The sequence below is a fragment of the Ruegeria sp. BG5 genome (assembly GCF_056538425.1).
Map to the genome: position 1 here is coordinate 115,344 of NZ_JBQFTC010000003.1, position 57,671 is coordinate 173,014.

Here is a 57,671-nt window from a genome sequence, read left to right on the forward strand (position 1 = left end):
CCGTCCGTTCATCCTCCAGCACGTCCGCTGATATATCGAAGATCTGGCCATGGGCTTCGGGTACATCGGCCTGCGCAAAGGCCGACAGGCGGATGCGCGTGGATTGTCCGACATGCAGCTTGTCGATGTCAGCGGTTTTCACCCGCGCTTCGACGATCAGCGCTTGGTCGGCGGGAACAATGTCCATGATATGCTCACCCGGCCGGATCACACCGCCCGTGGTCGAGGCGGTCAGGTTCACCACGCGCCCGCTGGCCGGGGCCACAAGCTCGATCCGGCTGCGTCGTTCGGCGGTGCCTGCATATTGCGGGCGGATCAGGTCCAGTTGCGCCTCGACCACCGCAAGTTCACCGGCAATGACCTCATCGCGCAGCTTTTGCTGGCTGAGCAGGGTCAGTTGTAGCTCATGAATCTGGTTCTCAGCCTGCGCCATCTGCGTCCGAAGCGAGGCATCGACGCCCGAAAGACGCTCAAGCTCGATCTGCCGGGCGCTGACACGGGTTGCGGCAACCAGACCCTTGTCCAGCAAGCCCTGCAGGTTGTCCAATTCGACCTGCGTGATCGTGATCTGGTTTTGGGTGCTCAGGCGCTGTTCGGCCAGCCCGGCGATCTGATCGCGCAGCCCTGTGATGCGCTGCGCATTGATGTCGGCCTCGGTCCGTCGGGCGCGGGCTTCGGCGTCGAACAGTTGTTTCTGGGTCAGATAGGCCGGGAACCAGTGCAGCCGGTTCATGTTGGCCGAGAACTGGGCAAGGGCTGCGGCCTCGTCAAAGCTGTCCTCGCCCGACATCTGTGCGATCAACCGCGCGCGGCGGACCGACAGCTCTCCCAATTGGCTGCCCAGCACGTTCAGATCGACGTCGATCTCAGTGCTGTCGAGCCGGATCAAAGGTTGCCCCTGTTCGACGAAATCCCCGTCCGCGATCAGGATCGAGCGGATGATGCCGCCGTCCAGATGCTCGACCGTCTTGCGGTCACCTTCGACCACGAAAGAGGCCGGGGCCACCACCGCCCCGTCGAGTTTCGAGGCAAAGGCCCAGTACACACTGCCTGCCCCAAAAGCCACCATGGCCAAAAGTCCAAACAGGACATAGCGCGCAATACCGGGCGATGTGTCGGTGATGTCGATCATCTGCCCGTCATTCAGGGTCAGAGTGTTCTGCGATTGGGTGTGTGGAACAAGCTGTCTCATTGTGCGGCTCCTGTGACTTGGGGGGTTGGGGCGGGCTGGTGTGTGGATTTCGCTTGCGTCTCCAATACGTTGCGGCGGTTGACTTTCAGCACATCCTCTTTGTCACCAAACTGGGTCTGGGCCCCGTTGCGCATGACCATGACCTTGTTTGCGGCCTGAAGAGTGGCGGGGCGATGGGTCATCACGATGGCAATGGCACCCCGCGCCTGAGCGGCCAGAATAGCCTCACGCAATGCGTGTTCGCCTTCGGCATCCAGATCGGAATTGGGCTCGTCCAGGACCAGTACAAACGGATCGCCATACAGCGCCCGGGCCAGCGCCAGACGTTGCCTCTGACCGCCGGACAGGAAGAACCCCTGACCGATGCGCGTTTCATAACCATCGGGCAGGGCGCTGATCATCTCGTGAATGCCCGCCTCGCGCGCGGCGCGCAGAACCTCGGCATCGTCGATGGCGACCGAGAAACGCGCGATGTTTTCGCGGATCGTTCCGTCGAATAGCTCAACGTCTTGTGGCAGATAGCCGATCTGCTTGCCCAGATCCTCGGCATTCCATTTGGCCATCGGGCTGCCGTCCAGAAGAACCTCGCCCCGTTGCGGGTGCCAGATTCCGGCCAGCATCTTGCCCAGCGTGGTTTTGCCCGAGCCGCTATGGCCGATCACCGCCAGCACATCGCCTGCGTCCAAAGCGAAATCGATCGACCGGATCGTGGCGTTGATGGCGCGCGGTGGTCCGGCCTGCGCGATGCGGACGTTCAGGGATTTGAACGCGCGGGGCAGGTGCAGGTTGGGCGGGGTCTCGGCAAACTCATGGGTCAGAGCCTTGATCTTGGCATAGGACCCGCGCGCCGCCAGAAAGCCGCGCCATTGGCCGATCAACTGGTCGATGGGCGACAGGGCGCGGGCCAGAACAATTGTGGCGGCGATCATCACGCCTGCGGTGGATTCGCCGGTAATCGCAAGGGCGGCACCCAGTCCCAGAATCGCGGATTGCAGCCCCATGCGGATGGTTTTGGACATGACCGAAAAGCTGGCGATCCGGTCAGCGGCCTTGGTCTTGTGCCTGTGCGCATCGATCTGCAGCGCGGTCCAGCGGCGCACCAGATCGGATTTCATCCCCAGCGCATGGACCAGTTCCGCGTTGCGGTCGCTGGTGTTGAATAACGCATCCGACCGTCCCCGCGCCTGCGCGGCGTTTTGCATCGGCGCATGGGCGCGGGCGTTGTTGATCAGCGCCATGAGGGTCAGGGTTACGGCTCCGGCCAACCCCAACAGACCCAGCAGCGGGTGCAAGACGTAAAGGACCAGCAGATAGATCGGGATCCATGGCGCATCGAAAAAGGCAGTCAGGGTGCTGCCCGAAATGAATTCGCGAAATCCGTTAACGTCTTCGACCAGATTCTCACCGGCTTGACCCTCGCCTTGAACCCGGCGACGCATGGCGGCTCCCAGAACCGGGGCGCCAACGGCCATCTCGAACCGGGCGGCCAGACGACCCAGAATGCGCATCCGCATCAAGTCGAGGCACGCAATCACGACAAACACGCCGCCCAACAGCAGCGTCAGTGCGATCAGCGTGTCAATGTTCTGGCTGGTCAGCACACGGTCATAGACCTGTAGCATGTAAAGCGGTCCGGCCAGCATCAGCAGATTCAGAAACAGGCTGAACAGCGCGACGGCGACAAAGCCTTTGCGCAGCGCGGCCCAGGCGGTTTCGACGGAGTTGGATTTCTTGAACATCGGATAGCCCTTTCCGGTTGATCAAAAACGGGGCGACCCGAGGGCCGCCCCGATTGGGTGTGGTTACGCGACGAAGTCGTCGTCACTCAGGTCGGCGCTGTTGACACCGGCCAGACGGACCGAGCCTTCGTTGCCGAACGAGATGACAGCGTCGTTGCCATCCTGAGCGACGCTCAGCGCGCCGCCGAAATCCGGCCCGAAGTCCCCGAACTGGAGCTGGTCGAGACCAACTTCGAAGTCCTGGATCACGTCGGTGCCGAAGTTCGAGCCGAACGAGAAGGTGTCTGCACCTGCGCCGCCGATCAGGATGTCATCGCCACCCTCACCGTTCAGCAGGTCGTCGCCTTCGCCACCGTTCAGAACGTTGGACAGATCGCTGCCAAAGATCACGTCACCATCGTCCGAGCCGATGACGTTCTCGATGGATTGCAGGATGTCTGTCTCGATCTGGTTCTCGATGACGTCCTGACCGATGACACCAATGCCACCCACGGCATTGACGTCCAGCGTCGCTCCTGCATCCACCAGCGTATCCTGTACGACCGGGCCGTTGATGCCCGCCGGTGCATTGTGCAGATGGATGGCCGAGACAACACCCGGGATCGGCGTGTTCAGGTCGGCTTCGTTCAGACCCACAACGCTGAGTTCGCTGGAGTATGTGACCTCACCCGACGCCAGGTTCTGGGTGATGACAACGGTTGCTTCACCAGTGGCGTCGCTGTCCGAGATCGGCCCAGGCTCTTGCGCTGCGTCCAGACCGCCGCTCAGCGAGACTGTGCGGATGCCGTTCTCGGTCACGTCGCTGTCGACCAGCAATTGCCCGCGGATTTCACCGCCCGGGAACTCAGAGGTGTGGATGTTGTAGTACAGGTTGCCCTGAACCGCTTGTTCCACGAACTGAGCGCCATCTTCGATAGCCGACCCGAACTGACCCGGTGCTGCGACAACCGCATCGACGACCGAGATGTTGAAGCCCGTATCGCGCGTGGCGGTGCCGTTGCCGTTGGCGTCCAGACGAACCTCGACCGCGACATCCAGATCCGAGAAATCGGCTGTGTCAATGCCGTCGCCACCGTCGATGAAGTCATTGCCCAGACCACCGGTCAGAACATTGTCCGCATCGCCTGCGATCAGCACGTCATCTCCTGCGCCACCGCTGATGTCACCGTTGGTGGTGCCCAGATCGACAAAGATGTCGTCGCCATCGCTCAGCAGAACGTTGCCGTTGATCACACCTTCGTCGTCGTTGACAATGGTCACGCTGGCTGCGTCCGAGGCGTCGATTGCGTTGACCGTGCCGCGAATCTCACCTTCGTTCAGGATCGCACCCAACAGGTTCAGGCCGCCATCGATACGAATACCGGCTGCCGCGTCCGAGTCCTCGGACCCTGCAATCAGGCCTTCGTTGACAACAACACCCGCGAAAGAGGCATCATCCTGGCTGGTGAACAGGCGCAGACCGTCGCCGACCTGGTTGCCTTCGATCGCATCGCCACGACCTTGCAGCGTGCCTTCGTTCAGGATCGCGGCCGAAACCACATCGCCCGAGACGTCACCGGTTTGCAGCGAAACGGCAGACCCGTTGTTGCCTTCACCTGCATCCACCAGACCGGAGTTGTTGAAAGTGTAGTTGTCAGCGGTGCCATCAGCATAGACAGTGCCGTTGCGCTGGTTGCCGGTGCCGAGGATGGTGCCTTCGTTGACAACCTCTAGACCTTCACCGTCGATATTCACCGCACGGCTGTCCGAGGTGACAGTCCCACGGTTCACAAACGATCCGCCCGTGTGATCACCCGTGCCAAAATACACACCGTTCTGGCCACCTTCGAACAGACCGCCTTCTTCGTTGATCAGCTGACCCTGGAAGTTGACGTTGTTCACCGCGCGGAATGCGCCGACGGTGCCGTTAGCACCTTCCGAGGCGACCACGCCCGCGTTGATGATGGTGCCCGAGAAGGTCCCGGCGTTGCCGACATTGCCAATGCGGATACCGTCACCGGCTGCGTTGGTGCCTGCGGCGGCGTTGCCCCGACCCTGGATGGTGCCGTCATTGTTCAGCTCGAAGGAATTCTCGCCTGCAATCTCGGCACCAAAGCCCGAACCTTCGTTGCCTTCGCCTGCGTCCACAACACCGGTTTCCAGGTTGTTGAAGGTGAAGTCTTGCGCGGTGCCGTCAGCGTAGACCGTGCCGTTGCGCTGGCTGTCAGTGCCGATAATTTCACCGGCGTTGTTCACCTCAAGGCCAATGCCATCGATGTTGAACGCCCGGCTGTCCGACGAAATGGTTCCGCCTTCCAGGTTGTTGAACACACCGCCGGTGTGATCTGCGCCTTCGCCTGCAACGGGGTTGCCGAAATAGACACCGTTTTGAACGCCCGAGATATCGCCCGAGTTGTTGAACTCACCCTGGAACGAAACACCGTTGACGAAACGCACACCCGCAACAGTTGCGTTTGCCCCTTCCGAGTCGATGGTGCCAGTGTTGTTGATGATCGCGTCGGTGGTGCCGACATTGCCAACATTGCCGATCCGGATACCGTCACCGGCAGCGTTTGTCCCCGCTGCGGCATTGCCACGGCCCTGAATTGTCCCGGCATTGTCCAGCGTGAACGAGTTCGCGCCATCTGCGGCCCCGCCGATTTCGACGCCAAAGCCCGAGCCCTGATTGTGCTCGCCCGCGTCGATGGTCCCGGTGGCCAGGTTGTTGACCGAGAAGTCGTCGGCTGTGCCATCGGCATAAACGGTGCCGTTGCGCTGATCGTCAGTGCCGAGGATGTCGCCGCCGTTGATCAGGTTGACACCGGTGCCGTCGATGTTCACCGCGCGGCTGTCCGACTGGATCGTGCCGAAGTTCAGCACATCCAGATCATGCGCGCCCTGACCGATATACAGGCCATTTGCAGCGCCTTCGATCACACCGGTCGAGGTGTTCAGAATCTCGCCTTCGGTGTTTGCACCGTCAGCGATACGGATACCAGCAGCGGTGCCTTGGGTGCTTTCCGAAGAAATCAGGCCGCTGTTGACGATCTCGGTGTCCAGAATGGTGCCTTCGGCGCCATTGTCGATGCGGATACCGTCGCCCGCCAGCGCAGTGTTCGACGCCGCCTGACCCCGGCCCTGAATGGTCGCGCCGAAGCCGTTGAATACATCGGTTTCCACACGGTCGCCGATCTCATCACCGATCTGAAGCGAAACACCGGCGCCCTGATTGCCCTCACCGGCATCTACGGTCCCGCCCGCGAAGTTCGAGATCGAGATATCCTCGGCAGTGCTGTTGGTGTAGATCGTGCCGTTGCGCTGGTCGCCTGTGCCGACAATGTCGCCGAAGTTGCGCACATCGATGCCTTGGCCTTGGATGTCCACGGCACGGCTGTCGGAACTGATCACGCCGCCCCGGAAATTGTCCAGGCTTCCGGAACTGTCCGCACCCAGGAATTGAACACCGTTGAAGTCGCCGGAAATGGCACCAAAGTTGCGCAAAGCGGCGCTGCCGGTGACCTGAATGCCGGTGGCCAGCGCATCGGGGCCGCTATTGGCGTCGATCACGCCCGAGCGGAAATTGAAGATATCGACATCCTGCCCCTGCGCCTGAACAGCAGCAACGGCGTTGTTGGTGACGATCTCGCCAAAGTTCAGCAGGCGCGAGAAATCATTGGCCAGAACAAAGGCGGGGGTGTCGTCCACCACCGTGCTCTGGAAGAAGTTGTTGAAAAGGGTTTGGCCGTCGCGGGTCGTCTCTTGCGCCAAGGTTGACGTGGTCAAGAGACGGGCGCGCAGGCTTTCTACGAATTGGGACAGCATGGGTCACTCCGTCAGGTTTGTTGCGTGGTGCAGGCGGCCCGAATGCTTGGGCAGCCGACGCATCAAAGGAGTAGGCCCCACCCCGAGGCGGCGGAAATTCATGGTCCAAATCGGGGCTATAACCGATGCAAATAGTCACAAAACGCGTGAGGTCTGAAACCTTCAAACCCTGCAAAACAAGGCGCTTCACGCATACACGCCACGCGGTTTGCCCTATTCATTTTCGAAAGTTGACAGATTTGTTAACGGAAGTGAGCGTTTATTCCCCCGGATTTCGGGCGCAGGTCTTCTGATTCCGGCCCCTCAGGCGTATTTTGACGGCATGATTGTTCCCATTTCCAATTGTGACGTTTGCCAAAATGAATATCCGTGATCTGGAATACGTCCTTGCGATTGCCAAGCACGGTCAGTTCAGTCAGGCCGCGCAGGCGTGCAACGTGTCTCAGCCGGCGATGTCCAACCAGATCAAGAAGCTTGAGAATGAGCTTGGCACCGAATTGTTCCTGCGGCTGAACAACGAGGTGCGCCCGACCGCCTGCGGCGCGCGGATCGTGGACATCGCAGCGCGCATTCTGGCCGACGCGCAAAAGATCCGCGATACCGCGACCGAATTCCGCGACCCCGAGGCTGTGCCCTTCACCATCGGCATGACCCCCACGCTGGCCCCCTATCTGACGCAGTATTTCTCGGAACTGTTTAACACGCTGTTCCCGCGCATGCGTGTCACCATGATCGAAGACCTGCCGCAGAACATGCTGCAGATGGTCGAAGATCATGCGCTGGACATGGCTTTGGTGGCCAAGATCAACAACAGTGCCGCGTTGGATTTCACCTCGATCTGGTCCGAGCCGCTGTTTCTGGCGCTGCGACAGGGGCATCCGCTGTGCACTTTACCCTCGATCGCTCCGGAAGACGTGCCGCCGCATGATTTCATCCGCCTGCCGCACAGTTTTGGCTATGAGCTTGAGGAGCGGTTGCCCAAACATGACCCCTCAACCCGGATCAGCAAGCGCTTTGACCTGACTGCCCTGCGGTTCGAAACGATCTGCCGCCATATCTGCCATTCGGATGACTGCACCATTGTCTCGGCTTTGGCGGCCGAACAATTCAAGCGCGACAACTGGCCGTTGTGCTTTATTCCGTTCGACGCGCCCGGTCATCTGCGCGATCTGGGGGCTGCTACACGCCCCAATTGCCCGAGAAAACCGATGTTGGCGCGGATAGGGGAATACATCCGGGAAAAGCCGCCGGTTGGGGTTATTCCGACCTATCGGTCCGAGCTTCCCGCCGATCAGGGGCAGTGCCCCGCACTTGCCCAAGCCTGAGTTTTCTCGAAACCGATTGTTGACGCAGGGCGGAGGGCAGTTCTATCCGTTGACCCGTGGCAATTGGGGTAGGCAGATGGCAGTGGACATTCGGAACGAAGGCATGCGCATCGGCGGGCAGGTGGTGTTCTCTGAGGCCACCATTCCGGTTCATTATCCCTACACGAACGAGGTGGTCGGCACTGTTCCCGCAGGCACGGTCGATCACGTTCGGCAGGCCTTCGAGATTGCCGCCAATTACACACCCCACCTGACGCGCTATGAGCGCAGTCAGATCTTGCAGCGTGCAGGCGACCTGATCGGTGAGCGGCGCGAGTACCTCGCGAAATGGCTGACGCTGGAGCTTGGGATTTGCCATCAGCACGCGATCTATGAGACCAAACGGGCGCAGGATGTGTTTCAGTTCGCCGCCGCCGAGGCGCTGCGCGATGATGCCGAGGTCTTTTCCTGCGACCTGACCCCCAACGGCAAGCCCCGCAAGATTTTCACCAAGCGCGACCCCGTTCGTGCGATCAGTGCGATCACGCCGTTCAACCACCCTTTGAACATGGTCGCCCACAAGATCGCGCCGTCGATTGCGACGAACAATTGCATGGTCTGCAAGCCGACCGAACTGACCCCTCTGACCGCGCTCAGCCTGGCCGACATTCTGTATGAGGCCGGTTTACCGCCCGAGATGTTTCAGGTTGTCACCGGCTGGCCGCAAGAGATCGGGGATGAGATGGTCACCAATGACCATATCGACATCATCACCTTCACCGGGGGCGTTCCCGTCGGCAAAAGTATCGCGGCCAAGGCGGGGTACAAGCGGCAGGCCTTGGAACTGGGCGGAAACGACCCGCTGATTGTGCTGAACGATCTGAGCGACGCCGATCTGGACCGGGCCGCGGCCATTGCGGTTGCCGGGGCAACGGGCAATTCCGGGCAACGCTGCACCGCCGTCAAACGTATTCTGGTTCAAAACAGCGTGGCAGATCGTTTTGTGCCCTTCGTGCTGGACAAGGCTAAAGCCATCCGTTTTGGCGACCCGCAGGACCCGGAAACGGAACTGGGCTGCGTGATCCATGCAGAGGCTGCGGCGCTGTTTGAAACCCGCGTGATGGATGCCGAACGGCAGGGCGCGCAAGTTCTGTATCACCCCGGGCGACAGGGGGCCTTACTGCCCCCAATCGTGGTTGATCACGTGCCCTACAATAGTGCGTTGGTGATGGAGGAAACCTTCGGCCCCATCATCCCCATCCTGCGTGTCCCCGACGATGACGACGCGGTGATGGCAATTTCCAATGGCACGCCGTTTGGCCTGTCATCGGGCGTTTGCACAAACGATCTGAACCGCGCGATTGCCTATATCAACGGGCTGCACGTCGGCACCTGCAATATCTGGGAGCAACCGGGCTACCGGATTGAGATGTCTCCGTTCGGGGGCATAAAGGACAGCGGCAATGGTGTGAAAGAAGGTGTCATCGAAGCGATGAAGTTCTTCACCAATGTCAAAACCTACTCGCTGCCCTGGCCTCAGTAAGTGGTGCGCATCTGGTATCCCTGATGGAAGGTCATGCGCACGAATGTCACCGGTTTGGCCTGAAACCATGTCGTGCGCTCCAACTGGAACAGCGGCGTTCCGGGCGGGACGGACAGGAAATCCTGCAAATGCCCCGTGGCCGGAACCGCCGACAGGGCGATCTCCGCGTTTGAAAAGGGCACCTCGGCCAGCAGCCATTCGTTGGGTCCGGTTGCAAGGAAATCCTCGTCCACCACATGGGGGACCGCCTCGACATTGATCCAGCGTTCCTCGAACTGAAAGGGGCGGTTGTCGGCGTGGTGCATGCAGTGCAGGTGAAGGACCTGAGCCCCCTCGGCCAGACCCAGCTTGGCCTGCAACCATGCGGGACAATCAATCAGGGTCCGACTGACCAGAGCATAGCGGTATTCGGCATTCATATCCTCGATGGTTTGGCGAACCACGGTGATCGGCAGCTTGGCCTGCTTGACCGGAGTGGTCACGACGCGCGTGCCGCCCTTGCGCTTGCGGGTGATGATCCCTTGCTCGGACAATTCCCGCAGAGCGCGATTGACAGTGGCGCGGGCGCAACCGAATTCGGCGGCAAGCTCCAACTCGGTCGGCAAAAGGCTGCCTTGTGGCCAGATGCGGGTCTGGATGCGGTTCAGAACCTCGTCGCGTATGTCCTGAAAGCCCATTGTCTTTGGCACGGTCACGGGTTGCTCACTTAATATCTGCCTCTATTCATATTATGTCCGGATTAAATCTGGATGCAAAGCTATCAACCTAATCACAGCGCGGACAAAAGCCCCTCTATCGCGGTTCGGTACGTGGCGATGATCCGGTCGCGATGGATATGGCGACCGTTGCGCACCTGATGCCGCCCGGCGGACCAAAGATCGGTCACGACCGAGTCCCTGGCCGCAAAGACCAACCCGTCCAGCACCTGATCGGATCGCAGCGCACACAGCGCCGGGTTTTGACTGTCTATGGCGACCAGATCAGCCAGCTTGCCCTCGGCGATCTGGCCCGCATCGCGATCCAAAGCCTGTGCGCCACCCATGGCCGCGCCGCAATAGAGCGTTTGCCCGACCGAGCCTTCACCCACAACCAGCACATTGCGCGACAGATCACGCAGCCGCTGGGAATATTCCAACGTGCGTAGTTCTTCCGTCAAAGAAATCAGCACATTGGAATCCGAGCCGACCCCAAACGTCCCGTCAGCGGCCAGATACGTCGGGCCGTTAAACGGACCATCACCCAGATTGGCCTCGGTGATGGGGCACAGGCCTGCGACGGCCCCGCTGGCGGCCATAGCGCGGGTCTCGGCCTCGGTCATCTGGGTGGCGTGGATCAGGCACCAATTGGCATCGACGGGGGCATTGGCCAGCAGCCATTCTACCGGGCGCGCGCCCAGACCGGCCTGTACTTCGGCCACCTCTTTGGGTTGCTCGGCGATGTGGATGTGGATCGGACCAGTGCCTTGCGCGGCGATCACCTGCGCCAGATCGGCGGGTGAGGTGGCGCGCAGGGAATGCGGCGCGATGCCAACGCGGCAGTCCGGTGGCAGTTCGCCATGCGCGCCGCGCGACTGATCGACCAACGCACAGAACCGGTCCACATCATTGCCGAACCGGGCCTGTCCGGCCTCAAGAGGTTTTTCCCCGACGCCCGCGTAGCTGTAAAGCACCGGCAGGTGAGTCAGCCCGATCCCGGTCTCACCAGCGGCAGCCATGATCCGGTCACTGAGTTCGGCAAGCCGGTCATAGGGCTGCCCGCCGGGTTGGTGATGCAGGTAATGGAACTCTCCGACTGCGGCATATCCGGCCTCCTGCATCTCAAGGTAGACCAGCGCGGCACTGGCCTGCACCTGATCCGGCGTCAAATGCGCGGTAAAGCGGTACATCAACTCGCGCCAGGTCCAGAAACTGTCGCGACCCGCCAAACGGTACTCGGTCATCCCGGCCATCGCGTGCTGAAAGGCGTGGCTGTGCAGATTGGACAGCGCGGGCAGCAAGGTATCGACGCGGGTGTCGCCTTGCATGGCTGCCGCGTCCGTCGTCAGGCGTAAAATGCGCCCGTCCTGAACCTCCAGCCGCAGATTTTCGGCCCATCCATCCGCCAGCAGGGCGCGGTTTGCGAATATGGTGGTCATATTTGCCTCCGGTTTTATGGATAGACATAAAGCATAAACACCTGTACCAGAAAAGAGAGAATTTCACGAGAGGGATTCGAATGCAGGCCCCCGACCACCTGTTTACTGACCTGAATGCCGCGACCATGGCGGGTGAGGCCGCATACGGGCTGATCCATGGGGCCGCGATTGCCGTTCAGGGCGGTCGGATTGTCTGGGTCGGTGCTCAGACGGAATTGCCTGCACAGTATTCGGCGCTGCCCAGAACCTCACTGGAGGGCCGTTTGGTAACGCCAGCACTGATCGACTGCCACACCCATGTGGTGCATGGCGGCCATCGCGCGGCCGAATTCGAAATGCGCCTGAACGGGGCCAGCTATGAACAGGTCGCGCGGGCCGGGGGTGGCATCATCTCGACCGTGAAGGCGACGCGCGCGGCCAGTGTCGATGACCTGATCGCGCAGGCGCTACCCCGCGTCGACGCGATGCTGGCCGAGGGCGTTTCCGTGATCGAGGTCAAATCGGGTTACGGGTTGGATCACGAAACCGAGTTGACCATGCTGCGCGCGGCCAGGGCTTTGCCCGAACACCGCCCGGTGCGCGTGGTGACCAGTTTCCTGGGTGCCCATGCAGTGCCTGCGGAATTTGCCGATCGGCCCACAGATTACATCGCCGAAATCTGCATCCCGACCCTGCGCGCCGCCCATGCCGAGGGTCTGGTCGATGCGGTAGATGCGTTCAGCGAAGCAATAGCCTTCCTGCCCGACCAGTTGGTGCCGTTGTTCGATGTGGCGCAGCAGCTTGGTCTGCCGATCAAGGTTCACGCCGAGCAACTGTCTAATCTGGGTGGTGCAAAGCTGGCCGCTTCATATGGCGCGTTGTCGGCGGACCACATCGAATATCTGGATGAAGACGGCGTTCAGGCCATGGCTGAGGCAGGTACCGTGGGCGTCATCCTACCCGGAGCGTTCTATACGCTGCGCGAGACACAGGCCCCGCCGATCGACCTGCTGCGCAAATACAATGTGCCGATGGCGCTGGCGACCGATTGCAATCCGGGCTCGGCCCCCCTGACGTCTTTGCTGCTGACGATGAACATGGCCTGCACCTTGTTTCGCATGACGCCCGAAGAGGCCTTGCAAGGGGTCACCACCAACGCCGCCCGCGCGCTGGGTCTGAGCGATTGCGGCCAGATTGCCCCCGGCCTGCGCGCCGATTTCGCGGTCTGGAACGTCTCGCACCCGGCGGAACTCGCCTATCGCATCGGCTTCAACCCGCTTCACGCCCGCATCATCGGAGGTGCGTTTTGACCCCGCTGACACTAACCCCCGGCGCTGTCTCGCTGGCGCAACTGGAACAGGTTTACCGCGAGGAATGCGCGGTGCGGCTTGACCCGGCCTGCCGCCCCGGCATCGAAGCGGCGCAGGCGCGCATTGCCGAGGCTGCGGCGGGTGAGGCGGCGGTTTACGGGGTCAATACGGGCTTTGGCAAACTGGCCAGCGTCAAGATTGCCGCCGAGGATACGGCGACCCTGCAACGTAATCTTATCCTGTCTCATTGCTGTGGTGTCGGTCCTGCGATCCCGCGCGCGGTTGCGCGGCTGATGATGGTGCTGAAACTGCTCAGCCTTGGGCGTGGCGCGTCCGGTGTGCGGCTGGAACTGATCGACCTGCTTGAAGCCATGCTCGACAAAGGCGTCACCCCGGTGATCCCGGCGCAGGGCTCGGTGGGCGCTTCGGGCGATCTGGCACCGCTGTCGCACATGGCGGCTGTCATGATGGGAGCGGGTGAAGCCGAATATGGCGGCGAGGTGATACCCGGCCACAAGGCGCTGATCGCCGCCGGTTTGACCCCGGTGGAACTCGGCCCCAAGGAAGGGTTGGCGCTGATCAACGGCACCCAGTTCTCGACCGCTTTTGCGCTGGCGGGTCTGTTTGGTGCGTGGCAGGCGGCGCAAAGCGCGTTGGTGACTTCGGCGCTGACCACGGATGCGATCATGGGGTCCACGGCCCCATTGCAACCGGAAATCCATACGTTGCGCGGCCATCGCGGCCAGATCGAGGCCGGGGCCACCATGCGCGCGCTGCTGGCCGGGTCGGTGATCCGCGAAAGCCATCGTGAGGGCGACACACGGGTTCAGGACCCTTATTGCATTCGCTGCCAACCGCAGGTGGTGGGCGCGGCGATGGATGTGCTGCGTCAGGCGGCCACCACGCTGGAGATCGAGGCAAATGCCGCCACCGACAACCCTCTGGTCCTGTCCGGGGCCGGGCTGATCGTCTCCGGCGGCAATTTCCACGCCGAACCGGTGGGCTTTGCCGCCGACATGATCGCGCTGGCCGTGGCCGAGATCGGGGCGATTGCCCAACGCCGCATCGCGCTGATTGTCGATCCGGTGCTCAGCTTTGATCTGCCGCCCTTCCTGACGCCCAATCCGGGGCTGAACTCGGGCCTGATGATTGCCGAAGTCACTACGGCCGCGCTGATGAGCGAGAACAAGCATCTGGCCAATCCTTGCGTCACGGACTCAACGCCCACCTCGGCCAATCAGGAGGATCACGTCTCGATGGCCGCCCATGGCGCGCGGCGTCTGGGACAGATGGTGACCAATCTGGAACGCATTCTTGGGGTCGAACTGCTCTGTGCTACGCAGGGCGTTGAATTCCGCGCGCCGCTGCCCACCAGCGAGGCCCTGCAGGGCGTGATGGCCCGGCTGCGCGCGGTGGTGCCGCCCCTGGGCGACGACCGCTATACCGCACCGGATATCGAAGCCGCCCATGTTCTGATTGCCCGCGGTGAGATTGCCCATGGCACAGGCATAGACATGCCGGAGCTTGGCGCATGATCGATCCGGTTGAGGTCACGCAGGGCGACAGCTCCATCGTGCTGGGCCTGCCCCATACCGGCACCTATGTACCGCCCGAGGTCGAGGCCCGGCTGAATGACCGGGGCAGGGGGCTGGACGATACCGACTGGCATATCCATCAGCTTTATGACGGGTTGCTGCCCGGTGCCACAACGGTGCGCGCCACTTTCCATCGTTATGTGATCGACGCCAACCGCGACCCGTCGGGCGTGTCGCTTTACCCCGGACAGAACACCACGACGCTGGTGCCGCTGACGGATTTTGACGGGCAGGATATCTGGGATGATCCGCCCTCCGAGGCAGAAATCGCCGAACGCCGCGCCACCTTCCACGCGCCCTATCACGCCGCGCTTGAGGCCGAATTGGCGCGGGTCAAGGCGATCCACGGTGTTGCGGTGCTGTATGATTGCCACTCGATCCGCAGTCATATCCCCTTCCTGTTTGACGGAACGCTACCGGACATGAACCTGGGCACGAATAACGGCACGACCTGCGCGCCCGAGATTGAGGCCATCGCCCATGAGTTTGCGGCCTCATCGCCCTATAGCACAGTGCTGAACGGACGGTTCAAGGGCGGCTGGACGACCCGCCATTATGGCCGCCCGGCCGAGGGGCTGCACGCCATTCAGATGGAACTGGCCCAATCCACCTACCTGACCGCCGAGCGCCCGCCGTGGTCCTATGACGAACGCAAAGCCACGCGCCTGCGCCGCTGGCTGAAAGATATACTCGACGCTATCCACGACACCGCATTGGAGCTTGCCCGATGACTGACCCTCGCAAAAACACCCGTGACGTGTACCCGCCCACCGGGCCCGAACTGAATGCCAAAAGCTGGATGACCGAGGCGCCGCTGCGGATGTTGATGAACAACCTGCACCCGGACGTGGCCGAAAACCCGCATGAGTTGGTGGTTTATGGCGGTATTGGCCGCGCGGCGCGGACGTGGAAGGATTTCGACACCATCGTCGCCAGCCTCAAGGATCTGGAAGAGGATGAAACGCTGGTGGTGCAGTCCGGCAAGCCGGTGGCGATTGTGCGCACCCACCCGGATGCGCCTCGGGTGCTGATCGCGAACTCGAACCTCGTGCCGCATTGGGCGAACTGGGATCACTTTAATGAGCTCGATAAGAAGGGCCTGATGATGTATGGCCAGATGACCGCTGGCTCGTGGATCTATATCGGCACGCAGGGCATCGTTCAGGGCACCTATGAGACCTTTGCCGAGGCCGGGCGTAAGCATTATGACGGCGACCTGACCGGCAAGTGGATTCTGACCGGCGGTTTGGGTGGTATGGGCGGCGCGCAGCCTTTGGCGGCGGTCTTTGCCGGGGCCTGCTGTCTGGCGGTCGAGTGCAACCCGGACAGCATCGATTTCCGCCTGCGCACCAAATACCTGGATGAAAAGGCCGAGACGCTGGACGAAGCGTTGGAAATGATCGACCGCTGGACCAAGGCGGGTGAGGCGAAATCCGTGGGCTTGCTGGGCAACGCAGCCGAAATCTTCCCCGAAATCTATCGGCGGATGCAGGACGGCGGCAAGCGCCCCGACATCGTCACCGACCAGACCAGCGCCCATGATCCGGTCAACGGCTATCTGCCGCTGGGCTGGACCATGGCGCAGTGGAAGGACAAGCGCGAAAGCGATCCGAAGGCCGTTGAAAAAGCGTCACGCGCCTCGATGAAACAACACGTGGCGGCGATGGTCGATTTCTGGAACGCAGGCGTGCCGACGCTGGATTACGGCAACAACATCCGGCAGGTGGCGCAGGATGAAGGGCTGGAAAACGCCTTTGCTTTCCCCGGCTTTGTCCCTGCCTATATCCGCCCGCTGTTCTGCCGTGGCATCGGCCCGTTCCGCTGGTGCGCGCTGTCGGGCGACCCGGAAGATATCTACAAGACCGACGCCAAGATGAAAGAGCTGTTCCCCGAGAACACCCATCTGCACAACTGGCTGGACATGGCGCAGGAGCGGATTGCCTTTCAGGGCCTGCCCGCGCGCATCTGCTGGATCGGGCTGGGCGACCGCCACAAGGCGGGGCTGGCTTTCAACGAAATGGTGCGCAACGGCGAGTTGAAAGCCCCCGTGGTGATCGGCCGCGACCATCTGGATTCGGGCTCGGTCGCAAGCCCGAACCGTGAGACCGAGGCGATGAAGGACGGCTCGGATGCGGTTAGCGACTGGCCGCTGCTGAATGCGCTGGTCAACACCGCCTCGGGGGCGACATGGGTGTCGTTGCACCATGGCGGCGGGGTCGGTATGGGGTTCAGCCAGCACGCAGGCGTGGTGATTTGCGCTGATGGCACGGATGAGGCTGCAAAACGGCTGGAGCGCGTTCTGTGGAACGATCCGGCCTCGGGCGTTTGGCGTCATGCCGATGCGGGGTACGAGGATGCCAAAGCCTGCGCGCGCGAACACGGGTTGCGGCTGCCGGGCATTCTGGGCTGACACCTTGTTTCTCAATTGCGTACGAGATCGTCACAGAACGACGATGCGTCATATTGGGGTGATTGGCGTATAGAGTGTTGCGTCAAAACATTTTATCGATAATAACTCCAAAGCAACGCAAGCTGCAGGAAATTTTATAGATAAAATGATCATCCCCCATTCCGGCTGGACCCGCAAAACTGCGCAAGCTGTCTATGACCTTCCGTTGATGGATCTTCTGTTCCGGGCACAAACCGTGCATCGCGAGAACTTTGATCCCAATAAGGTTCAGACCTCAAAGCTGTTGTCGATCAAAACCGGCGGCTGTGCCGAGGATTGCGCCTATTGCTCGCAATCGGCCCGCAACGGCTCGACCCTGCCGGCGTCGAAACTGATCGAGATCCAGCGCGTTCTGGCCGAGGCGAAGAAAGCCAAGGATGGCGGCGCGACGCGGTTCTGCATGGGTGCGGCGTGGCGCGAGCCCAAGCCCCGTGACATGCCTGCACTGGTCGCCATGGTCGAAGGCGTCAAGGCGATGGGCATGGAAACCTGCATGACGTTGGGCATGCTGGATGACACTCAGGTCGTACAACTGCGCGATGCGGGGCTGGACTATTACAACCACAATATCGACACCTCGGAACGCTATTATTCCGAGGTCATCACCACCCGCACCTTCAGCGACCGGATCGACACCATGAACCGTGTGCAGGAAGCCGGGATCAAGGTCTGTTCGGGCGGTATTCTGGGCATGGGTGAGCATTCGGGCGACCGCATCGACATGTTGCTGACGCTGGCCAACATGCAGCCCGCACCGGATTCGGTTCCGATCAACATGCTGATGCCGCAGGCGGACACGCCCCTGGCCGATGCCGAGCCGATTGACCCGATTGAGTTTGTGCGGATCATCGCTCTGGCCCGGATCCTGATGCCGAAATCCTATGTGCGTCTGTCCGCCGGTCGCAGCGACATGAGCGATGAGATGCAGGCCATGTGTTTCTTTGCCGGTGCGAACTCGATCTTTGTGGGTGAGACGCTGCTGACGGCCGAAAACCCCGAAGAGGATGTGGATTCGATCCTGTTCGCCAAGCTGGGTATTCAGCCCGAGACGGCAGAAGATCACGCGCAGACGGAAGCTGCCGAATGACAGCAGTCGATCGGCTGGAGTCGATGCTTGGCACGCTGGATGCGCGCCATCGTCGTCGCCATTTGGCGGCGGCGAAAGGGCTGGACTTTGCGTCGAACGACTATCTGGGGCTGGCGAGCTCGCAACTGTTGCGGGACGCCGCGCAGGACGCGGTGGCGCGTGGCGTGCCAGTGGGGTCCGGCGGGTCGCGCCTGCTGCGCGGCAACCACCCCGAACACGAAGTGCTGGAGCATGAGGCCGCCGCGTTTTTCGGTGCCGAGGCTGCCCTGTTCATGGGCGGCGGGTTTCAGGCCAATCAGGCGATCTTTTCCACCCTTCCGGCGGCAGATGATCTGGTTCTGCACGACGCGCTGGTCCATGCCAGCGCCCATGAAGGGATGCGCGCCAGCCGCGCGGATCTGCGGTCGTTCCGGCACAATGATGTAAGCGATGCCCGGGCGGTGGCGGCAGAATGGCGTGCGGCAGGGGGCACCGGGCAAATCTGGCTTGCCGTCGAAAGCGTCTATTCGATGGAGGGTGATCTTGCCCCGCTATCGGATTTCGCGACCCTTGCACGGGAATTCGATGCGATTCTCGTTGTGGACGAAGCGCACGCCACCGGCGTCTATGGCGCGCACGGAGAAGGTCTGGCGCATGATCTGGACGCGCAACTTTTGACATTGCACACTTGCGGCAAAGGGTTGGGTGTCGCCGGGGGATTGATCTGCGGACCTCGGGTGATGATCGACGCGTTGATCAACCGCGCACGACCGTTCATCTTCGCAACCGCTCCTTCGCCGCTGAACGCAGCGCTGGTGCGCGCAGCTTTGCAGGCGCTGGTCTCGGACGAAGGGCTGATACAGGCCGCGCAGGGCCGCATTCGCCATGCGCATTCGGTTGCGCGCCAGCAGGGCGTCGCCGAAACCGCCCTGAACAGCCAGATCATCCCGGTCATTCTGGGCGATGAGGCGCGCACGATGGCTATGGCCTCGGCCCTGCAAGAGCGTGCCTTTGACGTGCGCGGCATCCGCCCGCCCACCGTTCCGCGCGGCACGTCGCGCCTGAGGATCTCGATCACCGGCAATGTGGATCACGCCGACATCTCGGCCCTGTTCACCGCGCTGGCCCAACAGCAATCGGAGGCCGCATGAGCGCGCTGATCGTCACCGGCACCGATACGGGTGTCGGCAAAACCGTCTTCTCTGCCGGGCTGACCGCTGCCTTGGGGGCGACATACTGGAAGCCGGTGCAATCCGGGCTGGAAGACGCAACCGATACCGACATCGTTCGGGACCTGTCCGGTGCCGAGGTTCTGCCCGAGGCCTACCGACTGAACATGCCCGCCTCGCCCCACCTGTCCGCCGAGGATATGGGTCTGGAAATCGATGCAAAGCGCCTGTCCCTGCCGCAGGTCGAGGGGCCCTTGGTGGTCGAAGGGGCAGGGGGCCTGATGGTGCCGCTGAACCGCAAGCTGTTCTATCTGGACCTCATCGCGCAATGGGAGGCCCCGGTGGTACTGATCGCGCGGACCGCTTTGGGCACGATCAACCACACCACTTTGTCTCTGATGGCGCTGCGAAATGCAGGGTGCCGCGTGGTGGGCGTGGCTTTTGTGGGCGAACCCGAGCCGGATGTGGAACAGACCATCGTCCAGATGTGCGATTTGCGTCATCTGGGGCGTCTGCCCATGCTGCCCGACCTGTCTCGTGACGCTCTGGCCAACGCATTCCAGGCCATCGACGTCGATGCCATCCGGGGGGCGCTATGACCCCTCTGGATTTTGACGCCCGCCACCTGTGGCACCCCTATACCAACGTGGCTGACCCCGGCCCGATGCACCTGATCGACCGGGCCGAGGGGGTGTATCTGTACCGCGAAGACGGCACGAAGATGATCGACGCCATGTCCTCTTGGTGGTGCGCGATCCATGGGCACAAGCACCCCGAGATTACCTCAGCTATGCAGCGTCAGCTGGAGAAGATGCCGCATGTGATGTTCGGCGGTCTGACCCATCACCCGGCCATCGATCTGGGGCGCAGGATGGTCGACATGCTGCCCGAGGGGCTGGACCGGATATTCTACTGCGACAGCGGCTCGGTCTCGGTCGAGGTGTCGATGAAAATGGCGGTGCAGTATCAGATGGCCCATGGCCGCACCGGCAAGGTCGAGTTTGCGACCGTCCGGGGCGGCTATCACGGTGATACGTGGAAAGCGATGAGCGTCTGTGACCCGGTCACCGGGATGCATGGGCTGTTCCGTGGTGCATTGTCGATCCAGCACTTCCTGCCGCGCCCGCATGTGCGGCTGGACGACGAATGGCCCGAGGATTCAGCGCGAAACGGTCTTGAGCCGCTGGAACGCCTGCTTGACGAAAAGGGCGACCAGCTTGCGGCACTGATCCTTGAACCCGTCGTGCAGGGCACTGGGGGGATGTATTTCTATCACCCCGAATGGCTGCGCGCGGCGCGGGCCTTGTGTGACGCCCACAACGTTCTGATCATCTTTGACGAGATTGCAACCGGCTTTGGCCGCACCGGCAAGCTGTTTGCCATTGATCATGCGGGTGTTACACCTGACATCCTGTGTCTGGGCAAGGCGCTGACGGGCGGGCATATTTCGTTCGCGGCGACGGTGACCAGTGAGAAGATCGCCTATGGCATCGGCAACAGCGAGGCGGGCGTGTTCATGCACGGTCCAACCTATATGGCCAACCCGTTGGCCTGTGTCGCGGGTTCGGCCAGCCTTAGCCTTCTGGCCGAAGGTCGTTGGACCGGGCAGGTGGCTGCCATCGAAAACCAGATGCGGATCGAACTGGAACCGGCCCGCCACCTGTCGGGCGTCGCCGATGTCAGGGTCCTGGGCGCGATCGGCGTGATCGAGATGAAGGATACCGTTGATCCCCGGAACGCACACCGCCTTGCCCCGCAAACCGGCGTCTGGCTGCGCCCCTTTGCGCGCAACATCTACACGATGCCGCCCTACATCATCTCGGCTGATGAACTGAGCCGCGTCACGGCGGCCATGGTCGCGCTGGCCGGAGGTGCGCAGTGAAGCATCAGTGGCTGTCACGCTCGGACGGGACCGACCTGACCCTTGTCTTTGGGGGTTGGGCACTGGGGGCTGCGCCTTTTGATGGTCTGACCGATGCGGACAACCTGTTGCTTGTTCAGGATTACACGCAGATCGATGCGCCACTACCGTTGGATGGGTTTGATCGCGTTCGCCTTCTGGCGTTTTCTTTCGGGGTTGCCTCGGCAGCGCATTGGCTGGCGCAGACCGGTTTCCGGCCTGACCGGCTGGTTGCCGTCAGCGGGACGCTGAACCCGGCCAGCGCCGAATTTGGCATCGCACCCGACCTGATCCGCGCTACGGCGGACAACCTGTCAGAGGCGAGTTTCACCAAATTCTGCCGCCGGGCCGGATTGATTGGGCAGGCACCCGCGCTGGACATTGCCGCCGCACGTGCCGAACTGCTTGCCGTGATCGACAGGGGCGCGGCCCACGATCCTGGCTTTGACCGCATCTGGATACCGCAGCGGGATCGCGTCATCCCCACCACCGCGCAAGAGGCCGCATGGGCGGATCGGTCAGACATTATCCGGCGCGTCGATACCCCTCATGTCCAGTTTGCGGCGGGTCAAAGCTGGGCGGAGTGGTTTGCATGACAGTCCATCTGACAGACAAGGTGCAACGCAGTTTCAGCCGCAGTTTTCACACCTATCACGATGCGGCAAACCAGCAGGCCTGGGTGGCCGAGAAGCTGGTGGACGAGTTACATCGGCTGGGCGCGCCCAATCAGTATCGGGCGGGCTTCGAACTTGGCTGCGGCACCGGGCATCTGAGCCGTTTGTTGCGCGCGCAGTTCTCGGTTGATCACCTGAGCCTGAACGACATCGCCCCGCAGGCCCGCGAAACGGCACATGCGGTGGATGCCGGATTTATCGAAGGTGACGCGCGGCAGGTATCCTGGCCCGCGCATATCGATCTGCTGGTATCTGCCTCGATGATCCAGTGGATGGAGAACCCGGCTGATCTGTTGCGCAAAGCGGCCAAGGCTTTGGCCCCCGGCGGTTGGTTTGCCGTGTCTGGTTTCGGCCCCAAACAGTATCAGGAACTGCGGCAGATCGGATCCGCTGCGCAGGCACCGGGCCTGTGCGGGGCGGATGAAATGCGCGCAGCTATTGAAGATGTGCTGATCGTCAAATCCGCGGGTGAGAGTCTGCGGCCCTCTTATTTTGCCACCCCGCGCGACGTGCTGCGACACCTGCGGAACACCGGCGTGAATGGCCGCGCGCAACGTGCCTGGACCAAGTCGACGCTGGCCCGGTTCGAACAGGACTATTGGACGGAATTCGGCGACGGGCAGGGCGTGCCGCTGACCTACCATCCGGTCTGGATCATTGCCCAGAAACCCGAAGGCTAGTCCTTTACCACCAGATCAATTTCGTTCTCGGCCAACATGTCGCAAATGCCCTGCGACGGCTGGGTGTCGGTGAAAAACAGGTTGATCTTCGACGGAACCTCAAGCGTCACGGGGGCCCGTTTGCCCAGCTTTTCGCCATCGGCCACCACCACACGCACCTGAGCGTTGTCGATTGCGATCCGCGCCAGATTGGCCTCTTGCAAATCATGCAGCATGAAGCCCAGATCGGCGTTTACCGCCCCGACCGACAGGATCGCAAAGCGGACGTTCAATCGCCTGATCAACTCCTGCGCTTCCACCCCGAACGCGCCGCCGTCATGGGGGCGCAACTCACCCCCGGCCATGAACACGCGGTTGTTGTTATGCGCGGCCAGGGTGTTGGCCACGACAACCGAATTTGTCACCACAAACAGGTCCTTGTGATCCCGAAGGGCCTGCGCCACATAGGCTGTCGTCGACCCGATATCGAGGAACAGGGAATCCCCGTCGCTGATGATCTCGGCGACGGCTTTGGCCAGCTTTTCCTTGGCGTCGACCTTGCTGTCCAACCGGCTTTCCAGCGAAGGTTCCAGCAGGTTTTCGACCAGATGAACGCCGCCATGGACTTTGCGGACGATACTGCGCTCTTCCAGATTTCGCACATTGCGGCGGATGGTTTCCAACGTCACGCCAAGTTCATTGGCCAGCACGCTGACCCGACAGGATCCGCCCGACCGGAACAGGGCGCGCAAAATCTCATCTTCTCGCTGATTTGTGGTTTTCAGGTTCATTGGGTCCATGGTGATGGCAGTAGTTGGCACTAGGGGTACCACAACTACCACATAAAGCAACGCAATTGCCAGAATTTGCGCGGTTAGGTTTTAAATTGAGAGTATTTATGTGGCTTAACGTGGTTTTTATTGACACAAAACCCCACAATGTGGTCGTCTTTCAATAATACCACCGATTCACAAAGAAAAACCACGACAGGGAGATGGTATAATGCAACTCAAACTGGGACTTAGCGTATTGGCTTTGGCGGTTGCGGGCGTGACCTCGGCGGGGGCTGTGGAATCCTCGGACCCGATCAAGCTGACGCTGCATGACTGGTCAGGGCAATTGATCAACACCAAGATCATGGGCTCGATCCTGCAAGAGGCGGGGTATAATGTCGAATACGTGCAGGCCGATTACATCGCACAGTTTGCGGGCCTGAAAACCGGCGATCTGCATCTGGCGATGGAGATCTGGGAAACCACCGGGCGCGAGGCGCTGGATGAGGCGACCGCCACCGGCAACGTCGTGAACGTGGGCGAAACCGGCCTGATGGCGATCGAGGAATGGTGGTATCCGTCCTATATGAAAGACCGCTGCCCCGGCCTGCCGAACTGGGAGGCGTTGAAAGACTGCGCCGAGGAATTTGCCACCGCCGAAACCGCGCCGAACGGGCGTTATGTAGGTGGTCCTGTGACCTGGGGCGGCTTCGACGAAGAACGTGTCGAAGCGCTGGAGCTTGAGTTCGAGGTTGTCCATGCGGGCACCGACGCGGCTTTGTTCGCCGAATTGGAATCCGCCTATCAGCGCGAAGATCCAATCATGCTGTGGGTCTACGTTCCTCATTGGGCGCCGGCAAAATATGATGGTGAATTCGTTGAATTCCCGCCGTTTTCCCCGGAATGCTACGCAGATCCGTCAGTCGGGGTGAACCCCGATCTGGCCTATGACTGCGGCAAGCCGCGCGGCCCGATCTGGAAGGCGGCCTGGTCCGGTTTGCAGGAAAAATGGCCGGGTGCGTATGCCATCATCGAAGCCTACAGCATCAATAACGATGAGATGAGCGCGATGGTCGGCAAGGCAGATCTGGACGGCGTCGAGATTGATACCGTTGTTGCAGATTGGATGGGGGCCAATAAAGACCGCTGGTCTGGCTGGATCTCCAAGTAATCTGCATTGGCCGGAGCGGTCACCCTGTTCTCCCCAACCGCTCCGGCTTACCCGGCCTTTCAATCGGACGTCCCAGATGACCCCCAAGACCAAATTGTCCTGCCGTAACGTGTGGAAACTCTACGGTCCGAATGCGGATGCGCTGTTGCGGCAAAATCCGAACCCGTCGGCTGATGACATCCGCAAGGCGGGCGTGATCGGCGCGGTGCGCAACGCCAATATCGACATCGCCGAAGGTGAGATTTTCATCATCATGGGCCTGTCCGGCTCGGGCAAATCCACGCTGGTCCGCTGCCTGTCGCGGCTGATCGAACCCACGGGCGGAGAGGTTCTGTTTGACGATGCCGATCTGCTGCGCGCCAGCGACAAGGAGTTGATCGAGATCCGCCGCCACAAGATGGGCATGGTGTTCCAGCATTTCGCCCTGCTGCCGCATCTGACCGTTTTGCAGAACGTGATGTTCCCGCTGACCATTCAGGCCACACCCAAGGCTGAGGCCGATGTCAAAGCCCGCGAGGTGGTGGAACTGGTCGGGCTGAAAGGGCGCGAGGATTATTACCCGCGCGAGCTTTCGGGCGGTCAGCAGCAGCGCGTCGGCATCGCCCGCTCGCTGGTGACGGAACCGGATCTGTGGTTTCTGGACGAGCCGTTCTCGGCGCTCGATCCGCTGATCCGGCGCGAAATGCAGGATGAGTTTCTGCGCCTGCAGGAGCGGCTGCACAAGACAATCGTCTTCATCACCCATGACTTCGAAGAGGCCGTCCGTCTGGCCGACCGCATCGCTATCATGAAAGACGGAGAGGTGATCCAGATCGCCACCCCGGAAGAGTTGGTGATGCACCCGGCCACCGATTATGTGGCTGAATTTACGAAACATATACCCCGTTCGAAGGTTCTGACCGTTGGCGGCGTCATGACCCCCGGCGCGGGTGGTCAGGGCGACCCGATCCCGCAATCCACCCGCGTCTCGGACGTGGCGGAACGGATCATCGCGGCCGATGCGCCGATCCCGGTTTCAGACGACACCGGCCAGATCGTCGGGGCCATCGACCGCAAGGCCGTGGCGCATGTGCTGTTCGGTGACGGGGACGCCGCATGATCCGCCTGAGCCGCAGCCAGATTGTCATCCTGTCGCTTGTGCTGATCACGATCCTGCTGGGCTGGTTCGGCCGCGATCTGGGGAAGGCTCTGGATGCGCGCTGGCTGACCAAGTTCCCCTCGGCCTGGGTGATCCCGTTCAAGACCTATATTTCCTCGGCGATGACATGGCTGATCGAGGATGCCGCAATTGGCCCGGTCTCGTTTACCGATGTGACCCGCGCCATCGCGTGGCTGATCGAGCAGCCCTATAATCTGGTACTGGCCCTGCTGGCCGACGGGTTTGTCAGCGGTCAGGGCAATGACGCGCAGATCATCCTGCCCGCGATCAGCTGGATCGTGGTGATCACCGCCGTGATCGCTTTGGGGCAATATTGCCGCGATTGGGGACTGGCCGCGCTGGTCGGGGCCTGTTTCATCTATCTCGCCGTCTTTGGACAATGGGACAGTGCGATGGTGACGCTGGCGTCAGTCCTGATCGCCGTGCCGATTGGCGCAGGCGGAGGATTGTTGCTGGGCATTCTCGCCTATCGCCATCCGTTGTTCGAAAAGATCATCTCACCCATTCTGGACCTGATGCAGACGATCCCGATCTTTGCCTATCTGGTGCCGATCCTGTTCATGTTCGGCTTTGGTCCGATCTCGGCGCTGGTTGCTACGATCATCTACGCCACCCCGCCGATGGTGCGGATCACGACGCTGGCGCTGAAGGGCGTGGACCCCGAGATACTGGATTTCGGACGTATGGCAGGTACAACCCAGCGGCAATTGATGTGGCGCGTGCTGGTGCCCTCGGCCAGTCACAGCCTGATGGTGGGTGTTAATCAGGTGATCATGCTGACGCTGAACATGGTCATCATCGCCTCGATGATCGGGGCCGGAGGGCTGGGGTTCGACGTCCTCGCCGCGCTGCGCCGTCTGGATATTGGGGCGGGGTTCGAGGCAGGGATCGCCATCGTGGTTCTGGCCATTGCCGTTGATCGACTGAGCCAGGCTTTCGCCGAGCGCATGGGGCAGGTGCATCATGAACAGCTGGGCGCGTGGATCGCGCGCCATCGCCGCACGGTTCTGGTGCTGATCCTGCTGGTGCTGACATGGGTGCTGGGCCAGTTCTCGCCCCTGTTGCTGGAATATCCCGAAGGTCAGACCATCACGACGGGCGCGTTCTGGGACAACACGGTCGAATACCTGAACGTCAACTATTTCGACACGTTCGAGGCGATCAAGGTCTTTTTCCTCACGTGGTTCATGATCCCGATCAAAACGGTGCTGCTGGGCATCCCGTGGCCCTGGGCGATCGCGATGCTGACCCTGCTGGGCTGGCACGCGGGCGGTTGGCGGCTGGCGCTGCTGTGCGGAGGCATGGCCTCGCTGATCCTTGTGTCGGGCCTGTGGTCCAAGGCGATGGTGACGGTATATCTGTGCGGCGCGTCGGTGATTTTGGCGACGCTGATCGGGGTGCCTCTGGGCGTGCTGGCGGCGTTGAACAAGCGGGCCGGGGCGGTGATCAACCTGCTGATCGACACGCTGCAAACCCTGCCCAGCTTTGTCTACCTGATCCCCGTGGTGATGCTGTTCCGGGTTGGCGATTTCACCGCCCTGATCGCCATCGTCCTTTATGCGCTGGCCCCGGCGGTGCGCTATGCCGCGCATGGGGTGCGTTCGGTCAGTGAGGAGCTGATCGAGGCCGGTCTGGTCTCGGGCTGCACCCGCGCGCAACTGTTGCGCCATATCCGCCTGCCGATGGCCTTGCCCGAGATCCTGCTGGGCATCAACCAGACCATCATGCTGGCGCTGTCGATGCTGGTGATTACCGCGCTCGTCGGCACCCGCGATCTGGGGCAAGAGGTCTACATTGCCCTGACCAAGGCCGACACGGGCCGGGGTCTGGTGGCCGGTCTGTCGATTGCCTTCATTGCCATCATCGCCGACCGGCTGATCAACGCCAGCGCCCGTCAGGCCCGCATCCGCTTTGGACTGGAGAATTGACATGAGCCAATCCGATCTGATGACCCGCATCCATGCTCTGCCGATCTGGCAGGGTGAGATCGAGGCCACTCCGCTGACCGGCGGCATCACCAATGTGAACTACAAGGTTACGGATACCAGCGGGTCCTATGTTGTGCGTGTCGGCGACGATATCCCACTGCATCAGGTCATGCGCTTCAACGAGATGGCCGCCACCAAGGCCGCCCACGCCGCAGGTCTTTCGCCTGCGGTGGTCCATGCCTCGGGCGATCTAACGGTGTTGGAGTTCATCGCAAGCCGCACCCTGACGGAAGAGGATGTGTGCCACCCCGACATGCTGCCCCGTGTGCTGGATCTGGTAAAGCGATGCCATATCGAGGTGCCCAAATACCTGCGCGGCCCGTCTCTGGTATTCTGGGTGTTCCACGTCATCCGCGATTATGCCGCGACGCTGACCGAACGCGGCAGCACCCATGCGGCCGTGATCCCGGAACTGGTGCAAACCGGGAACGGGCTTGAAACCGAGGCCGGGCCATATGACATGGTCTTTGGCCATAACGATCTGCTCTGCGGCAACTTTCTGGACGATGGCACCCGCCTGTGGCTGATCGATTTCGACTATGCCGGGTTCAACTCGCCGCTGTTCGATCTGGGCGGGCTGGCCTCGAACAACGGGCTTTCACCGGATCAAGAAGATTGGATGCTGGAGGCCTATTTCCAGACCCCCGTCACCGACGACCTGCGCCACCGCTATACGGCGATGAAATGCGCCTCGCTGCTGCGCGAAACGATGTGGAGCATGGTGTCCGAGATCACCTCGGATATCGACTTTGACTATGCGGCCTACACGGCTGAAAACCTCGCGCGGTTCCGCGCGGCCCTTACCGATTTCAAAAATACCTGAGGACAGACATGACCGACCTTCCGACAACAGCCAAAGCCGTCATTATCGGCGGCGGGATCATCGGCTGCTCGACCGCGTATCACCTGGCCAAGCTGGGCTGGACCGACACGGTGCTGCTGGAACGCAAGAAACTGACCTCGGGCACCACCTTTCACGCCGCCGGGCTGGTGGGGCAATTGCGTTCGAACGCCAATATCACGCAATTGCTGGGCTATTCGGTCGATCTGTATAACAAGATCGAAGAAGAAACCGGCCTCGGTACCGGCTGGAAAATGAACGGTGGCCTGCGGCTGGCCTGTAACGAGGAACGCTGGACCGAGGTCAAACGACAGGCCACCACCGCGCATTCCTTTGGTCTGGACATGCAATTGCTCACGCCCTCCGAGGCGCAGGAACTGTGGCCGCTGATGGACGTCTCGGACGTGATCGGTGCGGCCTATCTGCCGACGGATGGGCAGGCGAACCCCTCAGACATCACGCAGGCGCTGGCCAAAGGTGCCCGCATGGCCGGAGCGAAGATTTTCGAGGACACCAAGGTCACCGATATCGAGATCGAAGATGGCAAGATCCGCGCCGTGATCACCGAACATGGCCGCATCGAATGCGAAAAGGTAATCTGCTGTGCCGGTCAGTGGACCCGCACCTTTGCCGGGCGCTTTGGGGTGAACGTGCCACTGGTGCCGATGGAGCATCAGTATATGGTGACTGAGCCCTTTGACGTGCCCGGTAACCTGCCGACCCTGCGCGACCCCGACCGGCTGACCTACTACAAGGAAGAAGTCGGCGGGCTGGTCATGGGCGGGTACGAGCCGAACCCGATCCCGTGGGCCACGAAGGGCATTCCGCAGGGCTTCCACTACACGCTGCTCGACAGCAATTTCGACCATTTCGAACAGTTGATGGAACTGGCGCTGGGTCGTGTGCCCGCTTTGGAAAACGCAGGGGTCAAAACCCTGACCAACGGGCCGGAAAGCTTTACGCCTGACGGCAATTTCATCATCGGCGAAGCGCCCGAATTGAACAATTTCTTCGTCGGCGCGGGCTTCAACGCCTTTGGCATCGCCGCAGGCGGCGGCGCGGGTATGGCGCTGGCTGAATGGGTGCACAAGGGCGAGCCGCCGTTCGACCTGTGGTCTGCCGATATTCGCCGCTTTGGCCGCCCGCATTTCGACACCGACTGGGTCCGCACCCGCACGGTCGAGGCATATGGCAAGCACTACACAATGGGCTGGCCGCATGAGGAGCATGACTCGGGCCGCCCCTGCCGCAAGTCGCCGCTCTATGACACGCTGAAATCACAGGGCGCGTGTTTTGGTGAGAAACTGGGGTGGGAGCGTCCCAATTGGTATGCGGATACCTCGCTGGGTGAGACGCCCAAAGACGCATACAGCTTTGGTCGCCAGAACTGGTTCGCCGCTGTGGGCCGGGAACACAAGGCAGCGCGGGAGGCAGCGGTGCTGTTCGACCAGACCTCATTTGCCAAATTTGCCCTGAAGGGGCCGGATGCACTGGCCGCGATGAACTGGATCTGCGCCAATGACGTGGACAAGCCGGTGGGCGCGCTGACCTATACCCAGATGCTGAATGACAAGGGCGGGATCGAATGTGACCTGACTGTGGGCCGCGTTGCACATGATGAGTTCTACATCGTCACCGGCACCGGCTTTGCCACCCATGATTTCGACTGGATCAGCCGCAATATCCCCGAAGGCATGAATTGCCAGCTGTTCGACATCACCTCATCCAACGCCGTGCTGTCGCTGATGGGACCAAAGGCGCGGGATATACTGGCGGCGGTGACGCGCGATGATGTCTCGAATGACGGGTTCAAATTCGGCACGATCCGCACCATCGGCATTGCCGGTTGCCCGGTCAAAGCCCTGCGCGTGACCTATGTTGGGGAACTTGGGTGGGAGTTGCACCTGCCGGTGGAATACGCCCAGACGGTATACGCCGCGCTGATGCAGGCGGGTCAGCCCCATGGTCTGGTCAACGCAGGCTACCGCGCCATTGAATCGCTGCGGCTTGAAAAAGGCTATCGCGCCTGGGGGGCGGAAATCGGGCCAGATCATACGCCGTTCGAAAGCGGGCTGGGCTGGGCCGTGAAACTGCGCAAGGATGTCGATTTCAAAGGCCGCGCGGCGTCTGAAAAACAAAAATCCGAGGGCGTCAAAAAGATGCTCGCCTGTTTCACCGTCGACCCGGATGTGGTTCTGCTGGGCCGCGAGACGATCTATCGTGATGGCAAGCGCGTCGGCTGGCTGACCTCGGGCGGCTATGGCTACACGGTGGGTAAATCCATCGGCTACGGCTATGTCCGCAATCCGGACGGCGTTGATGCGGAGTTTGTTACCTCTGGCACCTATGAGCTTGAGGTTGCGACCCGGCGCGTGCCGTGTCAGGTCTCGCTACAGCCGCTTTACGATCCGAAAATGGACCGGATCAAGGCGTGACCCGAATGCAGTCAAAAGGAACCTGACATGCTGGATGCCATGGCGCTTGAAGACCACGCAAAGGCGATCTCGGATATCGCATCGCAGGCGGCGATGCGGTATTTCCGGGGCACGCTGGGGGTGGAATTCAAACAGGATGAAAGCCCTGTTACCCAGGCCGATCGGGGCGTGGAAGCCGAGGTGCGGGCCTATCTGCGCCGGCACTTCCCGGATCACGGTATCTTCGGTGAAGAACACGGCAAGGAAGACGGTGACGGGCGACATCTATGGGTGATTGACCCGATTGACGGCACGCGTTCGTTCCTGTCCGGGCATCCCCTGTTCGGGTTCCTTCTGGCGCATCTTGTCGATGGTCAGCCGCAGCTTGGCATCGTCGGTATGCCTGCGATGAATGAAACCTTTGTGGGCGCGCGTGACAGCGGGGCCACGCTGAACGATCGAGCCATTCAGACCTCGGACGTGACACGTCTGGATCAGGCGATCCTGTATGTGAATGAGGGCGACAAGATATACCGCGATCAACCGTCGGTCTTCGACCGTCTGATGCGGGCCGGGCAGACCCGCCGCTTTGCGTATGATTGCTACCCTCATGCGCTGCTGGCTGCGGGGCATGTGGATGCAGTGGTGGATTATGAGCTTCAACCCTATGATTACCTTGCACTCTGCCCGCTGATCGAGGCGGCAGGCGGGGTGATGACCGATTGGAAGGGGCAGGCCCTGACCATGCAATCCGACGTGGCGGTTGTTTCAGCCGCAACCCCCGAATTGCACGCTGAGCTTCTGAGCCTTTTGAAAGCCTAACCGATGGAGCCGAGAATTGAAAAGCCGCCCTACTGTTGAGATCATTAACCCCGATGGGGCGGGGCGCGTGGTGTTGCTGTGCGAACATGCCAGCGCGTTTATCCCGCCATATTACGACGGGTTGGGACTGGCCGAGGCGGATCGCGACAGTCACGCTGCCTGGGATCCCGGTGCGCGCGACCTGACAGTACGGTTATCACAGGCGCTGGATGCGCCCGCTGTGGCCTCGACCGTGTCGCGGCTGGTTTATGACTGCAACCGCCCGCCCGAAGCCGCCAGTGCCATGCCGGTGAAATCCGAGCTGATCGAGGTGCCGGGCAATGTTGATCTGAGCCCTGAACAGCGCAGGCTGCGCACGGCGACCGTGTATGATCCGTTCTGCGACGCCGTCGCGCGGGTTCTGGGCGTGCGCGGGCCTGATACGGTGCTGGTTACGGTCCATTCGTTTACGCCCATTTATTTCGGCCAACCCCGCGCCGTCGAAATCGGCTTGCTGCATGATGAGGACAGCCGTCTGGTCGATCTGATGCTGGATCACGTGGATCAGGTTTCGGGCCGCCGGATCGAGCGGAACGAGCCCTATGGGCCGTTGGACGGTGTGACCCATTCCCTGCGCCTGCACGCGATCAGCCGGGGACTGGCGAATGTCATGATCGAAGTGCGCAACGATCTGTTGCGTTCGGATCAACAGGTTGCCACGGTGGCGGATGAAATACTGGCGCTGCTCAGACCCGCCATTCAGGAACTCAGGGAGGACGCATCTTGACCGCAACACTTACCTTCGAACATCTCAAGACGCAGGTCGCTGCGGGCGAAGTGGATACGGTTCTGGTCTGCATGGTCGATATGCAGGGCCGCCTGATGGGCAAGCGGTTCCATGCGGGCCACTTTGTTTCGGGCGCGTGGGAAGAGACCCATTGCTGCAATTACCTGCTGGCGACCGATCTTGAGATGGGCACACCGGACGGCTACGCCTCGACCAGTTGGGAGAGGGGCTATGGCGATTATGTCATGAAGCCGGACCTGAGCACGCTGCGCCCGGTGCCGTGGCTTGAGGGCACCGCAATGGTTATGTGCGATGTGCTGGATCATCATACGCATGAAGAGGTGCCGCACGCGCCGCGTTCGATCCTGAAGAAACAGGTGAACCGCCTGAAGGCGATGGGCTACGAGGCGATGTGTGCGACCGAATTGGAATTCTTCCTGTTCGAGAAGAGTTTCGACCAGATCCGCAAGGAAGGCTTCCGCGATCTGGAGCCGATCTCGGGCTATAACGAAGATTACCACATCCTTCAGACCACCAAGGAAGAGCATGTGATGCGCCCGATCCGCAACCATTTGTGGGATGCGGGCATTCCGGTCGAGAACTCGAAAGGTGAGGCCGAGACCGGGCAGGAAGAGTTGAACATCAAATACGCACCGGCGATGGCGACAGCGGAATATCACTCGATTGCCAAAAACGCGGTGAAAGAGATCGCGTGGCAGCATGGGCACGCAGCGACCTTCCTGCCGAAATGGCATCATGAAAAGGTGGGCAGTTCTTCGCATGTGCATCAGTCGTTGTGGAAGGATGGGCAGCCTGCGTTTTATGACCAGTCGGATGCCTTGGGCATGTCGGCGCTGATGAAAAGCTACATGGCGGGTCTTTTGAAATACGCCGCCGATTACACTTATTTCATGGCGCCTTACATCAACAGCTACAAGCGGTTCATGAAGGGGAGCTTTGCGCCGACGCGGATCATCTGGTCGGTGGACAACCGCACCGCCGGATTCCGTCTGTGCGGCGATGGAACCAAGGCGGTTCGGGTGGAATGCCGGATTCCGGGCTCGGACATGAACCCCTATCTGGCGATGGCCGGGATGCTGGCCGCCGGGATTGCAGGGATCGAGGAAGGATTGGAGTTACAGTCGCCTGCAACAGGTGACGTCTATCAGGGCGATACGGGCATGATCCCGGGCAACCTGCGCGCGGCGCGGGATGCGTTGCATGGGTCGGCCATGTTGCGGGCTGCCATGGGGGATGAGGTGGTGGATCACTATGCGCGCGCGGCTGAGGTTGAGATCGAAGAGTTCGAGCGTGTGGTGACCGATTGGGAAATTGCGCGCGGGTTTGAGCGGGCGTAAAGGGCAGGAGCGAGGGGCCAGCCCCTCGCGCTCCCCGAGGTATTTTTGAACAGAAGAAGCAGGGGACCCTGCGTTTCTGGTAGATGGAGTGGATATGGGGCAGATGTTGCGATGTGTCTCGCCGATTGATGGGTCGGTTTTTGCGGAACGCGAGGTGCTGTCGCCGGAGGCGGCGTTTGAGGTTGCTGGCCGGGCACGGGCGGCGCAGGCTGGCTGGGCTGCGCGACCGTTGCAGGAGCGGATTGATTTGGTGATGGCAGGCGTGGCCGCTGTGGGCGCGATGAATGATGAGATCGTACCTGAGCTTGCGCATATGATGGGCCGACCGGTGCGCTATGGCGGTGAGTTTGGCGGGTTCAACGAACGTGCGAGCCATATGGCCGAGATCGCTGAAGGCGCGCTGGCGGATATCGCGGTGGGCGAGGATGAGACGTTCAGGCGGTATATCAAGCGCATTCCGCATGGGGTGGTGTTTGTGGTGGCGCCCTGGAACTACCCTTACATGACCGCGATCAACACGGTCGCTCCGGCGTTGATCGCAGGCAATACGGTGATCCTGAAACATGCGACGCAGACCCTGTTGGTGGGTGAGCGCATGGCGCGGGCCTTCCATGCGGCGGGTGTGCCCGAGGATGTGTTCCAGAACGTGTTTCTGAGCCATGACGTGACCAATGATCTGATCTCAGGCAATGCGTTTGATTTTGTGAACTTCACCGGCTCGGTCGGTGGCGGTCAGGCGATGGAGCGCGCGGCGGCGGGGACATTCACCGGCGTCGGGACAGAACTGGGCGGCAAGGACCCCGGCTATGTCATGGAGGATGCCGATCTGGATGCGGCGGTCGATACACTGATTGACGGGGCGATGTTCAATTCGGGCCAGTGCTGTTGCGGGATCGAGCGGATTTACGTGCATGAGAGTCTTTATGATGATTTTGTCGCCAAGGCGGTTGAGATCGTAAAGGGCTGTAAGCTGGGCAATCCGCTGGACAGCGAGACCGCTCTGGGTCCGATGGCCAATGTGCGCTTTGCCGATGAAGTGCGGGAGCAGATTGCCGAGGCCGTGGCCGATGGCGCTGTGGCCCATATTGACACTTTCGCCGAAGATGATGGCGGGGCCTATCTGAGCCCTCAGATCCTGACCAATGTGACCCACGATATGCGGGTGATGCGGGATGAAAGCTTTGGTCCCGTGGTGGGCATCATGAAAGTGTCTGGCGACGAAGAAGCGATCGCGCTGATGAATGACAGTGAGTTCGGCCTGACCGCCAGCCTGTGGACCCGCGACGTGGACCGCGCGGCACGGGTGGGGGACCAGATCGAGACTGGTACCGTGTTCATGAACCGGGCCGATTATCTGGACCCCGGCCTGTGCTGGACCGGCTGCAAGAATACCGGGCGGGGCGGTGGCCTTTCGGTCATCGGCTATCACAACCTGACCCGCCCCAAATCCTACCATCTGAAGAAGGTGACATCATGAGCCTTGTTGGAAACTGGTCCTACCCGACCGCGATAAAATTCGGTGCTGGCCGCATCCGGGAGCTGCCCGAGGCCTGCGCGGCGGCCGGGATGAAGCGCCCTCTGCTGGTGACCGACAAGGGGTTGGCTGATCTGCCGATTACCGTCGCAACGCTGGATATCATGGAGGCCGCCGGTCTGGGGCGCGGGTTGTTTGCGGATGTGGATCCGAACCCGAATGAAAAGAACCTCGACGCCGGGGTTGTGGCCTATCAGGCGGGTGGCCATGACGGGGTGATCGCCTTTGGCGGCGGTTCGGGGTTGGATCTGGGCAAGATGGTGGCCTTCATGGCCGGTCAGACGCGGCCCGTCTGGGATTTCGAGGATATTGGCGACTGGTGGACCCGCGCCAATGCCGACGTGATTGCGCCGATCATTGCGGTACCGACCACCGCCGGGACCGGGTCCGAAGTGGGCCGCGCCAGCGTCATCACCAATTCCGAAACCCATGTGAAGAAGATCATCTTCCATCCCAAAGTGCTGCCCTCGGTGGTGATCTGCGACCCGGAACTGACCGTGGGGATGCCCAAGTTCATCACAGCAGGTACCGGTTTGGATGCCTTTGCCCATTGTGTCGAGGCGTTTTCCAGCCCGCACTACCACCCGATGTCTCAGGGTATTGCGCTGGAGGGGATGCGGCTGGTCAAGGACTACTTGCCGCGCGCCTATGCCGACGGAACCGATATCGAAGCCCGCGCCCAGATGATGAGTGCAGCGGCCATGGGCGCGACCGCATTTCAGAAGGGTCTGGGTGCGATTCACGCCATGAGCCATCCGATCGGCGCGCATTTCAACACCCATCACGGCACCACCAATGCGGTCTGCATGCCCAGCGTTCTGGAGTTCAATGCCCCTGCTATTGCTGACCGGTTCCAGTCGGCCGCAGCCTATCTGGGCATCGAAGGCGGGTTCTACGGGTTCCGGGATTTTGTGCAGGAATTCAACGACTCGCTCGGCATCCCACGCACGTTGTCCGAACTGGGTGTGACCGATGCGTCGATCCCGGAACTGGTCGAAGGTGCGATCATTGATCCGTCCTGCGGCGGCAATCCGATTGAACTGACCAGGGAAAACCTGACCCAGCTGTTCAAAGCGGCGTTGTAAAGCACAAGGCCCGGCGTGTTTCCCCGCCGGGCCTTTCATGTGATGCGGTTATTCCGCTGCGATGGCGTTTTCGCTGATCTCGGAATTCACCATAGGGACCCATTCAAGGTCTTTCGTGTAGCGCCAGGCAAGATCGCCGTTTTCGTCCATGGCGATCAGGTGCAGCCAGCGGTTGTCGAACAGCTCTTTGACGCTTTGATGGCGTCTCAGGATGTCGTTCATTGCTTCACGCGGGGCTTCGATGACCACCGACAGGCGCAGCGGGTCGTGCTGATAGGCTTCGCCGTCATGCACCGATTGCCAGGGCAGACCGGGGCGCAGCGCGCCGCCATTGCCTTCGACCACGCCGATGCCCCCGACCACGTTGTGCAGCAGCTTGTTGCCGCCGCCGAACAGGGTCGGCGCAACGGTCGAGCCATAATATTGCAGGCTGATCCAGCTTGCGACCACGACCGGGGCGGTCATGATCAGTTCCAACACGCCAAACCCGGTATCGTCCCGCCAGTCATAGCTGTGCAGGAAGGTTTGACCTGACAGGCCGGTCCCATCCGTCCTGGATCGGGGTGCAGCGATGAAGGCCCGGCATCCGGCCAGACCCCATTCGGGGCGCAGTTCGGCCCAGTCGGTGGCGCGGCGGGCGATGTCGCGAGCCCCTCGGGCCCGAGGCAGACGTGTTGAGCGTTCGGTCCGGGCAAGCCGCCCAGCCGATTGCAGCCACATCTTCAGTTGCGCGATATTCTGCGCCCATTGGCCGGTCGACTGGTCCTGATCGAACAGTGTCACCTCATCCGTTGTCGTGTGGTGCATGGCGGCCAGGAACAGCGTGTCCCTGGGGATGTCGATCCCTTCTTCGCGCAGCCCGTTGCGCACGGCTGGATCGTTCAAAAGACCTGCCAGAAGGCGGGCGCTGACATCTCCGGCATGGCCGCCGCACGCACCGCATTGCAAGGCGCTTTCATGCGGGTTGTTGGTCACATCCGCGCCATGACCGGTCAGCATGACGATGTGGCCAAAGTTGCTGGTCAGGGACATGGCACCAAGGATGGCTTTTGCCGATGCGATCCGTGTGGGCAGGTCAATTGATGGGTCCAGCTTGGGTGCAGGATCGAACGTAGACCCACCATGTCCTTTCCCCAGCGCATCCCGCAGCAGCTTTCCGGCATAGACCGGTCCTGTCGCCTCGACAAAGGCAAAAGAGGACACCGCGGCCAGCTTAAACCGGCCCCAGGCGCGCTTGGCCCGCGCGGAATAGCGGCGGTTGAGGTCGGCCTGCGTATCCTCAGCCGCATGCGAGCAGACATTGGGGTTTAGCAGCACGGGACCCCGCAATTCGGTCACATCCGAACCCGCCGCCTTGTGGGCGCTGGCGAGGCCGAAGAAGCCTGCGAACCCGAGGGTTTCGATCCCTTCACCCTGCGCCTCCAGGGCGCGGCGAAAGACCTCTGACCGGACGTCGATGCAGAACGCGGCCTGAACCATCGGGCGGCCCGCGATCTTGCGCGGCAGCCGCTTGGCAAGCGACTGTCCCAGCTGGCGTTGTTGCGCGCGTTCAGCGGCATCCTGCAGCACCGCGTCGATCACCATATCGCGGGATGGTGTAACTGGGGTTTCGTGTTGCGCGACGGTCTCGGCCCAGCGTTCGGCAATCTGATCGCGATAAAGGTCGAACAGCGCCTCTTCAAACACCATGCGGATGGCCAGCAACTCGGTCGTGGTTGTATCGGTCTTGCCTTCAAGCTCGGCCTGCCACAGCAGATAGCGCGCATATTGCGCCCATCCGCCCAGCGTCATCAGCCAGCGGTGGAAGGCGGTTCCAGCGGCTTTGGGCGTCACCCCCAGCGCCTCGGACGCCCGGCCAATCGCCCGCCATTGCGAGCGGTTGGTGCCGGCGACAAAAGCACCAAAGCCTTTCAGGCCGTGTATCTCGAGCGTCAGATCACGTGTGGCGAATTCACGCCAGGCAATATAGGCCCCGCCGGTGCGGTTGGCCTGCCACAGCGCCTGACCCTGATCAAAGTGGCTGGCGGCCCAGGCTCCGATCCGTTCGTCAATCAGGCCGGGCCAGTCGATCCCCGAAACTTCTGCGGCCAGATCAGCGACAGTGGGCAGAGGTGCGGGATGTGCCGCCTCGGTTTCAAGCGCTGCTGCCAAATCCTCTGGCGACGGTGTGTCAAACGGGCTGTCGATATGGGCCAGTGCTTCAAGCAGATCGGCTTCGGTGATCTCTCCGGCGTTCAACTTTTCTGCAAACGCCCTGCGATCCGGCATGATCCGCGTTCCTGCAACCCGGCCAAGCCGCGCGGCGGTTACGGCCAAAGGCGCGTTGGTTTGCCCAAGAAACGGGTTCACCGCGACGTTCGAGGACAAGGGAAACAGCGGTGGGATCTGACGGGCCGCGTCATTGGCCAGTGCGACCAGTTCCAAAAGGGCTGCAGGATAGCTTTCGTGCTTCATGTACATCTTGGGAACCCCTCTTACACAGTCTGCCGCTTGGACCATCCGTCCAGCAGCCGGTCAAAGATTGCATTGGCGTAAAGCCCGTTCGACAAATGCACCCGGATGCCCGCCGCTGCAGGATGCGAGGCCCAAAGCGGAAAGGTGGATTGCGCCAGCGCGACCGCGCCAAAGCTGATCAGGGCGAGGATGATCAGCGCCCATTCCAACGGTCCCGGAACCGGGGTCGCGGGCAGGGTACCTGCGGTCAGTTTTTGCGCGATGATTTGCAGCACGAAGTAGCTGACCGAGGTGACGCTGGCGTAGATCACCGTGCGACGGGTCAGTGCTCCGGGCGCTGCATCTGCAAAACCCTGCGCCAGCAGGTAAGCGACACCGAAGATCAGGATGACGCCAAGTGCAATGGCCTGGACCGACTTGCCGTCGATGCCAAACACCGCCGCCACGATGCCGTAGATCAGGATGCCCGTGGCAAAGGCCAGCACCACATTCCGTGCGCTTGGCACCGCAACCGGGCCGGGGCGGCGAATTGCGGCCACGTTCCGCACGGCCTCACCCGCGCTGAGAAAGGCGTGCGCCTTGTACAGTGAGTGCGCCACGATATGCAGCAGGGCCAGCGGGAACAGCGCCAGACCGCACTGCATGATCATGAAGGCCATCTGCGCGATGGTGGACCACGCCAGCGAGGTTTTCACAGCCGGTTGCGTCAGCATGACCAACCCGCCGAACAGCGCGGTGAACCCGCCCAGCATAACCAGCATTGCCATGATCCCCGGGGCGACCAGCATGACGTCCGCGAAGCGGATCAGCAGGAAGCCACCGGCATTGATGACACCTGCATGCAACAGGGCGGATACCGGGGTCGGGGCCTCCATTACTTCGGTCAGCCAGCCATGGATCGGGAACTGGGCCGAGGCCATGACCGCAGCCAACGCGATCAGCAAGGCCGCGACGATGGTCAGGGCGTTTCCTTGGGCCGAAGACAGGATCGTCGCAATGTCAGTGGTGCCGTAGCTGGCAAGCAGCAGTACGACCGCAACGGCCAGCGCGCCTTCGCTGATCCGCGCCACCACGGCCTTTTTACGAGCAGCACGTCGAGCGGTGGTGCGTTCTGGATAAAACAAAAGCAACTGGTGCAACATCAGGCTGGTCGCGATCCAAGCCGCCAACAGTTGGACCAGATTGCCCGACATCACCAACAGCAGGACAGCCGCGAGCGTGGCAGACATCCAGCCGGTGAACGCACCTTGCCGTGCTTCACCGTCCATATAAGTGGCTGAGTAACGCAACACGATCCAGCCGATAAAGCTGACCAGCACCAGCATGATGGCGCTGACTGCATCCAGTCGCACTGATAACCCCAGGCCCAAAAAGCCAATCAGCGGCGATGTGCCGGAACCCTGCGTCACCAGCAGCAGCGCCGAGATAGCAGCCACCGCAAAGGCGGCCAGGGCGGCCCATTCGGACAGTTTCGCGACATTGCCCGGCCGCAACCCCGGATGGCGACTGGCGTAATACGCCGATGCCAGCAGAATCAGCGGGCTTAACAATGGAAGAAACAGATGAAGCATTTTGCGCGTCCCTTTTGGTCATGGGCTGACTCGGCCCGTTTCGCAGGACATATTGCGCGTGCAGCCCAATGAAAAATTCATTGTTCTGAGGTTTTCGTTCATTTAAATAGAACGATATGCCGTTGAACTATCATCACCTGCGCTATTTCTGGGCCGTTGCCCATGATGGGAACCTGACCCGAACAGCCCAGCGACTGAACCTGTCGCAATCGGCGCTTTCGGTTCAGATCAAAGAGCTGGAGGAGAGGCTGGGTCACCCGCTGTTCGAACGGCGCGGGCGCAAACTGCACCTGACCGAGGCCGGGCACATCGCCCTGGACCACGCGGACGCAATTTTTGCGGCAGGGCAAGAGCTTGTGGCAACGTTGCAGGATGCCGGAAACGCCAGGCAGGCGCTGCGTGTCGGCGCACAGTCGACCTTGTCACGCAACTTTCAGATCGGGTTTCTGCGGCCCATTCTGGCCCGTACGGATGTCGAGGTCATCTTGCGTTCCGGCAGCCCCAGTGAGTTGCTTGAGGGGCTTGAGACACTGAATTTCGATCTGGTCCTGATGAACCACGAACCGGCCAGTGACAGCCTGACCAGTTTCGTCACCCATCATCTGGCGGAACAACCGGTCAGCATTGTCGGCACCCCGGCGCGGCTGGATCCCAAGCGCCCCATCAAGGCGCTGCTCGAAGAACAACCGTTCATCCTGCCGACCAGCAAAAACAGTGTGCGCACCGCTTTTGACGCAATGGCCAGCCGGATGTCCGTTCGTCCGCAGGTGGTGGCCGAAGTGGATGACATGGCGATGATGCGCCTGCTGGCACGTGAAGATATTGGGTTGGCCCTTGTGGCCCCGATTGTGGTGCGGGATGAGTTGTCCTCGGGCCGGTTGATCGAGGCGCAAGAGCATCCGCGCATCAAAGAGAACTTTCACGCAGTCACGTTCAAGCGGCGATTCCCCAATCCGCTTGTGCAGGAATTGCTGTCGAACAGTCAGGGTTTGGACGGCGCAGTAGTAGTACGGGAAAAGACCGGGGGTTAACCCGGCCTTTGTCCGAATCGTCTAAAGGCTGGCGCGACACCAGACGCAGTCATGATCGGACAGCGGCGTGCCCTCATCCGAGATTGATGTCAGCAGCCCTTTGTCGATGCAGCTCAGATCCCGGCCTGCGAGCCAATCTAACTTCATCACCCGCTGCGGGTGCGGGGTGATCAGGCTGGGCCGAGTGGTGGGGCCATCGATCGTGAAACCCCAGTCGTATCCGTGCGTTTCGGCCAAGCTGAACAGGCTTTCGTCCTGCCAGTTGAAATCCGGGGGCAGGTGGTTGCCGGTGTTCAGGTCGCCGCCGATCAGAACCGGCAGGCCCGGCGCAAACCTGTCGATTGCATCCAGCAGAAGAACGAACTGGGTGTGCCGGTGCGCAGCATCCGCATTGCTTTCCAGATGGGTCGAGATCACACAGATTGGTCCGTTTTCCGTCGGCACGATGGCGGCGAGTGCCATACGGCCCCCGACTCGCGGCTGATCCGGGTCGGCAGCCCCTTCGTCGCAGGAAAACCAATGGCCGTGATCGTCCAGACGGATCAGGGCCGTGCGCTGGAACGGAACCGAGGACAGAATGGCGTTGCCATGCCAACCCAGCGTATTGAAGTCGTCTTTGCAAAAACTGCGTTCGGTCGGGCCGCCAAGGTCCAGTTCGTGGAACTCGACACCAAAGGCATAGACCATGCCCAAGGCCTCGGCCATGGCTTCGGTCGTGTGCCGTTGCGAGGTGCGGGCCATGCCGTGATCGACCTCGGACAGCAAAACAATGTCCGGTCGGATCGGGCGCAGATGGGCGGCAGTCGCCTCGGGGAAGAGGCACCGTTCCACATTCCATGCCGCGACATTGAATTGTGCCGGCAAACGCGTGGCGGTTGCCTGACCGCCAATTTGCAATGCGTTCATCGCGGGTATGTCACCCAGCAATTCGCGATGCGCGGCAGCCGTGCGGGGTGCCGACAGGATGCGCGCCCGCTGATCCGCTGTCACAGCGGGCAGGGCGTCCAAAACGTCTGTAATCAAATGACTTTTCCCGTTTCCACATCAAACAGACGCAGCGCGTCGGGTTTCAGGGTGATATGTGTCTCACCCGTCTGTGCATCGTGGTCCTTGCTGACCAGAACGGTAAAGGGCTGCCCGCCCAACTGACCGTGCAGCAGTCGGTGCGCGCCCAGTTCTTCCAGGATGTCGACCTGAAACGGAACCGAGCCCTGCCCGTCCAGTTCAATATCTTCGGGCCGGATGCCCAGCGTCACAGGGCCATTGGCCGAGGCCGGGGCAGTCATGATCCCGTCATAGCCATTGATCCGCACCTGACCCTGATCCACTTGCGCCTCGATCAGGTTCATTGGCGGCGCGCCCATGAAAGAGGCCACAAAGGTCGAGGCCGGGTTGTGATAAATTTCGGACGGGGTGCCGATCTGTTCGATCTTGCCTGCGTTCAGGACGATGATGCGGTCGGCCATGGTCATCGCCTCGACCTGATCGTGGGTCACGTAAACCGCCGTGGTACCAAGGCGGCGTTGCAGGGCCTTGATCTCGATCCGCATCTGGTTGCGCAGTTTGGCGTCCAGGTTTGACAGAGGTTCATCAAATAGGAACAGCGCCGGATCGCGCACGACCGCGCGGCCCATGGCAACGCGCTGCCGCTGACCGCCCGACAGTTGCGCCGGTTTGCGATCCAGATACTCGGTCAGGTTCAGCATCTTTGCCGCGTCTTCGACCTTGGCCGCGATCTCGGAGGCAGGCGTGCCCCGGTTCTTCAGCCCGTAGCCGATATTCTTCCGCACGGTCATATGCGGATACAAAGCGTAGTTCTGGAACACCATCGCAATGTCGCGATCCGCTGGGTCCACATCGTTCACCACCCGGTCGCCGATTTTCAGCGTGCCTTCGGTGATATCCTCCAGCCCCGCGATCATCCGCAGAAGCGTGGACTTGCCACAGCCCGAGGGGCCGACCAGAACGACAAACTCGCCGTCCTGAATGGTGAAATTGGTGGTCTCAACGGCCTGAAAGCCGTTGGGATAGACCTTGCGGATGCCCTCTAACGAGACCTGAGCCATGCGCGTATTTCCTTATTTATCGGATTCTGTGAGGCCCTTGACGAACCAATTCTGGAAGAAGATGACGATAGCCACCGGCGGGATCATCGCAACGATCGCCAGCGCCAAGGCCTGCCCATGTTCGGGGATCTGACTGTCGGTATAGGTCAGCACGATCTGCTTGATGCCCCGGACCAGCGTGAAGAAGCTTTCATCCGTGGTGATCAGTGTCGGCCACAGATACTGGTTCCAGCCAAAGACGAACATGATGATGAAGATCGCCGCAATCATCGTCCGGCTGAGCGGGACGAGGATGTCGATGAAGAACTTCCACGGCCCTGCGCCATCGATTCGGGCGGCCTCGGCCAGTTCCTCGGGCACGGACATAAAGAACTGCCGGAAGAAGAACGTGCCTGTAGCGGACGCGATCAGTGGGACGATCAGGCCGGTATAGGTGTTCGTCAGGCCCAGTTTCTGGATCGCTTCGTATGAGGGCAGAATCCGCACCTCAAGCGGCAGCAGTAGCGTGGTGAAGATGATCCAGAAGGCCAGCGTGGCAAAACGCAGGCGGAAATAGACAATGGCATAAGCGGCCATCATCGAGATGATGATCTTGCCCACCGCAAAGCCAATGCCAAGGATGAACGAATTCATCAGCATCAGCGTGCCATCGACGGTTTGGGTAAAGCCGCCTTTTTCGAACATGGCGGCGTTGAAGTTCTTGCCGAGATCGTCGCCAAGGCCCAGTTGAATGCCCTGCCGGTGGATGGTCACCGCATCATGGCTGGCCGTGGTCAGCGCCAGCAACGGCGGCAGCATCATCAGCAGCGAGCCCAGGATCAGGACGGTGTGATCGCCAACCGCGCTCCATTTGATCTTGCGGGGGCGGCGGGTGGTTTGGGTTGTCTCAAGGGTTGTGTCAGCCATTTTGCGCCCCCCTCACGTATAGTGGATCCGGCGTTCAACCAGCCGGAACTGAAAGACGGTCAGGATCAGAACAAGAACCATCAGGACAACGGATTGCGCGGATGAGCCGCCAAGGTCATTGCCCCGGAACCCGTCCAGATAGACCTTATAGACCAGCGTCATCGGGTTGTTCCCCGGCTCACCCTTCATAAGCGCATCGATGATGCCGAACGTGTCGAACAGTGCGTAGGTGATGTTGATGATCAGCAGGAAGAAGGCGGTCGGGGCCAGCAGTGGAAAGGTCACCTGCCAGAAGCGACCGGTGGCCGAGCGGTTGTCGATCATCGCCGCCTCGCGGACCGAACGCGGGATGGATTGCAGGCCGGACAGGAAGAAGATGAAATTGACCGGGATCTGTTTCCAGACAGCCACGATGATCATCGCGGTTGCGGTGGCGTTGTAGTCGACGCCCAGTTTGAAATCCCAGCCAAACATCTGGAAGAACTTGGTCATCGGGCCGGTGCTTTGGTCAAAGAACAGGATGCCCAGAAACCCTGCGACCGGTGGCGCGATGGCGTAGACCCACATCAGAAGCGTGCGATAGGATTTGGCACCCCGGATCACCTTGTCGGCCTTGACCGCCAGCAGCAGGGCGATGGACAGCGAAAAGAATGTGACCAGGACCGAGAAGACAATCGTGAACCACGCGATGCGCTTGTACTGATCGTTACCCAGCAACGAGGTGTAGTTATCCGCCCCTACAAAGGTCGAACCGAAGCCAAACGGGTCCTGCAGAAAGAAGGACGATTGCAACGCCCAACCCGCAGGCCAGTAGAAGAAGATTGCGATGATCATCAGCTGTGGCAGCAGCAATGCCACAGGAAGCCAGATAGTGTCGAAGCCCGCGCGTTTCATGACCCGTCCAGTTGCGAAAATGGGGGATGGCCGCGCCCGAAGGCGCGACCATCTTGGGGGTGATCCCGGGGTTTAGCCCTGGGTTTTTGCGAAGCGGGCCAGCAATTCGTTGGCTTCGTCTTCGATGTTCTGGAACGCGGTGTCCACGTCGGTTTCACCAGTCAGGATACGGCCATATTCGCGGTTCATGATATCGCGGATCTGCACGTAGAAGCCCATGCGATAGCCTTTGGTGTTGTCACCGGCTTTGGCCTGCAACTGGTTCACACCGACTTCGGCTGCCGGGAAACGCTCATAATGGCCGTCTTTCTTGGCAACGTCATAGGCGGCCTCGGTGATCGGCACATAGCCGGTTTCCTGATGCCAGAAATACTGGGTTTCAGGCGCGGTCAGGAAGCGGAAGAACTCGGCAGTCGCCTTGTTTTCTTCGTCCGATTTGCCGGCCATCGCGAACAGGGCGGCACCACCGATGAAGGTCTGGGTCGGCTCGGGCGTCACGGCTTCCCAATAGGGCAGTTCAACCGCGCTGAATTCAAAGCCCAGATTTTTCTGCAACAGGCCACCGAACGAACCGGACGAGCCCAGCCACATGGCAACTTTGCCCTCTTCAAACGGCTTGGCGTTGTCACCCCAACCGGTGCCGTACCACTCGAACAGGCCATTGTCCTTCCACTCGGTCACGGCGGTGAAGTGCGCCTTGATCGCGTCGTTGTTCACCAGAATCTCGGTATCCATGCCGTCATAGCCGTTGTTGTTGGTCGCAAACGGCAGGTTGTGGCGCGACATGAAGTTCTCGGTGAAGATCCAGGGCAGGTGCGACTGGCTGAGCGGGATATAGCCCGCCTCTTTCAACGCCGGGGCGGTGGTCGACTGGAATTCTTCCCATGTCTTCGGCGGGGTCACGCCAGCGGCTTCCAGCGCGTCGACGTTGTAGTACAGAATCGGGGTCGACGAGTTGAAGGGCATGCCGATCATCTTGCCATCGCTGTCGGCATAGAAATAACGCACACCGGCGATGTAGTCGTTGATGTCGAACTCAACACCGTTTTCGGCCAGCAGGTCCTGTACCGGAACGGTTGCGCCTTTGGCGGCGATCACGGTTGCAGCGCCCGCGTCAAAGACCTGCATGATGTTCGGCTGCTCACCGGCGCGGAAGGCCGCGATACCGGCGGTCAGCGTCTCTTCATAGCTGCCTTTGTAAATCGGAGTGATTGTGTATTCGTCCTGCGACGCGTTGAATTTCTCGGCCACCTTGTTGACGGTCTCGCCCAATTGCCCGCCATGTGCGTGCCACCAGGTGATTTCGGTTTCTGCAAAGACTGTGGTCGCGGTGAACGCGAGTGCGGCAGCCGTTGCGCAAAACTTCAGTTTGGTCATTTCGATCCTCCGGTTCGGTGTCGGCCCCTTGCAGCTAAGGGACCGGTGGCAAATTTGTGCCAGGTTATTGTGCAGGCTCCCCTGCGGCGTTTGATGCGCGCAGCCTCCGACCTGCATCATGGACGCGTCTGGAATCTGCACACGTGCCCACATAGTGTTAACGTATGACAGTTCGGTGAAAGATTTCTAGCAATATTGACAAATTCCACCAAATCGAAGGACAGGTTGAGCGTGGTTCAGGATCGTGACAAACCCGCCGAAAGGCGCCGCAGGGTCACTGCGCAGGCCGTCGCAGACGCGGCTGGGGTGTCTCGTTCGGCCGTTTCCCGCGCTTTTACGCCCGGCGCGTATCTTGATGAAAATAAAAGAAAAATAATCGAGGATATGGCTGAACGTATGGGCTATCAGCCAAACGCTTTGGCCGCTGGTCTGAAGGACGGACGCTCGCACCTTGTGGCGGTGTTTGTCGGCAATATGCGCAGCGATTTTGATTCCGAATTTGTCCGCGCTTTGGTCGGCAAACTGAACGCGTTGAACAAATGGCCGATTCTCATTGACGGTGGGGATCAGCGTGCAGAAGACGCGATCGAGCAGGTTTTGCGCTATCCGCTTGATGCTTTGATCCTGCGCGGGGGCAGTATGCCTCAGGCGCTGGTCAAACGATGCAGCAAGCTGGGCGTGCCAATGATTTCTGCAGGGCGCATTGTGAAGGCGCCAGGGGTCGACAACGTGTGCTGTCGCAATGCCGAAGGTACGCGACTTGCGACCGAAGCGTTGATCCGGAAAGGTCGGACACGGTTTGGATTTCTGGGTGGTGCGCCCAGTTTCTCATCCTCGGCCGAGCGCAGGGCAGGTGTGATCGAGGTGCTGGAACGCGCGGGCCTTGGACTGGTGGCGGAAGAGACCGGAGATTTCACGGTCGAGACCGGGCGGGACATCGCGCTTACCTTGCTGGGTCAGCACAGGCTGGACGCGCTGATCTGCGCCAATGATGCCAGCGCAATCGGGGCGCTGACAGCGGCGCGCGAGATGGGTCTGGACGTTCCAAACGCGCTGTCGCTGGTCGGGTTTGACGACATCGAAATGGCCAGATGGCCGATCTTCAACCTGAGCACGGTCAACAACCCGATTGCTGAGGCTGTCGATCAGGTCATTGCGCTGCTGGAATGCAGGCTGGCCGATCCCGCAAAAGCCAGCGAGACGATCATGGTCGATCCCTATTTCGTACCACGCGGCACGCACTAGGCTTAGTCGTTTCGGGCGGATTTGAACAGGTACAGGAAGACGAACAGCGATCCGATGGATGTGGTGACGATGCCGACGGGCAATTCCTGCGGGGCCAGCAACAGGCGCGACAGGATGTCGGACAGGGTCAGCAGGATCGCACCCACGATGGCCGAGGTTACCAGCAGATTACGGTGCAGCGTTCCGGCAATGCCTCGGGCGATGTGAGGGACCATCAGGCCGACAAAGCCAATGACGCCCGCGACCGAGACAAAGCTTGCCGTGGCCAAAGCCGCAACAAAGAACATCCGAAACCGCAGGCCCTGAACCGGAATACCCAGCGTCGCGGCTGTGAAATCCCCGGTCAGCAGCGCGTCCAGCCAGCGGCTGCGATAGAGTGAATAGCCCAGGATCATCGCAAGCCCGATCAGGACAAGGGGAAAGGTCTCCCACCGCGCGAGGCCAAGACCGCCCAGCATCCAGAAGATCACCGAATGCGCGGCACGACTGTCGCCGGAAAAAATCAGATAGTTGGTGATGGCAGAAAACAGGAACGAGACCGCAAGCCCTGCAAGGATCAGCTTTTCCGGCGCGCTTGTGCGCAAGCCCTGAACCAGCGCGAGAACGATGCCTGACGCGATCAAGCCGCCACAGAAGGCAGCAAGCGGCAGGGTCCAGATGCCAAGCACGTCCCCGGTTACCGTGATGACCAGAACCGCCCCGGCGGCTGCGCCCGAAGACAGGCCAAACAGAAACGGGTCGGCCAGATCGTTGCGCGTGGTCGTTTGCAGCACCACGCCGACCACACCCAGACCAGCGCCAATGACCGCCGCGAATAGGGCGCGGGGCAGGCGCAGGTCGAACACGATCCGATGCAGGGGGGACATCTCGCCTTCGGTCAATCCGGTGCCCAGCATGATCGCTGTGCCTACGTCTGCGACAGGAATGGATGTCGTGCCATAGACAACGGACAGCAGCAAAAGGGCGGTCAGAATGACCGCCCCCAGCAGGACCGCACGCCCCGTTTGAGCCATTTTAGTTGAGCTCCGGGTGCATGGCCGAAACCATCTTTTCGATGGCGTCGATATTTGCCGGTCCCGGTGTCAGCTCTTCATAGCGCAGACCGATCCAGCGTTCGTTCTTGACGGCATCGGTCAGGGACATGGCCGGATGCTCCTGCAGAAACTTGAACGTGTCCTCGGCACCGTTCCCGGTCTGATAGTCCAGTAGGACCAGAAATTCGGGGTTTGCGGCGGCCACTGCTTCCCATGAGGTGCGACCCCAGCTGGTGTCCATGTCATGGGTGACGCTGACACCGCCCGCAGCCTCGATCATGGCGTCTGGAATGGCGAATTTACCGGCGGTAAAGGGCGCATCGGCGGGACCGTCCAGCAGGAAGACGCGGGGTTTCGGCAGGTCTGCGGTTTTGGATTCGATGGCCGCCAGCTGGTCTTTCCAGCCCGAAACCAACGCTTCGGCCTTGTCTTCCACATGCATCACCTTGCCCAGACGCAGCACGTCATCGAACAGAAGGTCCATGCTGGCTTCGGGGCGGTCCTTGTTCAGGTGAACGCAGCTTTCGGTCAGGACCATGGTTTTGATGCCAAAGGGTTCCAGCGTGTCGGGGGTGACTTCGCCACCCGGCTGCATGCCGTAATACCAACCGGCAAAGAACATATCCGGCTCGACCGCGACCAGATTTTCGACGGTGGGGTATTTGGGCGCCAGTTCCGGGATGTCACCGCGTTTTGCATCGAAATCCGGGCTGGTCTTGTACCAGCCGGTAATGCCGGTCAGGCCGACAATCTTGTCCTGCAAACCCAGCGCAAAGGCCATGTCGGTCATGTTCATGTCGTGCACGACAATCCGCTCGGGCGTGCCGTCGAACACCAGTGGTTCTCCGCAATTGTCGACGGTCACTTCATGTGCCGCCGCACCACTCGCGAGGCCCGAAACAAGGACTACGGACCAGAATTTCTGCATCATCAAATTCTCCTGTTAAGATGACAGCTTTCGTTTTCGGATATCCAGCGCCGGGATCACGCGCCCTTCGTGCTGGAAACACAGGTAGTCAACGCCAAACGTATCGCGCACACGCTCGGGTGTTAGAACTTCGGGAACCGGGCCGAAGCCGGTCATGCGGGTTGCCTTCATCAAAGCGACATGGGTGGCGAATTCGGGGATCATGACCAGATCGTGCACGATCATCACAACCGTCACGCCCAGTTCGGCCACCAGCGACAGCATGTGGCCCTTGGCGTCGGGGTCGAGGTGGTTTGTCGGCTCGTCCAGAAACAAAAGCGATGGCCTTTGCGCCAGAGCCCGTGCGATATGCGCCCGCTGACGTTCCCCGCCGGACAGACGTTGCATCGGTTTATCGGCCAGCGGGACCAGTTCGGTGATCTCAAGCACCCGCTCAAGATCGGCCTTATGATCCTCGGCGGACCGGTCGGCCTGAATCGGGATTTGCCCAAGGGCCACATAGTCGCGCAGTTTCAACCGGCCGTCAGGCAGTTCCTGCTGCCCGACCACGGCGATGGTGCGTGCCCGTTCCGGGGCGGACAATTGACGCAGGCTTTGCCCCTTGATCGTCACATCGCCCAGGGCCAGACGTTCGAGGCCGCAAAGCAGGTTCAACAGCGTGGTTTTCCCGGCCCCGTTTGGCCCGGCAATGGCCAGGATCGACCCCTCATCCAATGAGAAGGAGACATCCTGTAGCAACACATCCCCATTCAGGGCGTAGTATTCGAGCCCCTTGGCAACCAGAAAACTCATATCTTGCCCTCTGTCGAAAGGCGCGGCAGACGCGCCAGAGTTTTGTAAAGCAGGGCAGGGGGCCGGTCGGCTGCGCTGGTCCAGCCGTCGGCACTGTCGCGGAACTGGCGGGCGAAGGCGGCAATCGCGTCCAGATCGGCGGGGCTTTGGATATCGCCGAACAGGTATTGCGCCTTGCCTTCGGCTTGCAGCCCAACGGTCAAGGGGCGTTCGCACCCTGCCATGCAGGCAATCAACCGGGTCGCAAACCCCGGTGGTAAGGTTGCGTCCAAACTGGCCTTGGCTGCCTTGGCTTCGATTTCACCCTGACAGGTCGAACAGATCAGGACGAAGTGGTCAGCTTGGGATGACATGGCTGTCCCCGCTGCGGAAACCGCGCGAAAAGAAGAAGCCACGCCCGCAGGCGAAAAATTGAGCCATCAAATCCTCCTTCCAGGACGCCCCGCCCCGGGTTGGTTGCACAGGTGATGGCAGGTCTCCTGACTTGCGGGTCATGGCTTGGCCAACCTTCCCGACCTGTTCAGGCCAGTGGTGATTTGGCGTCGCTCTCCGCTTACAGTTGCGGGGGCAGTCACGGATTTGGCCGCAGGGCCGCACCGTATTCCCATTTTCATCCCGCAGGCATCGCAACGGGAACCATCGCTGGTCAGCTAGTCTGTCGCGGATTTAATTGTCAAGCGTTCTGACCGAGATTTTGGCGGCGCGGACTGAGTGTTTAGTAATCCGCAACCAGCAAAAATTCCGGTGCTGCGTCCTCTTCAATGGTCGCGAACCGGGGGATCGGTTGTTCGAACACATTGTCCGTGCGGTCGTCATTGACGGTTGAGACCTCACCGATCAGACAATCCCCACGCTCGGCCCAAAAAGCATGCCAGATACCGGGCATCAGGGTCACGCTTTCGCCGGGTTTCAGGCGCAGCAACTCGCCGGGGGTGATGGTGACATCGCAGCCGTCGCTGGGCACAACCACCGGATTGTCGCGATCAATGCCGCCTTCGGTGTCCGAGGCGTAGATCTCCATCACCAGATCACCGCCGCCCCGGTTGATAATGTCCTCGGCCTTGATGATATGGCGGTGCATCGGAGACAATTGTTTGTCGCGCGAAATCAGCAGTTTCTCGGCATAAAGCATACCGCGACCCTGGTTCAGATCATTCACGTCGCCATTGCGCAGGGTGAACAGGAACAGGCCCAGTTCATCAAACTTGCCCTGACCGTAATCGGTAATGTCCCAGCCCAAACCACGGGCGCGGATCGTGTCGGCCTTTGCGCTGCGCATCTGATCAGGGGACCAGTCGGCGAAGGGCGGCAGGACCGCGCCGAAGGATTTGATGAAGGCCTGCGCCTCGGTCTTGATGTCGTTGATGTCGGATCGTTTCATGTCGGTTCCCTCGTGGGATCAAAGCTCATGCGCCCAGGGCGGATTTGCCCCGGCGCGGGATACGGTGACGGCGGCCACTTCTGCGCCCAGGGACAAAGCCGCGCGCAGGCTATCAGGCGTCAAGGCGCGCAGGCCCTCTTTGCTCAGGTGCCCGGCGCGGTGGAGTTCGGCCAAAACGCCCGCGTTGAACGTATCGCCGGCGCCCACAGTATCGACAACCTGCACCGGTTTGACCGCCACCGATGTCTCGGACCCGTCCGCCAGATAGCCCGACGCCCCCTGACTGCCCCGCGTCACAATCACCACCGACGGCCCGGCCTTCAGCAACAAGGGCACCTTCTCGGCATGGGTTTCCGGCCCGGGAATGATCCAATCCAGATCCTCGTCCGAAACCTTGACGATATCGGCCTGCGCGATCATGCGATTCAGGCGGGTGCGATAGCGGGTCTGGTCCTTGATGAATCCCGGCCGGATATTCGGGTCCAGCATCACCGCGCGGTCGCCGCCATGACGGTCGAGCAGCGCGGCATAGGCATCGGCACAGGGTTCACAAGCCAGACTGATCCCCCCCAGATACAGGGTCGAGGTCGCCAGCAATTGCTGCGGCATATCCTCGGGCTGCAACATTCGCCCCGCCGTGTTTTCATCAACAAAACTGTACGAGGCATGCCCATCCACCAGCTTCACAAAAGCCAAAGTGGTCGGGCGGTCGCTGACAATCACATGCGAGGTGTCCACATGGCTTGCCTTCAGCGTGTCCGCCAATTGCGCGCCAAACATATCCGAGGACAGGCCCGTCAGCATCCCCACCGGCGCGCCCAAGCGCCCCAGCGCGATGGCCGTGTTGAAAATTGCGCCGCCGGAATGGGGCACATAGCCCTGCGCGCCTGAATTGGTCGGTTCGGCGATCATGTCGATCAGGGCTTCGCCACAACACAGGATCATCCCGCGGTCCTTCTTTGGAAATGGTCACACGGTTTTACCGCATGAGCGCATTTTTACAGAAGTTGTTAGCGCCAACAATGCCAAATTCGACCTGTTCCGAGATATAAAGGTTCATCCCTTGCCGCAAATCGCTGAATCGCCCGCCTTGATTGAAGGCATCCAGAAAGCGCTCGCCAAACAGCCAGCGGTTCTTCTCCGCCACGCCGCCCACCAGGAACACGCCGCCCCGAGGGATCAAGGTGACGGCCAGATCACCCAGCAGAGCGCCCAGATGGGTCGTGAACATCTCTGCCGCTTTGACGGCATGTGCATCCGATCCGTTGCGGGCGTCGTGAAGAATGTCCTTTGCCGGGCGGTGCGCTGCGTCAATCTGACCGGCGGCCAGTGCGATGGATTGATAGAGGACAGGCAGACCCGTTCCGCTCAGGAACATTTCAGCTTCAAGCTTCAGGCTGTCGCCAAAGAAACAGTCCGGCGCGATGTGACGGGCGGCTTCGAAAATATCAACCTCGTCCCGGTGGCGCGGGGAGACACCGACATGACCGCCTTCGCCCGAGGCTGTGTGGTAATGTCCTTCCGAATACAACAGCGCCCCGACCCCCAGCCCGGTTCCCGGGCCAACGACCAGACGGGTGCCGGTTGGCGGTGTAGGGTCGCCCTGCAGCACGGCCACATCGGCCTTCGTTGCCTCGGCCACGGACCATGCTGCCGCGGTGAAGTCGTTGATCACATAGGTATGTCGGGCACCTGTGGCCTTGGCTAACTCAGCCTCGGACAGGTCCAGATGGGCGTTTGTCAGTTGGATCACGCCATCGCGAACCGGGCCCGCGCCTGCGGCGACAACGGCCTGAGGGTCGGTGCCGACGTCATCACGCAGGCTGTGGAACGCCTCCAGCAGGTCGGGCAGGGTACCGGTCGGATGCTTGCGCAGATCCGTCAGCTCTCCGTTTGTGATGACCCCAAGCCGGGTGTTGGTGCCGCCGATATCTGCTACCAGGTTCCAATGCTCATGCACCGCACCTGCCGGTTGTGCCAGGGGCACCGCAACGGGTTCACCCTGCGCCAGCGCCGACTTCAGCGCGTTAAACGAGGCTTTGGGTCTGCGCTCCAGCGTGTCGAAATCCACATCGACCAACCCGAACCGCTTTTCATAGCCGAACGCCCATTCGTAATTGTCCAGCAGCGACCAGATGAAATAGCCCTTGACCGGAACGCCCTGATCCAGCGCAGTTTGCACCGCCGTAAGATGCTGATTCAAATACTCTATCCGGTCGTCATCCTGCTGCCGTTCGGGGCTGGCCATGCCGTTTTCGGTGACATAGATCGGCAGATCCCCTGTGTAATCCCGCGCCGTGCGGGTCAGAAAACTAGAAAGGGCCGTCGGCTCGATCTCCCACCCCATCTGCGTTTTTGGCAGCGGGCCGGGCACCTCTTTCAGGCTGGGCCATGCGGTGTCGGACGGGGCGATCAGCTTGCGGGTGTAATAGTTCAGCCCACACCAGTCGACGGGCGTTCCGATGATTTCGAAATCGTCCTGCCAACCGGTTGGCAAGTGCTTTTCCAGCCCGTCCAGCACATTCTGCGGGTAGGCTTTCTTGAAGACGCCACCCAGAAAGAACCGGTTGTAAATCCCATCATAAAGATCGGCGGCCTCGCGTGCCTTTGGGCTGCTGTCGGCGGGTTCGGCCCATTCCAGATTGAACACCGCACCCAGGTTGTTCATCCCCAGCCCCCGCATGGCCTGAATGGCGCGCCCATGGGCCAGCAGAACATGGTGCATGGCGCGCGCGGCCGCACGAATGTCGCGCATGCCGGGGGCGTGGTGCCCTTCGAAATGGCTCAGCCAGCTCACGCACCAGGGCTCGTTGATCGGGGCGACGCTGTGCATACGGTCGCCGATGCGGCCCATGATGACCTCGGTGAAATCGGCGAACCACCCGGCAATATCGCGGTTGCGCCAGCCGCCGAGGTCGGCCAGGGCCGAAGGCAATTCCCAATGATAAAGCGTGGCGCAGGGGCGGATGCCGCGATCCAGCAGCGCATCGGTCAGCCGGTCGTAGTAGTCCAGCCCGGCCTGATTGACCTGACCGCGCCCCTCGGGCATGACCCGCGCCCAGCTGGTTGAAAAGCGATAGCAATCAAACCCGGCCTCGCGCACCAGATCGAAATCTTTCGGGAACCGGTTCAGGTGATCGCAGGCCAGATCGCCGTTTTCGCAGCGCACGACATTGCCGGGCGAGGCGGCGAAGGTATCCCAATGGGTCTGGCCAGCGCCGCCCTTCGCGTGGCCTTCAATCTGATAGGCCGAGGTTGCCACACCAAAGAGAAAATCCTTGGGGAAATCAGCGCGGGTGTATTTCATTTTGTTACCTGCTTGGCACCGGGCCGGTTGATCTGCCCACGACCAGTTCCGCCTCGAGCAATTTGGTTTTGGTCGGATCGTTCGGGGACTTGATGCGCTCGATCAGCATGTCGGCGGCCAGTTCCCCCGCCTGACGCACGGATGAGCGTGTGGCTGTGAAAATGGGCACGTCCTGCCCGTTCTTGAGGTAGGACAGGTCGTCATCATGGGCAATCACGGACACATCGCGGCCCATCTGCAAGCCAGCCTCCTCCAAAGCGCGGCGCACACCAATGGCCGAGATCATGGACGCAGTCAGAATTGCGGTGGGCGGATTGTCCAGCGCCAGCATGGCGCGGGTTTCGTGATGGCCGTAAACCTCGGTCATTTCGGCGCTGCGCATCAGGTCGGGATCCGGCACCAGCCCGGCCTGCGCCAGCGCAGCAAGATACCCGTCGCGGCGGCGATGGGCGAAATCCATATCCTCAAGCCCGTTGATCAATGCGATGCGGCGATGGCCCAGATCCAGCAAAAACCGGGTCGCGCGCTGAAACGAACTTTTGTTGTTCACGTCGATCCAGTCATAAGGCAGGTCCACCCCAGTTGAACGTCCGTGCACGATAAACGGCACGGACATGCGGCTGAGCACTGAAATCCGATGCTCGTTCACCTTGGGACCTTGCAGCACGACCCCGTCCACCGCGCCGCGTTGAAACAGGCTGCGATAAGCTTCTTCGATCGAGGTGTCGTCGGCGTTTGTGAACATCATGTCATAGCCATGCTCGGCATATTTCTTTGCAGCACCGGCGACGAAATCCCCAAAAATCGGGTTCACCATTTCATGCTGGGATGAGCTGGGGATCACATGCCCGATCACCATGGACTTGCCCGTCGCCAGCCCCTTGGCCCGGCTGTTCGGTCGGTATCCATGTTTCTGCGCAGCGGCCTGAACCCGGACCCTCGTATCCTCGCTCACCTCCGGATAGCCGTTCAGCGCGCGGCTGACGGTTGTCTGTGAAAGACCCAGGATTTCCGAGAGCTGTTTCAGGTTCATGAGCGGTTCAAAGCGCCTTCAAATGAGGTGTTAGACTTGTTTTGTGGCCAAATCGACCATTCGTCAACCTGTATTCCGTCAATTCGATCTCTGCCAAACATAGTGCAGTATCAGAAACAGATTGTTGACAGAGGCTGAATGTTAGCGGATAAAGTTCCGCATCCAAAGCGCTTTGAAAAACGAATCTCAGAAGCGCGTTGTTGTCTTGGGAGGATTATTGATGAAACACTCGCTATATGCAGGCGCGGCGGTGCTCGCCCTGATGGCCGGGTCCGTGCATGCCGAAGGTGAAATGATTCATGCTGTCGGCGATGGAAACTTTGATTGGGACGGGTTGCAGGCTTTTGCCGATGCTCATGACCTGACCGGTCAGGACCTGACGATTTTCGGGCCATGGCTGGCGGGTGAGGGCGATTCTTTCGAGAACCTTGTGGCCTATTTCGTCGACGCAACCGGCGCCAATGCCAGCTATGTCGGGTCGGATTCGCTGGAACAGCAGATCCTGATTGACGCTGCCGCCGGGTCGGCCCCCAACCTAACTGTTTTTCCGCAGCCCGGTCTTGCCGCCAACATGGCGAAAAACGGGTATCTGACACCTCTGGCCGAAGGGTCGGCAGATTGGATCAAAGAGAATTTTGCCGCCGGGCAGTCCTGGGTTGATCTTGGGACATTTGAAAATGCCGAAGGTGAAGACGGGTTCTACGGCTTCTTCTTCAATGTGAACGTGAAATCCCTGGTCTGGTACATCCCCGAGAATTTTGAGGATTTCGGCTACGAAGTGCCCCAGACCATGGAAGAGTTCAAAGCACTGATGGACCAGATGGTCGAAGATGGCGAAACGCCGCTTTGTGTTGGTCTGGCGTCTGGTGGTGCCACTGGCTGGCCCGCGACCGACTGGGTCGAGGATCTGATGCTGCGCACCCAGCCGCCCGAGGTTTATGACCAGTGGGTTTCGAACGAAATGAAGTTCGACGATCCGCGCGTGATCGCCGCGATCGAGGAATATGGCAGCTTTACCCGCAATGACGACTACGTCGTGGGTGATGCCGATGACACCGCCGCGATTGATTTCCGCGACAGCCCCAAGGGCCTGTTCGACAGCCCGCCGGCCTGTATGATGCACCGTCAGGCCTCGTTCATTCCGGCCTACTTCCCGGAAGGGACCGAGCTGGGTGTGGATGCTGATTTCTTCTACTTCCCGGCCTATGCCGAGAAGGATCTGGGCAC

Annotated in this window: 46 protein-coding genes, 1 pseudogene and 1 riboswitch (2 of these 48 cut by a window edge); of the genes and pseudogenes, 25 read left to right on the forward strand and 22 right to left on the reverse strand. The window is 60.9% G+C overall.

All coding sequences use genetic code 11. The features are described from left to right. The 3 genes from ACR0KX_RS12695 to ACR0KX_RS12705 form a co-directional block, all read right to left on the reverse strand. Positions 1–1,192, reverse strand: the 5' portion of a protein-coding gene (locus tag ACR0KX_RS12695) for an HlyD family type I secretion periplasmic adaptor subunit (protein ID WP_480708477.1). 179 nt of this gene lie to the left of the window's left edge; 1,192 of the gene's 1,371 nt are visible here — the first part of the coding sequence; the start codon lies at positions 1,190–1,192; its stop codon lies beyond the left edge, outside the window. Beyond that, positions 1,189–2,931, reverse strand: a complete 1,743-nt coding sequence (locus ACR0KX_RS12700; RefSeq protein ID WP_170622206.1) for a type I secretion system permease/ATPase — start codon at positions 2,929–2,931, stop codon at positions 1,189–1,191. Before ACR0KX_RS12700 ends, ACR0KX_RS12695 begins: the two co-directional genes overlap by 4 nt. A gap of 63 nt (positions 2,932–2,994) precedes the next feature. Then, positions 2,995–6,732, reverse strand: a complete 3,738-nt coding sequence (locus ACR0KX_RS12705) for a beta strand repeat-containing protein (protein WP_480708478.1) — start codon at positions 6,730–6,732, stop codon at positions 2,995–2,997. Between the two features lie 359 nt (positions 6,733–7,091). On the opposite strand from ACR0KX_RS12705, the gene ACR0KX_RS12710 reads away from it, so the two are divergent. Continuing rightward, entirely contained in the window at positions 7,092–8,057 is a 966-nt protein-coding gene (locus ACR0KX_RS12710; RefSeq protein ID WP_170453865.1) for a LysR substrate-binding domain-containing protein, read from the forward strand. A gap of 76 nt (positions 8,058–8,133) precedes the next feature. Next, positions 8,134–9,579 carry a phosphonoacetaldehyde dehydrogenase gene (gene phnY / locus ACR0KX_RS12715; protein WP_170453864.1) on the forward strand — a complete coding sequence of 482 codons (1,446 nt, stop codon included), beginning with the start codon at positions 8,134–8,136 and terminating at the stop codon, positions 9,577–9,579. On the opposite strand, the gene ACR0KX_RS12720 is transcribed toward phnY, so the two are convergent. Then, entirely contained in the window at positions 9,573–10,274 is a 702-nt protein-coding gene (locus ACR0KX_RS12720) for a GntR family transcriptional regulator (protein ID WP_480584762.1), read from the reverse strand. The genes phnY and ACR0KX_RS12720 overlap by 7 nt on opposite strands. Before the next feature lie 74 nt (positions 10,275–10,348). Further along, the gene (locus tag ACR0KX_RS12725; protein ID WP_170622204.1) at positions 10,349–11,713 is read right to left on the reverse strand and encodes a formimidoylglutamate deiminase; all 1,365 of its coding nucleotides are present in this window, start codon (positions 11,711–11,713) and stop codon (positions 10,349–10,351) included. 80 nt (positions 11,714–11,793) lie between these two features. Between ACR0KX_RS12725 and hutI the strand changes: the two genes are divergently transcribed. From hutI to ACR0KX_RS12775, 10 genes are all read left to right on the forward strand, one after another. Further along, positions 11,794–13,002 (forward strand): imidazolonepropionase, encoded by a 1,209-nt coding sequence (hutI, locus tag ACR0KX_RS12730; protein WP_170453861.1) that lies wholly within the window; start codon positions 11,794–11,796, stop codon positions 13,000–13,002. Next, positions 12,999–14,537, forward strand: a complete 1,539-nt coding sequence (gene hutH, locus ACR0KX_RS12735; RefSeq protein ID WP_170622203.1) for a histidine ammonia-lyase — start codon at positions 12,999–13,001, stop codon at positions 14,535–14,537. The genes hutI and hutH overlap by 4 nt, the downstream gene beginning before the upstream one ends. Next, positions 14,534–15,328 (forward strand): N-formylglutamate deformylase, encoded by a 795-nt coding sequence (gene hutG / locus ACR0KX_RS12740; RefSeq protein ID WP_480708479.1) that lies wholly within the window; start codon positions 14,534–14,536, stop codon positions 15,326–15,328. The genes hutH and hutG overlap by 4 nt, the downstream gene beginning before the upstream one ends. After that, positions 15,325–17,007, forward strand: a complete 1,683-nt coding sequence (hutU, locus tag ACR0KX_RS12745) for a urocanate hydratase (protein WP_170622201.1) — start codon at positions 15,325–15,327, stop codon at positions 17,005–17,007. Before hutG ends, hutU begins: the two co-directional genes overlap by 4 nt. A 145-nt stretch (positions 17,008–17,152) precedes the next feature. Continuing rightward, entirely contained in the window at positions 17,153–18,133 is a 981-nt protein-coding gene (gene bioB / locus ACR0KX_RS12750; RefSeq protein ID WP_170453854.1) for a biotin synthase BioB, read from the forward strand. Continuing rightward, positions 18,130–19,263, forward strand: a complete 1,134-nt coding sequence (locus ACR0KX_RS12755; RefSeq protein WP_170622200.1) for an 8-amino-7-oxononanoate synthase — start codon at positions 18,130–18,132, stop codon at positions 19,261–19,263. Before bioB ends, ACR0KX_RS12755 begins: the two co-directional genes overlap by 4 nt. Continuing rightward, positions 19,260–19,880: a dethiobiotin synthase gene (bioD, locus tag ACR0KX_RS12760; RefSeq protein ID WP_170622199.1), complete on the forward strand. Its 621-nt coding sequence runs from the start codon at positions 19,260–19,262 to the stop codon at positions 19,878–19,880. Before ACR0KX_RS12755 ends, bioD begins: the two co-directional genes overlap by 4 nt. After that, positions 19,877–21,163 carry an adenosylmethionine--8-amino-7-oxononanoate transaminase gene (bioA, locus tag ACR0KX_RS12765; protein ID WP_170622198.1) on the forward strand — a complete coding sequence of 429 codons (1,287 nt, stop codon included), beginning with the start codon at positions 19,877–19,879 and terminating at the stop codon, positions 21,161–21,163. The genes bioD and bioA overlap by 4 nt, the downstream gene beginning before the upstream one ends. Beyond that, positions 21,160–21,777, forward strand: coding sequence for a pimeloyl-ACP methyl esterase BioG family protein (locus ACR0KX_RS12770; RefSeq protein WP_170622197.1), 618 nt, complete (start codon positions 21,160–21,162; stop codon positions 21,775–21,777). Before bioA ends, ACR0KX_RS12770 begins: the two co-directional genes overlap by 4 nt. Further along, the gene (locus tag ACR0KX_RS12775) at positions 21,774–22,535 is read left to right on the forward strand and encodes a methyltransferase domain-containing protein (RefSeq protein ID WP_170622196.1); all 762 of its coding nucleotides are present in this window, start codon (positions 21,774–21,776) and stop codon (positions 22,533–22,535) included. The genes ACR0KX_RS12770 and ACR0KX_RS12775 overlap by 4 nt, the downstream gene beginning before the upstream one ends. Here the strand turns inward: ACR0KX_RS12775 and ACR0KX_RS12780 are convergent. Then, entirely contained in the window at positions 22,532–23,335 is an 804-nt protein-coding gene (locus ACR0KX_RS12780) for a DeoR/GlpR family DNA-binding transcription regulator (RefSeq protein WP_480708480.1), read from the reverse strand. The genes ACR0KX_RS12775 and ACR0KX_RS12780 overlap by 4 nt on opposite strands. A gap of 181 nt (positions 23,336–23,516) precedes the next feature. Between ACR0KX_RS12780 and ACR0KX_RS12785 the strand changes: the two genes are divergently transcribed. From ACR0KX_RS12785 to ACR0KX_RS12830, 10 genes are all read left to right on the forward strand, one after another. Continuing rightward, positions 23,517–24,458, forward strand: coding sequence for an ABC transporter substrate-binding protein (locus tag ACR0KX_RS12785; protein ID WP_170622195.1), 942 nt, complete (start codon positions 23,517–23,519; stop codon positions 24,456–24,458). 76 nt (positions 24,459–24,534) lie between these two features. After that, positions 24,535–25,557: a betaine/proline/choline family ABC transporter ATP-binding protein gene (locus tag ACR0KX_RS12790; RefSeq protein WP_170622194.1), complete on the forward strand. Its 1,023-nt coding sequence runs from the start codon at positions 24,535–24,537 to the stop codon at positions 25,555–25,557. Next, positions 25,554–27,545, forward strand: coding sequence for an ABC transporter permease subunit (locus tag ACR0KX_RS12795; protein ID WP_170622193.1), 1,992 nt, complete (start codon positions 25,554–25,556; stop codon positions 27,543–27,545). The genes ACR0KX_RS12790 and ACR0KX_RS12795 overlap by 4 nt, the downstream gene beginning before the upstream one ends. A 1-nt stretch (position 27,546) precedes the next feature. After that, complete coding sequence (locus ACR0KX_RS12800; RefSeq protein WP_170622192.1) at positions 27,547–28,428, forward strand: choline/ethanolamine kinase family protein; 882 nt, start codon at positions 27,547–27,549, stop codon at positions 28,426–28,428. Between the two features lie 8 nt (positions 28,429–28,436). Continuing rightward, positions 28,437–30,881, forward strand: a complete 2,445-nt coding sequence (locus ACR0KX_RS12805) for an FAD-dependent oxidoreductase (RefSeq protein ID WP_170622191.1) — start codon at positions 28,437–28,439, stop codon at positions 30,879–30,881. Between the two features lie 27 nt (positions 30,882–30,908). Further along, the gene (locus tag ACR0KX_RS12810; protein ID WP_480708481.1) at positions 30,909–31,682 is read left to right on the forward strand and encodes an inositol monophosphatase family protein; all 774 of its coding nucleotides are present in this window, start codon (positions 30,909–30,911) and stop codon (positions 31,680–31,682) included. 16 nt (positions 31,683–31,698) lie between these two features. Next, positions 31,699–32,448, forward strand: coding sequence for an N-formylglutamate amidohydrolase (locus ACR0KX_RS12815; protein WP_480708482.1), 750 nt, complete (start codon positions 31,699–31,701; stop codon positions 32,446–32,448). Then, a complete protein-coding gene (locus ACR0KX_RS12820) occupies positions 32,445–33,806 on the forward strand; it encodes a glutamine synthetase family protein (RefSeq protein ID WP_480708483.1) in 1,362 nt (453 codons plus the stop codon). The genes ACR0KX_RS12815 and ACR0KX_RS12820 overlap by 4 nt, the downstream gene beginning before the upstream one ends. A gap of 94 nt (positions 33,807–33,900) precedes the next feature. After that, positions 33,901–35,283, forward strand: a complete 1,383-nt coding sequence (locus tag ACR0KX_RS12825) for an aldehyde dehydrogenase family protein (protein WP_170622188.1) — start codon at positions 33,901–33,903, stop codon at positions 35,281–35,283. Beyond that, positions 35,280–36,425: an iron-containing alcohol dehydrogenase gene (locus ACR0KX_RS12830; protein ID WP_170622187.1), complete on the forward strand. Its 1,146-nt coding sequence runs from the start codon at positions 35,280–35,282 to the stop codon at positions 36,423–36,425. The genes ACR0KX_RS12825 and ACR0KX_RS12830 overlap by 4 nt, the downstream gene beginning before the upstream one ends. A 48-nt stretch (positions 36,426–36,473) precedes the next feature. Here ACR0KX_RS12830 and ACR0KX_RS12835 read toward each other — a convergent pair whose 3' ends face one another. After that, positions 36,474–38,885, reverse strand: a complete 2,412-nt coding sequence (locus tag ACR0KX_RS12835; protein WP_170622186.1) for a DUF2309 domain-containing protein — start codon at positions 38,883–38,885, stop codon at positions 36,474–36,476. Between the two features lie 14 nt (positions 38,886–38,899). Further along, positions 38,900–40,450, reverse strand: coding sequence for a proton-conducting transporter transmembrane domain-containing protein (locus ACR0KX_RS12840; protein ID WP_170453828.1), 1,551 nt, complete (start codon positions 40,448–40,450; stop codon positions 38,900–38,902). Between the two features lie 116 nt (positions 40,451–40,566). On the opposite strand from ACR0KX_RS12840, the gene ACR0KX_RS12845 reads away from it, so the two are divergent. Continuing rightward, positions 40,567–41,481 (forward strand): LysR family transcriptional regulator, encoded by a 915-nt coding sequence (locus ACR0KX_RS12845; protein ID WP_170622185.1) that lies wholly within the window; start codon positions 40,567–40,569, stop codon positions 41,479–41,481. 21 nt (positions 41,482–41,502) lie between these two features. Here ACR0KX_RS12845 and ACR0KX_RS12850 read toward each other — a convergent pair whose 3' ends face one another. From ACR0KX_RS12850 to ACR0KX_RS12870, 5 genes are all read right to left on the reverse strand, one after another. Then, on the reverse strand, positions 41,503–42,504 hold the full coding sequence (locus tag ACR0KX_RS12850; RefSeq protein WP_480626680.1) for an endonuclease/exonuclease/phosphatase family protein: 1,002 nt from the start codon (positions 42,502–42,504) through the stop codon (positions 41,503–41,505). Next, positions 42,501–43,547, reverse strand: coding sequence for a sn-glycerol-3-phosphate import ATP-binding protein UgpC (locus ACR0KX_RS12855; RefSeq protein ID WP_170453824.1), 1,047 nt, complete (start codon positions 43,545–43,547; stop codon positions 42,501–42,503). The genes ACR0KX_RS12850 and ACR0KX_RS12855 overlap by 4 nt, the downstream gene beginning before the upstream one ends. Positions 43,548–43,559: 12 nt before the next feature. Continuing rightward, positions 43,560–44,453, reverse strand: coding sequence for an ABC transporter permease subunit (locus ACR0KX_RS12860; protein ID WP_170453822.1), 894 nt, complete (start codon positions 44,451–44,453; stop codon positions 43,560–43,562). 12 nt (positions 44,454–44,465) lie between these two features. Continuing rightward, entirely contained in the window at positions 44,466–45,347 is an 882-nt protein-coding gene (locus ACR0KX_RS12865; RefSeq protein ID WP_170453821.1) for an ABC transporter permease subunit, read from the reverse strand. 72 nt (positions 45,348–45,419) lie between these two features. Then, positions 45,420–46,724, reverse strand: a complete 1,305-nt coding sequence (locus tag ACR0KX_RS12870; protein ID WP_170453820.1) for an extracellular solute-binding protein — start codon at positions 46,722–46,724, stop codon at positions 45,420–45,422. A 231-nt stretch (positions 46,725–46,955) separates the two neighbouring features. Here ACR0KX_RS12870 and ACR0KX_RS12875 point away from each other — a divergent pair, with 231 nt between their 5' ends. Next, positions 46,956–47,969, forward strand: coding sequence for a LacI family DNA-binding transcriptional regulator (locus ACR0KX_RS12875; RefSeq protein WP_170453819.1), 1,014 nt, complete (start codon positions 46,956–46,958; stop codon positions 47,967–47,969). A 2-nt stretch (positions 47,970–47,971) separates the two neighbouring features. Here the strand turns inward: ACR0KX_RS12875 and ACR0KX_RS12880 are convergent, their stop codons facing one another. From ACR0KX_RS12880 to ACR0KX_RS12920, 9 genes and pseudogenes are all read right to left on the reverse strand, one after another. Next, the gene (locus tag ACR0KX_RS12880; protein WP_170453818.1) at positions 47,972–48,982 is read right to left on the reverse strand and encodes an iron ABC transporter permease; all 1,011 of its coding nucleotides are present in this window, start codon (positions 48,980–48,982) and stop codon (positions 47,972–47,974) included. 1 nt (position 48,983) lies between these two features. After that, complete coding sequence (locus ACR0KX_RS12885; RefSeq protein WP_480708484.1) at positions 48,984–49,934, reverse strand: ABC transporter substrate-binding protein; 951 nt, start codon at positions 49,932–49,934, stop codon at positions 48,984–48,986. A 12-nt stretch (positions 49,935–49,946) separates the two neighbouring features. Further along, positions 49,947–50,723, reverse strand: a complete 777-nt coding sequence (locus ACR0KX_RS12890; protein WP_170622183.1) for an ABC transporter ATP-binding protein — start codon at positions 50,721–50,723, stop codon at positions 49,947–49,949. Next, positions 50,720–51,076 (reverse strand): DUF1636 domain-containing protein, encoded by a 357-nt coding sequence (locus ACR0KX_RS12895; RefSeq protein WP_170622182.1) that lies wholly within the window; start codon positions 51,074–51,076, stop codon positions 50,720–50,722. Before ACR0KX_RS12895 ends, ACR0KX_RS12890 begins: the two co-directional genes overlap by 4 nt. 99 nt (positions 51,077–51,175) lie before the next feature. Further along, positions 51,176–51,379: riboswitch (cobalamin riboswitch) on the reverse strand. A gap of 59 nt (positions 51,380–51,438) precedes the next feature. After that, complete coding sequence (locus tag ACR0KX_RS12900; RefSeq protein ID WP_170622181.1) at positions 51,439–52,104, reverse strand: D-lyxose/D-mannose family sugar isomerase; 666 nt, start codon at positions 52,102–52,104, stop codon at positions 51,439–51,441. A gap of 18 nt (positions 52,105–52,122) precedes the next feature. Continuing rightward, positions 52,123–53,049 carry a carbohydrate kinase family protein gene (locus tag ACR0KX_RS12905; RefSeq protein WP_170622180.1) on the reverse strand — a complete coding sequence of 309 codons (927 nt, stop codon included), beginning with the start codon at positions 53,047–53,049 and terminating at the stop codon, positions 52,123–52,125. 34 nt (positions 53,050–53,083) lie between these two features. Further along, on the reverse strand, positions 53,084–54,091 hold the full coding sequence (locus ACR0KX_RS12910; protein ID WP_480708513.1) for a glucokinase: 1,008 nt from the start codon (positions 54,089–54,091) through the stop codon (positions 53,084–53,086). Between the two features lie 21 nt (positions 54,092–54,112). After that, a pseudogene (locus ACR0KX_RS12915) lies at positions 54,113–55,411 on the reverse strand (GH1 family beta-glucosidase); the annotation flags it as partial. A 4-nt stretch (positions 55,412–55,415) separates the two neighbouring features. Further along, positions 55,416–56,444 carry a substrate-binding domain-containing protein gene (locus tag ACR0KX_RS12920; protein ID WP_170622178.1) on the reverse strand — a complete coding sequence of 343 codons (1,029 nt, stop codon included), beginning with the start codon at positions 56,442–56,444 and terminating at the stop codon, positions 55,416–55,418. Positions 56,445–56,664: 220 nt separating this feature from the next. Between ACR0KX_RS12920 and ACR0KX_RS12925 the strand changes: the two genes are divergently transcribed. After that, a protein-coding gene (locus tag ACR0KX_RS12925) for an ABC transporter substrate-binding protein (protein ID WP_170622177.1) crosses the window boundary here: on the forward strand, positions 56,665–57,671 show its 5' portion. Its footprint extends 352 nt past the window's final position; 1,007 of the gene's 1,359 nt are visible here — the first part of the coding sequence; the start codon lies at positions 56,665–56,667; its stop codon lies beyond the right edge, outside the window.

What these genes read in the sequence shown, in the direction of transcription:
- ACR0KX_RS12700 (WP_170622206.1), bottom strand. Translation starts at nt 2,931, where the DNA reads ATGTTCAAGAAATCCAACTCCGTCGAAACCGCCTGGGCCGCGCTGCGC.
- ACR0KX_RS12705 (WP_480708478.1), bottom strand. Translation starts at nt 6,732, where the DNA reads ATGCTGTCCCAATTCGTAGAAAGCCTGCGCGCCCGTCTCTTGACCACG.
- ACR0KX_RS12710 (WP_170453865.1), top strand. Translation starts at nt 7,092, where the DNA reads ATGAATATCCGTGATCTGGAATACGTCCTTGCGATTGCCAAGCACGGT.
- phnY (WP_170453864.1), top strand. Translation starts at nt 8,134, where the DNA reads ATGGCAGTGGACATTCGGAACGAAGGCATGCGCATCGGCGGGCAGGTG.
- ACR0KX_RS12725 (WP_170622204.1), bottom strand. Translation starts at nt 11,713, where the DNA reads ATGACCACCATATTCGCAAACCGCGCCCTGCTGGCGGATGGATGGGCC.
- hutI (WP_170453861.1), top strand. Translation starts at nt 11,794, where the DNA reads ATGCAGGCCCCCGACCACCTGTTTACTGACCTGAATGCCGCGACCATG.
- hutG (WP_480708479.1), top strand. Translation starts at nt 14,534, where the DNA reads ATGATCGATCCGGTTGAGGTCACGCAGGGCGACAGCTCCATCGTGCTG.
- hutU (WP_170622201.1), top strand. Translation starts at nt 15,325, where the DNA reads ATGACTGACCCTCGCAAAAACACCCGTGACGTGTACCCGCCCACCGGG.
- bioB (WP_170453854.1), top strand. Translation starts at nt 17,153, where the DNA reads ATGATCATCCCCCATTCCGGCTGGACCCGCAAAACTGCGCAAGCTGTC.
- ACR0KX_RS12755 (WP_170622200.1), top strand. Translation starts at nt 18,130, where the DNA reads ATGACAGCAGTCGATCGGCTGGAGTCGATGCTTGGCACGCTGGATGCG.
- bioD (WP_170622199.1), top strand. Translation starts at nt 19,260, where the DNA reads ATGAGCGCGCTGATCGTCACCGGCACCGATACGGGTGTCGGCAAAACC.
- bioA (WP_170622198.1), top strand. Translation starts at nt 19,877, where the DNA reads ATGACCCCTCTGGATTTTGACGCCCGCCACCTGTGGCACCCCTATACC.
- ACR0KX_RS12775 (WP_170622196.1), top strand. Translation starts at nt 21,774, where the DNA reads ATGACAGTCCATCTGACAGACAAGGTGCAACGCAGTTTCAGCCGCAGT.
- ACR0KX_RS12785 (WP_170622195.1), top strand. Translation starts at nt 23,517, where the DNA reads ATGCAACTCAAACTGGGACTTAGCGTATTGGCTTTGGCGGTTGCGGGC.
- ACR0KX_RS12790 (WP_170622194.1), top strand. Translation starts at nt 24,535, where the DNA reads ATGACCCCCAAGACCAAATTGTCCTGCCGTAACGTGTGGAAACTCTAC.
- ACR0KX_RS12795 (WP_170622193.1), top strand. Translation starts at nt 25,554, where the DNA reads ATGATCCGCCTGAGCCGCAGCCAGATTGTCATCCTGTCGCTTGTGCTG.
- ACR0KX_RS12800 (WP_170622192.1), top strand. Translation starts at nt 27,547, where the DNA reads ATGAGCCAATCCGATCTGATGACCCGCATCCATGCTCTGCCGATCTGG.
- ACR0KX_RS12805 (WP_170622191.1), top strand. Translation starts at nt 28,437, where the DNA reads ATGACCGACCTTCCGACAACAGCCAAAGCCGTCATTATCGGCGGCGGG.
- ACR0KX_RS12810 (WP_480708481.1), top strand. Translation starts at nt 30,909, where the DNA reads ATGCTGGATGCCATGGCGCTTGAAGACCACGCAAAGGCGATCTCGGAT.
- ACR0KX_RS12825 (WP_170622188.1), top strand. Translation starts at nt 33,901, where the DNA reads ATGGGGCAGATGTTGCGATGTGTCTCGCCGATTGATGGGTCGGTTTTT.
- ACR0KX_RS12830 (WP_170622187.1), top strand. Translation starts at nt 35,280, where the DNA reads ATGAGCCTTGTTGGAAACTGGTCCTACCCGACCGCGATAAAATTCGGT.
- ACR0KX_RS12835 (WP_170622186.1), bottom strand. Translation starts at nt 38,885, where the DNA reads ATGTACATGAAGCACGAAAGCTATCCTGCAGCCCTTTTGGAACTGGTC.
- ACR0KX_RS12840 (WP_170453828.1), bottom strand. Translation starts at nt 40,450, where the DNA reads ATGCTTCATCTGTTTCTTCCATTGTTAAGCCCGCTGATTCTGCTGGCA.
- ACR0KX_RS12845 (WP_170622185.1), top strand. Translation starts at nt 40,567, where the DNA reads ATGCCGTTGAACTATCATCACCTGCGCTATTTCTGGGCCGTTGCCCAT.
- ACR0KX_RS12855 (WP_170453824.1), bottom strand. Translation starts at nt 43,547, where the DNA reads ATGGCTCAGGTCTCGTTAGAGGGCATCCGCAAGGTCTATCCCAACGGC.
- ACR0KX_RS12860 (WP_170453822.1), bottom strand. Translation starts at nt 44,453, where the DNA reads ATGGCTGACACAACCCTTGAGACAACCCAAACCACCCGCCGCCCCCGC.
- ACR0KX_RS12865 (WP_170453821.1), bottom strand. Translation starts at nt 45,347, where the DNA reads ATGAAACGCGCGGGCTTCGACACTATCTGGCTTCCTGTGGCATTGCTG.
- ACR0KX_RS12870 (WP_170453820.1), bottom strand. Translation starts at nt 46,724, where the DNA reads ATGACCAAACTGAAGTTTTGCGCAACGGCTGCCGCACTCGCGTTCACC.
- ACR0KX_RS12880 (WP_170453818.1), bottom strand. Translation starts at nt 48,982, where the DNA reads ATGGCTCAAACGGGGCGTGCGGTCCTGCTGGGGGCGGTCATTCTGACC.
- ACR0KX_RS12885 (WP_480708484.1), bottom strand. Translation starts at nt 49,934, where the DNA reads ATGATGCAGAAATTCTGGTCCGTAGTCCTTGTTTCGGGCCTCGCGAGT.
- ACR0KX_RS12890 (WP_170622183.1), bottom strand. Translation starts at nt 50,723, where the DNA reads ATGAGTTTTCTGGTTGCCAAGGGGCTCGAATACTACGCCCTGAATGGG.
- ACR0KX_RS12895 (WP_170622182.1), bottom strand. Translation starts at nt 51,076, where the DNA reads ATGTCATCCCAAGCTGACCACTTCGTCCTGATCTGTTCGACCTGTCAG.
- ACR0KX_RS12900 (WP_170622181.1), bottom strand. Translation starts at nt 52,104, where the DNA reads ATGAAACGATCCGACATCAACGACATCAAGACCGAGGCGCAGGCCTTC.
- ACR0KX_RS12905 (WP_170622180.1), bottom strand. Translation starts at nt 53,049, where the DNA reads ATGATCCTGTGTTGTGGCGAAGCCCTGATCGACATGATCGCCGAACCG.
- ACR0KX_RS12920 (WP_170622178.1), bottom strand. Translation starts at nt 56,444, where the DNA reads ATGAACCTGAAACAGCTCTCGGAAATCCTGGGTCTTTCACAGACAACC.